The organism is Stenotrophomonas maltophilia group sp. Smal12 (assembly GCF_037079935.1).
Lineage (GTDB): Bacteria > Pseudomonadota > Gammaproteobacteria > Xanthomonadales > Xanthomonadaceae > Stenotrophomonas > Stenotrophomonas sepilia.
In genome coordinates this window covers 1-54769 of record NZ_JBAWUK010000016.1, presented here as the reverse complement: position 1 = coordinate 54769, position 54769 = coordinate 1, and the positions used below count along the sequence as shown (strand labels likewise).

The following is a 54769-nucleotide window of genomic DNA, read 5'->3' as shown; positions in this document are numbered from 1 at the left end:
TGGCCGGAGCAGGGCACGCCACCGCTGCGTGCCTGGCGCATCGTGCGGCATGCCAAGCGGTGGCGATTGGCTGCGCTGTACCTGCTGGGGGCCGCTGTGCTGCTGGTGCCGGTGGTCCTGCTGCGGGGTACGGCGTTGTGGCTGCTGTGGCCGGTGGTGTCGCTGCTGCTGGTGGCGCTGGCGTATGCCGGTCTGGGTACGGCGGTGTTCCAGAAGCGCGCCGATGGTCGCCTGACCATGGCGGCACGCTGGCTGCTGGCACCGTACCTGGGCGCCGCCTGGATCAACTCGCGGCTGTGGACACGGCGTGCGCCGCAGCCGGTGCCGGTGCTGGACGGCGTGTGGCTGGGCCGGATTCCCTGCACGGTATTGCCGGCACCTTTGGTGGGCGTGATCGATGCCTGCGCCGAGCTGTCCTGCCGCGCGCCGGGCGCGGCGTATGCCAGCGTGCCGATGCTGGATCTGGTGGTGCCCACGCCGCACCAGTTGTGCGAGGCCGCCGAGGCCATCGAACGGCTGCGGGTACAAGGACCGCTGCTGGTGTGCTGCGCATTGGGTTACTCACGCAGTGCCGCCAGCGTGGCGACGTGGCTGCTGCGCACGGGCCGTGCCGCGGAAGTCGAGGCGGCGGTCGCCATCGTGCGTGCGGCACGCCCCGGCATCGTGCTGGGCCCGGAGCATCTGCAAGCCATCACCGCAGCGGCTGGAGGGCGCGCATGAGTGCCGTTCCCGAACTGGCGACCATGCAGCTGCTGCTGCGCCAGGGACGCTGGCCCGCGCTGCTGTCACTCGGGCTGCTGCTGGTAGCGCTGCTGCTGCTGGGCATCGAAGCGGGGTTGGCGATGATCGCCGCCGGGCTGTTGCTGCTCAGTGTGGGCGCTGGGCTCATGCAGGCCTACCATGCATGGCGGGTCGGGCTGGACGCGAGCCTGCTGCAGCTGTTGTGCGATGAAGGCCTGGATGGCGAAGCCGCTGCACGCCGTACCGACCAGCTGCTGCAGGACAGTGGCCTGCGCCGCACACCGGCCGATGCGCCGCTGCGCGGCTGGGACGTGCGTTGGGCCGGCATGCGCCGGCTGCTGCTGCGCCAGTACCTGCTGACAGCAGTGCAGGCCGCACTACTGGTGCTGGCCGTAGTGTGGCCGCAGACGTGAACGGGAGGGGCCGATGTTCGCCGAACTGATTGCACGCGCCTGCAGTGGCGCGATCCACGTGGTGACCGGCGCCCGTGCGCTGTGGATCGGCTGTGCGCCGTCCAGCGAGCGCCGCGTGTACTACGGCAACCACGCCAGCCATGGTGACTTCGTGCTGATCTGGTCGTCGATGCCGCCCGCGCTGCGGCGACAGGTACGCCCGGTGGCCGCCGCCGAATACTGGCAGCGCGACCGCCTGCGCCGCTACCTGATCGATGCGGTATTCAACGGTGTACTGGTAGAGCGTGAGGCCGGGCATCGCCAGCAGGACCCGTTGCAGGTGCTGCGCGATGCGGTCGACGAAGAGTGCTCGCTGATCCTGTTCCCGGAAGGCACGCGCAATGTGGGCGATGAGCCGCTGCTGCCGTTCAAGAGCGGCATCTACCACCTGGCGCGGCAACGGCCGGAGCTGGAGTTCGTGCCGGTGTGGATCGACAACCTGAAGCGGGTGATGCCGAAGGGCCGGTTCCTGCCGCTGCCGCTGCTGTGCACGGCTACGTTCGGCACGCCGCTGCGGCTGCAGGCCGACGAGGACAAGGCCGCATTCCTGGCCCGCAGCCGGCAGGCGCTGCTGGACCTGGCGCCGAATGGAGGGCGCGCATGAGCTATCTGATGGACGTGTCCGGTGACCTGGCCGCGCGCAGCGCGGGCCAGCAGACCGGCCTGCTGTTTGCCGGCGTCGGCGCGGTGCTGGTGCTGGCCACGCTGGTGGCCGAGACCCTGCGCTGGCGGCAGCGTGGGCAGCCCAGTGCAGTGATCGCCAACCTGGTGTCGCGCATCCGCGCCTGGTGGGTGATGGCGATCGTGGTCGGGCTGGCGCTGTTCTTTGGTCGCGCGGGGGTGATCGTACTGTTTGCGATCATCTCGCTGTTCGCGCTGCGCGAGTTCATCACTCTGGCACCGACCCGCTCGGGCGACTACTACGCGCTGCTGGCCGCGTTCTACATCGTGCTGCCGTGGCAGTACTACCTGGTGTGGATCGACTGGTACGGCATGTACACGCTGCTGATTCCGGTCTACGCGTTCCTGTTCCTGCCGATCCTGTCCACCATCGGTGGCGATACCACGCACTACCTGGAGCGGACGGCGAAGGTGCAGTGGGGGCTGATGATCTGCGTGTTCTGCATCTCGCATGTGCCGCTGCTGCTCAACCTGCATGTGCCCGGGCATGATCCGGCGCGCAACGTGCTGCTGTTTGCCTTCCTGGTGATCGTGGTGCAGTCCTCGGATGTGCTGCAGTACATCTGGGGCAAGCTGCTGGGCCGGCACCTGATCGCCCCGAAGCTGTCGCCGTCGAAGACGGTGGAGGGCTTCGTGGGCGGCGTGCTGAGTGCCAGCGCGCTGGGAGCGGCGCTGTGGTGGATCACCCCGTTCACGCCGCTGCAGGCGTTCGGCCTGTCGCTGCTGATCAACCTGATGGGGTTCTGGGGCGGCCTGGTGATGTCGGCGATCAAGCGCGACCGTGGCATCAAGGACTGGGGCCACATGATCGAGGGCCATGGCGGCATGCTCGACCGGCTGGATTCGGTGTGCTTCGCCGCGCCCGTGTTCTTCCATGTGGTGAGGTACTACTGGAAGGCGGGCGGAGGCAGCTGATTCTGCCGGGCTTCGATCCACGCATGGCGTGGATCCACCGGTCCTGCCATCGTTCATGGGATTGCCGGCCAGCGGCCGGCACGACCCACGCGCGCTTACGCGCTGATGCCGTATTCCTTCAGCTTCTTGCGCAGGGTGGCGCGGTGGATGCCCAGCATCGCCGCGGCACGGCTCTGGTTGCCTTCGCAGTGGTTGAGCACTTCCACGAACAGCGGGATTTCCATCTCGCGCAGCACGATCTCGTAGACATCGTCCGCGTCGCAGCCATCAAGGTCACGCAGGTAGCGGCGCACGGACTGGGCGACGTGTTCACGCAGCGGTGGCCGGGGAGCGCCACGACTGTTGTCAGGACGAGAGAGGACAGCGTTCAAGGGGATTCCCGATTCGGTTGGCCCGTGCGCGCGGAGCGCGCGGCCGGACGAGGTGGTGGCGGCCAGTCTAGCGCGAGCGTGCCCGACCTGCCACGGCTGGTCGCCTCTATCCTGCTCAGAGGAAGTCGAAGGTGAATGCGACGGTGGATGCGGCGGGTTCCTGCACGCGGAACGCAATGCGTGCACTCTGGCCCGGTTCCAGCACGGCCGCGCCGGGGTTTTCGCCAAGGTACTGCGCCGGTGCGAACACGCCACTGCCGATCACCCGGCCATCGGCATCGGACAGCGACAGGCGCAGATCCGGCCAGGCCTGTGCCCAGCGTGCATCGTTGCGGATGCTGGCCTGCACCTGCAGTACGCCGGCCTGGCCCGGCAGGGGGCGGATCTCGCGGCTGGTCATGGTGAACGCGGTGGGTTCATGCCAGGCCGGCAGGTTGCAGCGCAATACGCCGCACAGTGCGCCCAGCCAGGCGCGGTTGCCGGCGTCGGCGGCCAGTCGCGCTCGATCGGCCAGCACGCTCTGCAGGACCAGCAGCAGTGCCAGTCCGGCGACCAGCCCCCAGTGCCAGCGTGGCGTCGGCAGTGCGCGTGGCCGCGAGGTGCCCAGGAAACTGGGTGCATCCCCAGCCACGGCCTGCGGGGCCGGAACGGCAAGGACGGGTTCGATCACGGCCGCTTCGTCGGGGTTGACGATGTCATCGCTCGGTCGCGTTTCCGCCATCGGTGGCAGCGCCGCTTCGAGGGGGGCGCGGGCTTGGGCTGGCGGGATGTCCTGCATCGCCGGGTCGGGCGTGCGTGAATCGGTCGCAGGTGCAGCCTCGCCTTCCGACGTGGGGCGCAGGAAGGTGGCCAAGGGGCGGCGCGGCGGGTTCGGCTCGGACATGCTCAGGGTGCGGGCTCGGATCCAGCGGTCATTCAATCACGATCAGGCGCGGCGTATGCCGGTGATGCGCATCCAGTCGCCATCCTGGGTCGCCTGCAGGTCGTCGAACCACGCGGCGTAGCGCTGCAGCAGTTCGCCTTCCTGGCCATGCAGGATGCCGGACAGGGCGATGCGGCCGCCGGCAGCGACGCGCGCGGCCAGCAGCTCGGCCAACGCGTCCAGTGCCGAGGCAAGGATGTTGGCGACCACGATCGGGTAGGTGGCGACCGGTTCGTCCTGCGGCAGGTACACGTGCATGCGCGCCTGCTCGCCGTTGCGCTCGGCATTGTCGGCGGTGGCGACCAGCGCCTGTGGATCGTTGTCCACGCCGACCGCTTCGGCGGCACCCAGCTTCAGCGCGGCCAGGGCGAGGATGCCCGAGCCGCAGCCGAAGTCGAGCACGCGCTGGCCCTGCAACTGGCCGTCCACGGCCAGCTGGTCCAGCCAGCGCAGGCACAGGGCGGTGGTCGGGTGGGTGCCCGAGCCGAAGGCCAGGCCCGGGTCCAGCCGCACCACGGCGGCATCGGCGGCCTGCGCGGCGTCCGGCAGTTCATGGTTCCACGGCACGATCCAGGTACGGCTGCCGAAATCCATCGGCTGGAACTGGTCCAGCCAGGCGCGTTCCCAGTCTTCATCCTCGACGGCGCGGAAGCTGCCGTTGCTCCAGTCCAGTTCCGGATCGAACGATTCCAGCGCGGCCAGCAGCAAAAGCGCATTGCTGTCGGCGGGGAACAGTGCGCTCAGCACCAGGGTGTCCCACAGCGGCGTTTCACCCACGCCGGGTTCGAGGATGGCCTGTTCGTTGCTGGTGTCGGCTTCGGCATCGAGCAGGGTCACAGCCAGTGCGCCGACGTCCTCCAGCGCATTTTCATAGCGGGGCTGGGTGGCTTCGGTGCAGCGCAGGGTCAGTTCCAGGAACGGCATGGCGGTGGGGGCAATCACGGGAAAGGGGGCCATGCTAGACCATCGGAGCGTCTCCGTATCGCGTGAGATGCCATCTTGAGATGAACGGGGGCAGTTCAGACAGGCCTGCCGGGCCTTGCTAAACTCGGCACTTTCCTGTGCGCCGTGAACGCTCACCGCCGCCGATGGCCTTCGCCCCGACCCTGAAAACCTGGTTGCTCGTGCTGCCGGCGGTGGCCGTGCTGGGCGTGGCCGGGTACCGGGCCAGCGGCCATGCGGCGGGCGTGGCATCACCGTCGCCGGACCTGCCGACCGTCGTGGCCAGCCGCGACAGCGGAGCGGCGTTGCCGGTGGTGCCGGAAGCCCTGGCGCGCCGGCTGGCCACCGTCGAGCGCGGCAACACGCTGCCGTCGGGCCTGCCGCTGGACCTCCGCGCTGACATCGAAGATGCCAGCGATCTGTACGCCTACGCCCAGCGACTGCGCGTGCAGGCCGATACCGGTAACCATGAAGCGCGCTGGATGCTCAGCCGCGTGTATGACTATTGCGCGCAGTACGCACTCGATCCGGGTGGTTACCGCTTGGACAACAACGTGTTGAGCGGGTTGGGCCTGACCGCGGCGCCGGCGATGATCGAGGCCCGCGAGCGCGTGGCGCAGCGGTGTGGCGGCTTCGTTCCGGGCGACAAGCTGGGCGCTGCGCTGGTGCTGGCCGAACGCCGCAAGGCGGCCGCGCAGGGCAATCTGGCCGCAGAAGCATCGCTGTTCGCCGAGGGTGAGCCGTTGCATGACAGTGCCGAGTACCGCCGCGACCTGGTCGAGCGCGTGCGCACTTCGCGTGACCCGGAGGCCTATATGGCGATCGCGCCGGGCATGGGCGTGCGTGCCGCCGGTGACAGCGCACTCGACGGCCTGGTGGCGGGCGAACAGCTCAGTGAGCTTGCATGGCGGCTTGCGGCCTGCGAACTCGGTCTACCGTGTGGAGCGGACAGCGTGCTGGTCAACAGTTTTTGTGCGAACGGAGGGATCTGTTCGCAGGATGGAGCGCAGGATTTCCGGGATTTCGTGTATGACGCTGCGGTATCGCGGCAAGGTGCTGGGAAAATGAAGGAATGGATCAAGCGATTGATTGGAAAGAGGGACGGGCGATGAATTACCGTCGATTCCTGCATGGGGCCAAGTTCTGGTTCTGGGTGGCGCTGTTCGTGGCCTACTCTGCCGGTGCGGTCGGCCTGCTGATGATCGATACCTACGAGGATCGGTACCGGCATCTGTCGAAGGTGGAACTGACCACGGTGAAGGCGCAGGAAGACGTGCGCCGCGCCGGCGCCAGCCAGGTCGCTGCGGTCTATCGCGCGCAGACGGGCATGCCGTTCGCTTCACTGCCGGCTGGCAGCACCTTCCAGGTAGTGTGGCCGGATGGCTCGACCGAGACCATGGTGATCGTCGATCCAGCCTCGCCCAATGGCGTGCGGCCGCTGGCCAATTCGCAGATTCCGGCGACGGCGGCGGACGCGCGCTGAAGCAGCATCAGTAGAGCCGAGCCATGCTCGGCTGCACTCGCCCGCAAGCCGGGAACGGCTCGGCGCTGCCGGAAGGAAAACAGAAAAGGGCGGGGATATCCCCGCCCTTTCCTTGTCCAGCATCGGCTGACGATCAGGTCAGCGCGATCGGCTTGTTCTTGCGCTCGGCAAGGCGCTTTTCCAGGTAGTGGATGTTCTGTCCACCGGCCTGGAAGCCCTTGTCGCGCATGATCCGCTGCTGCAGGGCGATGTTGGTCTTGATGCCATCGACCACCATCTCGCTCAGCGCCACCCGCATGCGGGCGATGGCGGTTTCGCGGTCCGGGCCGTGCACGATCAGCTTGCCGATCATCGAGTCGTAGTTGGACGGCACGCGATAGCCACTGTAGATATGGGTATCCACGCGCACGCCGGGGCCCCCCGGCGGATGGAAGCCGGTGATGGTGCCCGGGCTCGGCACGAAGGTCTCAGCGTCTTCGGCGTTGATGCGGCATTCGATGGCATGGCCGGTCAGCACCACGTCGCTCTGCTTGATCGACAGCTTCTGGCCAGCGGCGATCTTCAGCTGCTCGGCCACCAGGTCGATGCCGGTGACCATTTCGGTGACCGGATGCTCCACCTGGATGCGGGTGTTCATTTCGATGAAGTAGAAGCGGCCGTCCTCGTACAGGAACTCGAAGGTGCCGGCGCCGCGATAACCGATGCGGATGCAGGCTTCCACGCACACCTTGCCGATCTGCTCGCGCTGTTCGGCGGTGATGCCCGGTGCCGGTGCTTCTTCCACCACCTTCTGGTGGCGGCGCTGCATCGAGCAGTCGCGTTCGCCGAGGTGGATGGCGTTGCCCTGGCCGTCGGCCAGCACCTGGATCTCCACGTGGCGCGGGTTCTCCAGGAACTTCTCCATGTAGACCTCGCCATTGCCGAACGCGGCCTTGGCCTCGCTCTTGGTGGTTTCGATCGAGGTCTTCAGCGAAGCTTCGGCGTGCACGACGCGCATGCCACGGCCACCACCGCCGCCGGCCGCCTTGATGATGACCGGATAACCGATCTCACGGGCGATCTTGGTGTTGGCGACGATGTCGTCGCCCAGCGGGCCGCCCGAGCCGGGCACGCACGGCACGCCAGCGGCCTTCATCGCGCGGATGGCTTCGACCTTGTCACCCATCATGCGGATGGTGTCAGCCTTGGGGCCGATGAAGATGAAGCCCGACTCTTCCACGCGCTCGGCGAAGTCGGCGTTCTCCGACAGGAAGCCGTAGCCCGGGTGGATGGCCTGGGCGTCGGTGACTTCAGCGGCGGCGATCAGTGCCGGGATGTTGAGGTAGCTCTGCGGCGACGGCGCCGGACCGATGCAGACCGACTCGTCGGCCATGGCCACGTGCTTGAGGTTGCGGTCGACCGTGGAATGCACGGCCACCGTGCGGATGCCGAGGGTGTGGCACGCGCGCAGGATGCGCAGCGCGATCTCCCCTCGGTTGGCGATGACGACTTTGTCGAGCATGGCGCGCCCCTCAGCCGATCACGAACAGCGGCTGGTCGAACTCCACCGGCTGGCCGTTCTCGCCGAGGATGGCGACGATGGTGCCGGAGGTGTCGGCTTCGATCGGGTTGAACATCTTCATCGCTTCGATGATGGCCAGGGTTTCGCCTTCCTTGACCTGCTGGCCCACGGTGACGAAGGCCGGCTTGTCCGGGGCGGACGAGGCATAGAACGTGCCGACCATCGGCGAGCGCAGCACATGGCCTTCCGGCAGCGCCGGGCCCGGCTTGGCGGTGCCGCCGGTGGACGCTTCGGTCGGCGACTGCATCGGCATCGCCTGCGCCGCCGGCGCCGCCGGGGCGGCGTACACCGGAGCTGCGACCGGCGCGGCATAACCAGCGACCGGAGCGCGCGACAGGCGCACCGACTCTTCGCCTTCCTTGATTTCGATTTCAGCCAGGTTCGACTCTTCCAGCAGGTCGATCAGCTTCTTGATTTTGCGCAGATCCATGAGGGCCTCTTTGGTTTCTATCTAGGTGAGGAGAGCGCCGTGGGCGCCCGGGTCGACAATCAGGTGGCGGATACGCGCAGCAGCGCCGCGTCCATCGCGTAGCGGTAGCTGTCGGCACCGAAGCCGCACACCACGCCCACCGCCTTGTCACTGAAGTAGCTGTGCTGGCGGAAGGGTTCGCGGGTATGCGGGTTGGACAGATGGATCTCGATGAACGGCACCGCCACCGCTGCCAGCGCATCGCGCAGGGCCACCGAGGTGTGGGTGAAGGCGGCGGGGTTGATCAGGATGAAAGCGGTTCCGTCGTTGCGCACAGCCTGCACGCGGTCGACCAGCACATGCTCGGCATTGGACTGCAGGCTCTCCACGGCGTGCCCGGCAGCGGATGCCTGCGCGGCCAGGGCTTGGTCGATGTCGGCCAGCGTGGTGTGGCCGTACACCTCCGGCTCGCGGGTGCCGAGCAGGTTGAGGTTGGGGCCGTGCAGGACCAGCAGCTTCGCCATGGGATCCGGAAGACGGGAAAGGGCGGCAGTCTGGCGGAACCGGCGGATGCTGTCCAGTTCGGCGAAGTTTGCAGCGTTTCAATCGTCCGTTTGAAATTCGCCGCAGGGCTTGTCGCCGTACGGCGGGCGCTGGATCAAGGCGCGCTGAACGGCGTGCTTGCGGTGGTTGCGAGCACGTAGGCCGACGATCACGCCCGGGCCGCTCATCGGCAGAGCCACACCCTGCGTGGATGAGGAGGCGTAGGGCGCAGCCGCTGTGCCCTTACCAGGGAGTTGCCTGTCAGCTGATCGCTCAGGTCTCCAACGGTACCGTCGGCACCACGTTCGGGAATACCTCCTCCAACGGCTCCTGTTCCCCCGGCTGCGGCGCCGGCCAGTTGTAGGCGTTCACCGGCTGAGCGCGGTTCACCCACAACGCGTAGTACAGGTGATCGGCGCGACCGTCGCCGGTATTGGGGTGGATCAGGATGGTCAGCCCCAGGCTGTTGAGCTGCAGCCAGGGCACCAGCACCGGCAGCAGGTCGTTGGTGAAGCCGAAGTAGAAAGAGGGGGTGACGTGCGGGCCACGCGGCTCCAGGTTCCAGTTGCCCAGCTCCACCGGGAAGCGCTCGGCGGCCCAGCGCCGCAGCAGGGCTGCCTTCTCGAAGCTGTCCTCATCGAAATAGATATGGGCGTGGTAGCTCTTGATGTCGGTGTAGGCGCGCGGGGCGGTGGGCAACGTGGCCTCGCCGGGGCGCACGCTGGCCGGGCGCGGGGTCGGTTCGCTGGCCGTGGCCTGGCCCCAGGGGCTGCGGCCCTTGGACGCTGGCGGAACGATGGCGCGGAAGCCGGGTCGTCCGGGCTCGGTGGTGTTCACGGCGCTGCCGACGCGCGCGGCGGCGGTGGCGGTGGACGCGCTGGCCAGGCCGCCGGCGGCCAGGCCGGCCGACGCGATCAGGCGCCGGCGGGCGGGCGAAAGCAGGTCGGCCCGGTGGGCGTCATCGTCGCCCGCGTCGATGAGGGGCTGCGGGTCCGGGTGCATGAGGTGCTCCGTGGCGGCATTGGGGGGGCAGGCGTCCACGCTCGGGCACGGCTGCCGGTGGCGTCCAATAAGCAGCCGGCATCACTTCATGCACGGCTGCCTTCGTCGCCTTGAGCGCGACCGAACGGCGGGCTAGGGTGCAGGTTTGCCGCCCCGGAGCCCGCCATGGCCTCGCCTCATGCCGACACCCTGCGCAAGCGCGCCAGCTTCCGCCAGTTGCATGCAGCAGGATGCTTCGTGCTGCCCAATCCGTGGGACGTCGGCAGTGCGCGCTATCTGCAACGGCAGGGCTTCCAGGCCTTGGCCACGACCAGTGCCGGCTGCGCCTGGAGTGAGGGGCGGCCGGACGGCGCGGTATCGCTGCAGGCCACGCTGGAGCACCTGCGACTGATGGCGGCGGCGACCCCGTTGCCATTGAATGCCGACTTCGGTGATGGTTTCGGCGCTACGCCACAGGCGGTGGAGGAGGCGGTGACCGCGGCGCTCGATACCGGCATCGCGGCGTTGTCGATCGAGGACGCCAGCGGCCTGGCCGATGCACCACTGAGGCCCATCGAGCAGGCGGTCGAGCGATTGCGCGCGGCGCGTGCGGCCATCGACCGCGCGGGCGGCGACGTGCTGCTGGTCGGGCGAGCGGAGAACTTCTTCGTGGGCGTACCGGATCTGCAGGACACCCTGCGGCGCCTGCGTGCCTATGCCGAGGCCGGAGCCGATGTGCTGTATGCACCGGGCATCAGTACGCGCGAGCAGATCAGTGCGGTGGTCGCCGCCGCGGGCTCCAAGCCGGTGAACCTGCTGGTCGCTGGCCCCACAGCACTGAGCCTGCAGGACATCGCCGCACTTGGCGTTCGCCGGGTCAGCCTGGGCGGTGCGCTGGCGCGTGCCGCGTGGGCTGGACTGATGCAGGCGACCCAGCCGATCGTGCAGGACGGACGCTTCGATGGCCTGCAGCAGGCGGCGTCCGGGGCGGCCTTGAACGCGTTGTTCCAGTAGCCCCGCGCCCTGCATGGCGGGAAGGGCCGGCGACTACAACGCCTCGATCTCCCGCTTGGGCAGGATCACGCCGGGTTCCAACGCTGGCAGCAGTTGGCGAAGCAGGCGTGGATTGTCCTACAGCCCCGTGCCGTCCAGATATGTCCACCCGGAACCGCCAATGCGGCGCACGGCCACCATGAACGTGGTGCTGCGCATCGGGGTTTCACGCACCCGTACCAGGGATTGGCGTGGCACGAAGCAGACTTCTTCCTCCCCAGCCGCATAGGTCCGGGTCGGCACACCGACGTCTTCGCTGATGACCACCACGCCGCCGCTGTGCTGCTTCTTCAACGCATCGCGGGTGATCGCCTGGAAGGCCTCATCGCCGCCGGCCAGCCGCTTGAGGCTGGGATGCGTACGCTCGATGAGGAAGTCCGCGTCGCCGCGGGCGTAGGCAGTCATCAGGGCGCGCACATCTTCGCGCAGGGCCTTCGCGTCACTGGGACTGAGTTCACCCGCGAAGGCGGATGGCAGCAACAGCGACAGCAGCAGCGTCAGTATCGTCAGGGGCAGGCGTCGATCCATCTCCGGGTGTCCCACAGGGCATCGCTGCACTATACGTTGGACGCGAAAACAGCGTCCCACCGGTGGCGCTGGTTTCCCCGGAATCGCTACTTACCATTAGTAAGTATAGATTCCTGGAGATCTCCATGCACAGCCTCATTGTCATCGCCCACCCTGAGCCCGGTTCGCTGACCCACGCGATGGCGCGTCGCATCGGTGATGCCATTGCCGCGGCCGACACCGGCAACACCGTGGCCTATGCCGACCTGATGGCCGAAGGCTTCGATCCGCGCTTCAACCCGCAGGACCAGGCGTTGTTCCGCAGCACCGGCGCGGTACCGGCCGATGTCGCTGCCGAGCACGCGCGGCTGGATGCCACCGATACGCTGGTGCTGGTGTTCCCGTTGTACTGGTGGTCGTTCCCGGCGCTGCTGAAAGGCTGGATCGACCGTGTGTTCACCAACGACTGGGCCTACGCACAGGATGCGCAGGGCAGGCTGGTGAAGAAGCTGCAGCGCCTGAATGTGCATCTGGTCGGCTTGGGCGGCGCCGACGCAGCCATGGTCGAACGTCGTGGCTACGACGCGGCAATGAGGACCCAGATCGACATGGGCATCTTCGACTATTGCGGCGCGCGCGTGCTGTCGTCCCACCTGCTGTTGGACGCCGATACCGGTGCCGCTGAAGCGCATCTGCAGACCGCGCTGGCGATCGGCCGTAAAATTGGTGTTCCGATGCGCTGATCGCCGTGCTCCGCCGATGCCCGCCAACGCCACCCCCACGCGCCGCCGAATGACCCGGGAGCAACGCACCCGCCAGTTGCTGGATGTGGCCTGGGCACTGGTCCGCGAAGAAGGTACCGGAGCGTTGACGCTGGGGCGGCTGGCCGAAGCGGCGGGCGTGACCAAGCCTGTGGCCTATGATCACTTCGTGACCCGCAATGGCTTGCTGGCGGCGCTCTACGATGACTATGACGGACGCCAGACCGTGGTCTTCCACGAGCGTATCGGTCGCGCCCGGGCGCAACTGGTCGATCGGGCGGCGGCTATCGCCTCCGGCTACATCGACTGCGTCCTCAGCCAGGGCAGTGAAGTGCAAGGCATCCTCGCCGCGCTGGTGGGGGCGCCGGAACTGCATGAGGTGCGGCGGCGCTACCAGCAGGATTTCATCGACAACTGCCAGGTCTGGCTGGGCCCGTTCGCGGCCGACGGCACGGTGTCGCTGGCCGGGCGCTGGGCCATCCTCGGTGCGGCTGAAGCCCTTTCAGAGGGTGTGGCTGCCGGCGCGCTGGACAAGGCCGGTGCCGTGGCCGAGCTGCAGCGGCTGATCGTGGCGACGGTCAAGCGGCGCTGAGCCGCACGAGCGGTCAGCCGCCGGCCAGGGCGGCGAATCCCGCGGCCAACTGGTCGCGCACCAGTGCGTCGCGCGCGTCGCGGCTTGCAGAGCCCAACACCACGGTGATCAGCCGTACCGGCTGGTCCCGCCCGGGTACTGGCCGGCACGCGGTGGCGGCCAGGCAGAAGCCTGCGGCCTGGGTGTAGCCGGTCTTCAAGCCGTCCACGCCGTCTTCGCCGAGCAGGGCGTTCTGGTTGCTGCGGTTGAAGCTGCCATGGGCGAACGCGCGCTGCGCGGTGATCGCCAGGATCTGCGGATGATCGTTCAACAGGCGGGCGGCCAGCACCGCCATGTCGCGCGCGCTGGAGACATGGTGCGGTGTGGTGATGCCGGACACGCTGGCAAACCAGGTGCTGCGCAGCCCGAGCTGGCGTGCGTGCCGGTTCATGCGTTCCAGGAATGCGGCCTGCGATCCGTCCAGGTGGCGCGCGATCGCCAATGCAGCGTCATTGCCGGACACCACCATCAACCCTTCCAGCAGGCGCGCCAGGGTGATTGTCTCGCCGGGCGCCAGGCCCATGCGCGTTTCATCATCGGCCACGGCATGCACATCGTCGGCGGCGATGGTGACCGGGTCGTCCCACGAGCGTCCGTTCTCTTCGACGCACGCATAGGCGGCGTAGGCGGTCATCAGCTTGGTCAGCGATGCCGGTTGCCGCGCGGTTTCAGCGTTGTGCTGGTGAATCACCGCAGAGGTTGCCGCTTCCAGGGTGATGGATGAAATCGGTAGGGGGGCGGGCGCAGCAGACGGCATGGCGGGCGGAGATGGCAGCGACAGTCAGCAAGAATAGTTCGTGCCGGCTGCACGAAGCCGCACTGCCGGTGCGCTGCAGCGTGCACGGTAGCGCCCGGTTGCGCCCGGGCTGAGGTGGAGGCAGCCTGCGCACATGCAATCGGATATCCGCATCGATGGTCGTGTCTTTACCTACGTCTTCCCGTGTGCGTGGGAGGACTACGCGAAGATCGGCTTTTCACGTGATCCGCTCGGACGCATCAGCGCATTGCATCGGCGCTGGTTCGAGTTCTTCGACCTCGATGCCGGTGCGCTGGTGGAAGCGGAGGGCGAGCGTGATGCACGTGATCTGGAGCTGCAGCTGCGTTCGCCGTTCAAGGCGCACCGCGCACCGGCACCGATGACGATCCAGCACAAGGCTGGGGGTCGTACTGAATGGGTACGTGGTGCCAACCAGGCCTTGTCGCTCGCAATTGCTGCGTTGGGTGAACAAGGCTATCGCTGTTACCCGCTGAAGGCGTGGCTGCAGGTGGCGATGCGCCTGCGCATGGACCGGCTGCACGACTGGGCTGTGGTGCAGCTTCCGGAAGAGGAAGGACTGCGGATTTCCGGTGGCCCCGGCGAGGGCGTGCTGCGTGACACGCTCGACGGTTGCCGGGCACTGGATATCGATCCAATGCCCTGGCTGCCTGAATACGTCCAACGCTGGTACACAGGTTGAGCCGCGTTCAACGGGTCCCCGGCTGCTGAACCGGCGCGGCCGGTTGCGCCGCGCACGCAGGGGAGTCGGTGGACGGACTGGCCAGCTGGCGTGCCAGCTCGGCGTTGGCCACATGGCCGTGCAGGAACAACAGGCTGCCGAAGATGTTCATGAGCGTGCCTCCACTTGAGTGGATTGCACGATACGGGCAGCATGGGCGGGCAAAAAGCGACATTTCCGCAAGCATGCCTTGAGAGGAATTCAAGCCTGATGTCCCGTCCGCCCCTTCATGCCCTGGAGGGTTTCGTGGCCGCCGCGCGGCTGGGCAACCTGTCACGGGCAGCGGCATCGATGAACCTGACCGTCAGTGCGCTCAGCCATCAGATGCGCCAGCTGGAAGAGCGGCTCGGGCAGCCACTGCTGGTCCGCCAACCGCGTGGCGTCGCCCTCACCCTGGAGGGGCAGCGCCTGCTCGACCAGGTCGGCCCGCATCTGGATGCGATCAACGAAGCCTTCCAGCCCTATGCGGCCCGCGCCGAGCACGTGCTGACGATCAGTGCGGTGCCGTCGATGGCGTCGGCGTGGCTGGTGCCGCGCCTGGGGCATTTCGTGGCTGAGCACCCACAGATCGAGATCAACCTGCAGTCGAGTGAGCGCCTGATTGATTTCGAGCGGCAGCGCCAGTTCGACGCCGCGCTGCGGCTGGGCAGCGGGCAGTGGCCGGGCCTGGTGGTTGAGCCGCTGTTCGACGAGTGGCTGCTGCCAATGGCGAGCCCGGCGCTGATCGAACGCATGGGAGGGATCGACCGGGTGCCACTGAACCAGTGGCCACTGCTGGGGGACCCCGATGGCGCGTGGGGGGCCTGGTTCGCGTTGAGCGGGCAGACCCCGCCGTCGCGCTTCGTAGCGGTGCTGGATGATTCGGAGGCACACCACCGTGCGGCGCTGGACGGGGTGGGCGTGGCGCTGGGGCGGGTGACGCGGGCGCGCTTGTTGCTGGATTCCGGCCAACTGGTTGCGCTGTCCAACCTGCGCCTGAAAACCGCCTGGCCGCATTGGCTGGTCTACCCGCAGCGTTCGGCCCGCCACCGCGGCTTTCTTGCCTTCCGCGACTGGCTGCACGCGCAGGCTGCCGAACACGTGCGGCACATGGCGGACGCTACACTCATCGCACCAGCGTGACCGCCTGCCCGGCGCGCGCGAATGCCTCCTCCAGCAGCGAGCCGGCCTTGATCGCGTCCACTTCTTCGAACAGCGCCTGCAGCGCGTCGGCGGGGCGGGATGCCGGCGCCGCCACCGCCTGCTGGATCGCGGTGAAACGGTCAGCCAGCACGCGGTGGCCGGGATGCGCCCGCGCCCATGCTTGCAGCGGCTGGCGCACGCCGGCGGCGGCATCCAGGCGCTGCAGATCGAACAGGGTGATCGCAGCCGCCGACGTCTCGGCCCGTTCGATCGTGGCGTGGCGCAGTTCGCGGCTGAGAAACAGATCGTAGGCTGCACCGCGGCCCACCGCGATGCGCAGCCCCTCGCGGTCGAGGTCGGTCACCTGCTGCGCGGGACTGTCCTCGCGCACCAGATAGGTGCCTTCGATCTCCACGTACGGAGCACTGAAGGCGATGCGGTCGGCACGTGCCGGATCGATGGCCAGGAAGGCCAGATCCCAGCCGTCTTCGCCTGCCGCAGCGACCACCGAGGCTGCGGCATCGTGACAGGTGAAGCGTGCCTGCACACCCAGGCGCTGCGCCAATATCGCGGCCAGCTCCACCGACGGTCCGCGCGGCGAGTGCGCATCGCCCTGCGCCAGCACCGGGTTGCCCAGGTTGATCGCCACGCGCAGGAAGCCCTGCGGTGCCAGCGCACTTTGGTGATCGGCCAGGGACATGCAGGACTCCGCGAGGAAAGGGGCACCCAGCATGCCAGCGCTGCCCTGCAAGGAGTGTCATGCTGCACGACTGCAGGATGGCCTACCTTCCGTTTGCCGACGAGGCCGCAGGTGTGGGCATGGACTTGGAGGTGAGCCTGGAGCGTGGCCGAGATCTGCGAAAGTGAAGGCAACCGGATTGCGTTGCAGGCGCGCACGGTTCCGTAGAGCCGAGCCCATGCTCGGCTGAGCTTGGGCGGCTGGGTCAACAGCAGCCGAGCATGGGCTCGGCTCTACAAGGTTGCGGCGCGTGAGCGCTGCAGCCAGTCGTTGATCGCCGGATCGAGCCGCGGGTCTTCGGGTAACTGCATGCCGAAGCGTTGCTGCAGTACCTCGCGCACGTCGGCAACATCGTGCAGCGGACGCTTGTCCGGTGCCTGGCCGGGGCGGTACTCGGTGTAGTTGCCGCTGCCGATGGTGCGTCGCCAATCTGGCCCGGTCAGCGACGCGCGCAGTTGGCCAGGGAAGCTGGAGTCGGGATGGGTGCACACGTACCAGTTGCCCACCACGTTGTCGATCGGTGCGGGCACGTGCAGGTCGAAACGGTACATCGCCCGCCAGCCGTCATCGGATTCGGCGTACAGCACGAAATCCCCCTCGCCGGGCAGGCGCTGCAGCAGGTACCGCTCGTGAGGCGTGGCCTGCGGCTGCAGATCATGCAGCCGCAGCGGCACGGTCGGGGTCAGGCTGCCGAATCCGGCGTCCACCAGCCAGTCTTCGCCGTCCACCTGCACGCCCAGCAGCAGGTGGGTCCGTGCGGTCAGTTCGCCGTCCTGGGCAGCCAGCAGCACGCGCGCGCTCAATGGCTGCGCATCGAAGCCCAGCGCCTGCAGCAGCGACAGCAGGCCCCCATTGAGTTCGAAGCAGTACCCGCCACGGCGCTCGTCCAGCAGCTTGCGCTGCACGCTGTCCAGGTCGATCGGTACCGCATCGCGCAGCAGGCAGCTGAGGGTCTCGAAGGGCAGCAGTGCGTTGTGGCGCTGCTGCATCAAGGTCAGGCCGGCCAGCGTCCGCGGTGGCGGTGCATCCAGCTGCAGGCGCTGCAGGTAGCGGGGGACATCGAGCGTCGCCATGGCGGCACCGGGCGGGGAGGAACGTCCACTGTGCTCCCCCAACCGGGGTTGAGGTCAAGCGCGGCGGCGCGGCATAGCGTCAATTGATGCCGGCTTGAGAGAGGAGGGGCTCTGGTTTTTTGCCTCGGGGATTGGGATCAAAAGAAACTCATTACGCTCGTTAGGCTGGATAACTTTCCCAATTGCATCGTAGCTCTGCAGAGGGAACAGGGATACGCGCGTTGTGAAAGCGCCAAGTACTGCGACCGGAACCCCCAGAACGATTCCCGCCCAAGAGCCATGCATGGCGTAAAGCAGGCCTTCAACCCAAAGCATGCTGCCGAACAGATAGAAGATCATGCCAGTAGCACCGGCAGCGTATCGCCAGCGGCGCTCTCGCTTGGGCATGTGAAATTCAATGCTGGTGCCATCCATGCTGCGCCGTGCCAGTGTACTTATGCCCCTGATATGGCGCCATTTGATGCTTGGCGAGTAGCAGCGCATGAGGCTGAAGTAGGCCCGGCGCTCCTCGCGCCCGACCAGGAGGCCATAGCGCCCTCGAAATGCCTCCTGCAATGTGGACTCCTTTACCCAGCTTGCTTCCAGATCATCCTCTGAATGATCCGCGATCTTCAGCAAGTACTCGCGATCCCGATGCTTTGACTCTCTCCAGCGGTGGAAGCTGTCCATAGGAGGTCCGAAGAACCAGCGCACGATGGTTGCGAGGACCACTATGACAGTACCGATCCCGACAGGGATGCCAAGCGTCTGAATCTGACTCAGTACCGTGCTGATGAGCATGGCTGCAGTTGCTCCGAGGTAATTGTGTGAAACGTAGTTCTATCAGTCGGGATTCTCAGGAGATGAGAAATGGAGATGTTCTCTGTCATCGCATCGTCGCTTGTTGCCGGTACAAGAAGCGAGATCGGATCCGCGAGGAAGAAGATTGGACCTAAAGTTTCTTCGCATACGGCCGATACAGGTGCGTCCCTCTACCTGGAGCCTGTCATGTCGGCCGTTGTCCCCCACCTCCGGTCCCTGCGCACGCGGCTTGCGGCGCTGCGCCCGGCGTCCTCCGGCCTGCTGCTGTGGCTGCAACCGCATCGGCTGAGCGTAGCCAACAAGCTCAAGGCGACCTTGTGGGTCTGTGGCCTGGGACTGGTCGCAATCGCAGCCGTCTACGCCTGGACCGGGCATGCCAGCACGCAGGCTGCGCGCAGCCAGGCCAGCTACCAGCGCGGCAGTGACCTCGCCGCGCGCCTGGCCACGCGGGTGGCCGAAGCGCGCCGCCTGCAGATCCAGTATGCACGCAGTTTCGATGATGCCGACCGCGCGCAGCTGCTTGCCACGCAAAAGGCGCTGCAGGACGATCTGCGGGCGCTGCGCACGATGCCGATGGATGCAGGCCGGCGCAAGGCCCTGCAGGCGCTGACCGAAGCTGCAGGCGCGTTCTCGCAGGGTGTTGCCGCCCTGTTCGAACGGGTCGACGAGATGGGCCGTGGTGAGGCCGGCCTCGCCGCGCAGCTGCAACAGGCTGCAGACACGCTGCAGGGGCAGGTGGATGCGCAGCAGCGGGATGCGCTGGCGTTGTCCCTGCAGAAGATGCGGCGGCAGGAGGCACTGCTGCTGCTCGACGGTGATTCCACCCACGCCGACCGCGCCAGCGAAGAAAAGCTGCCGTTCGATCTCGCGCTGGCGGGCCTGCCCGCGGATGCGCAGGACACCCTGCGCACCGGAATGGAGGCGTATCAGACCGCATTGCTGGGGTATACCGCTGCCCGTGTCGGCCTGGATGTGGAAGCGCAGTCGCTGCTGGATACCGCTGCGGGCGTAGCGCCTGCGCTGGCCGCATTCCAGCAGGCACAAGCCGCGGCACTGGCCCGTGCCCAGACCCGCCAGCAGGCTGGTGCGCGCACGATGAGCGTGCTGTTTGCATTGACCGTGCTGCTGGTCGCCGGTGTGCTGATCACCAGCCTCGTGCTGGTGCTGCGTGCAGTGCGCCAGCCGATCCAGGACACCCTGCACTTCGCCAGCGACATCGCCGACGACCGCCTGGACACCACCCTGCGCGTCTACAACGCCAACGACGAGATCGGCCAGCTGGCGCAGCGCCTGGTCGACATGCAGCAGCGCCTGCGCGCGCGTATCGAGACCGAGCGTGCCGTGGCGCGCGGCAACACCCGGGTGCGCCAGGCATTGGACAGTGCGCAGACCGGTTTGATGGTGATCGATGCGGAAGGGCAGGTCGCCTACGCCAACCCGGCACTGCTGCAGCTGCTTGACCTGCGGAACGAAGCGCTGGTGGGCAGCGACGCGGTACGCCTGCATCCGGCGTTGGCCAGCCTGGCCGGCGTGCGCCAGCGCGAAGAGCGCGAGATCGGCCATGCTGGCACGCGTTACCAGCTGATTGCCAACCCCGTCATCGATGAAGGGCAATTCCTCGGCGTAGCGGTGGAATGGCGCAGTCGTGCGCTGGAGACCCTGCTGGAAACCGAGGTCGCTGCGCTGGTCGATGCTGCAGCACACGGCGACCTGCACGGTCGCATCGCGCTGGAGGGCAAGCAGGGCTTCGTGCGCACGTTGTCGACCAGCATCAACCGCCTGCTGGCGACGTTTGAAACCAACCTCGGCGACCTGCAGGCATTGCTGGCCGCGCTGGCCCGTGGTGACCTCAGTGTGCGCATGGAGGGTGAGCTGCAGGGCGTGTTCGCGCGCATGCGCGATGATGCCAACGCGACGGTCGCTCAGCTGGGCCGCATCGTCACCCGCATCCAGCACGCCACCTCCAGTATCGATACCGGCGTTGGCGAGATCGTTGCCGGTCATCAAGATCTGTCACAGCGCACCGAGCAGCAGGCCGCGAACCTGGAAGAGACCGCCGCTTCCATGCACGAACTGACCGATACGGTCGGTCGCAATGCTGATGCCGCAGGCCGTGCCGACGCGCTGGTCAAGGGTGCGGCTGCGGTGGCGCAGCGCGGCGGCGAGGCTGTCGGTCAGGTGGTGGCGACCATGCAGGGCATCAGCGAGGCATCACGTCGCATCGGCGACATCACCCAGCTGATCGACGGCATCGCCTTCCAGACCAACATCCTGGCGCTGAATGCTGCGGTGGAAGCGGCGCGTGCCGGTGAGCAGGGCCGCAGTTTCGCCGTGGTGGCCGCGGAAGTGCGCCTGCTTGCACAACGCAGCGCAGAGGCGGCCAAGCAGATCAAGGGCCTGATCGAGGATTCGGTGGCGCGTGTGGGACAGGGCAACCAGCAGGCCGAACAGGCCGGCACCACGATGGGCGAGATCGTCGGCAGCGTGCAGCAGCTGGCCGAGCTGCTGGCGGGTATCCGCAGTGCGTCGCAGGACCAGCATGCCGGCATCGCACAGGTGAACCAGACCATCGTGCAGATGGAAGCCAGTACCCAACGCAACGCCAGCCTGGTGGAAGAGGCCGGTGCCTCCACGGCGCAGATGCAGGTCCAGGTGCGTGCCCTGGCCGACGCGGTGGGCGCGTTCCGGTTGCAGTCGATGCCGCAGGCGCGCGCCGCGGCGGCCTGGTCAGCCGAGCGTAGGCTCGGCGCTACATCGGCTGCAGGAACACTGTAGAGCCGAGCCCATGCTCGGTTCACACCAGCGTTCGGCGGCAGGAATCAATACACGTCGCGGCGGTAGCGCCCGTTTTCCAGCAGCATTTCCACCGCTTCATCGCCCAGCGCCGTTCGCAGCACCTGGTCCACGCCCTCGGCCATGCCCTGCAACGACCCACAGACATGGATCACCGCACCGCGCTGCACCCAGTCGCGCAGCGTTCCGGTGGCCGCCTGCAGGCGGTCCTGCACATAACCGCCTTCGCCATCGCGCGAGAACGCCAGGTCCACCCGCGCGAGATGGCCATCGGCCTGCCACGCTTCGATCTCGTCGGCGAACAGGAAATCGAGTGCACGCTGGCGCTCGCCGAACAACAGCCAGTGCCCGTGTTCGCCTGCACGGGCGGCTTCGCGCAACAGGCTGCGCAGGCCGGCGATGCCGGTGCCGTTGCCGATCAGCACCATCGGCGCGCCAATGACACGATGGAAACCGGGGTTGCGATGCACGCGGGCGACGATGCCGGCACCGATCGGCGCATGCAACGACAGCCAGCCCGAGCCCAGCCCGGCTCGACCGGAGGCGTCATGCACCAGCCGCACCACCAGCTCCACCACGCCATCATCCGTGCAGGAGGCGATCGAATACTCGCGGCTGGGCAGCAGCGGCAGCCCGGCCAGCCACAGGCAGGCATCCTGCACCGCCAGCGCAGCATCGGCCTCGGGCAGCTCGCGTTCACTGGCCAGCGCCAGCAGCGTGCGCGGATGGCCATCGACCAGCAGGGGCTGCAGCGGATCCAGCCCATGCGCCTTCAACACGGCACCGGCGTGCTGGGCATTGTGGCGGGGCGCGATGTGCAGGATGTCACCCGCCTGCCACTGCACGTCGGCCGGTGCGGCAAGACGGATACGCCAGATGGCTCCGCCGACGCTGCCAGGGTTGAGGCGGTCGCGGCCGAGCAGGCGCCACTCATGCATCTGCGTAGCCGCAGGCAGCACGCTGTCATCGGTGACGATGCCGGTGAGCGCACCCAGCTCCTGCTGCCACCGGCGCAGCGCCGGGACCGAGGCGGCATCGACGTCGACGCGCTCGAACAGTGCACGCGCGCCGTTTCCGATCAACCAGCCATCGACCCGGCGGCCGAAGCCGCAGTAGTGCGGGTACTGGTGGTCACCCAGCGCGAGCAGGCCGAACTGCAGGCCCGAAAGGTCCAGCGCTTGTGCAAGCAACTGCCGCGCTGCGCGCCGGGCGGCATCGGGCGGCTCGCCGTCGCCGAAGGTGCTCAGCACGAACAGCGCGCTCGATGCACGCAGCAGGAGCGCGGCATCGATGCGCGCCAGCGGCAGCACCTGCACCGCATGGCCGGCCGCCTGCAGCTGGGCCGCCGCGCGCCACGCCAGCTGTTCGCCCAGTCCGCTCTGGCTGGCATGCACCACCAGCCACGCTGCGTTGCCGGCGTCGCTGGCCGGCATCGGTAGCGCCTGGCGCAGCCCGCGCGCGGCACGCTGGCTGCGGCGGCGGTCCAGGTACAGCATCCAGCCGGTGATGAAGAACAGGCTCATGCCCAGGCTGCTGAGCATCACCACCACGCGCCCGGGTACACCGAAGTAGCTGCCCGAATGCAGCGCGAACACGCTGGTGGCCAGCTGTCCGCCCGCGCCCTGGCGTGCGTACGGGCGGGCATCGAGAACCGCACCGCTGGCCGGATCGAGCTGCAGCAGGTCATGCGCACGATCGTGGTGGCCGCCGCGCTGCGACGGATCACCGGCCATCACCCGAACATTCAGTGCCTGTCCGGGCTTCTCCGGCAGGCGCAGGTCAATGAAGCCGGCGCGCACGCCCGCCAGCGCGTACAGCGTGGCTTCAATGCGGTGCAGGTCCAGCGACGCATCGGTGGCAACCTGGTGCTTGGCCGCCGGTGGGACGCCCAGCAGCGTGCTGGCCGCACTGCGATACCCGTCGAACGACCACCACAGGCCGGTCAGCGCACTCATCAGGTAGATCAGCAGCACCCAGGTGCCGACTACCGAGTGCAGGCTCCACAGGAAGCCGCGCCCGCTGCGTTTCCACTCCACTGCCAGCCAGCTGCGCCAGTGCCACCAGCGTCGTGGCCAGCGCAGGTAGAGGCCGGACAGGGTGAAGAACAGCAGGGCGATGGCACAGCTGCCGGTGATCCACTTGCCGCGTTCGCCCGCGGCAAGGTGGCGATGCAGGTCCTCGACGAAGTCAAAGAACGCCTGGCCGCGCAGGGCGCTGAAGCGCTCACCGCTGTACGGGTCGAAGTACACCCAGTGGTCCTTGCCGCCGGCAAAGCGCGCGACCGACGGCCGCTGTCCGGTGGCATCGATACGCAGGCGTTGCAGGGGGCGTTCGCTGCCGGCCTGGAGCAGCGGCACCAGTTCACTGAGTGCAAGGGGATGCTGTCCGTCGGCATGGTGCTCGGCGATCTCGGCAAAGCCGGGATTGGCGGCGCGCAGCAGCTCGTCCTCGAAGGACAGCACGGCGCCGCTGAGGCCCATCACGGCCAGGACGGCACCTGCGGTGATGCCCAGCAGCCAGTGCAGTTGGAACAGGACGTTCTTGAACATCGAAGGAGAGGGGCCCGGGAGGCTGCCGCCCGCATCCTGCGCAACAGCAAATGAGAATTAGTCGCGTAATTCTCCGTGGCGCCCCGGCTGCGGTCAAGCTGGAGGTACCGGCCGGGCGGCACCCGGCACCCGCGGTAGTGCCGGCCGCTGGCCGGCAACCTCAGAAGCAACAGCCGAAGCAACAGCCGAAGCAACAGCGGGTTTCCTGTGAGGAGGCGGGGGGGGGCGGTTGCGGGGGACGGCGCAAGTACGTCCCTGTAGCCTTGGTCACGGCATCCATGCCGCGGACACCCCCTCAACCGGAGCCACCCCGCCTTCGACAGTTTCCTGCGATCTGTCGGAACGGCGTTCTGCTTTGGTGGGTGCCGACCGTTGGTCGGCACGGGGTCTGATTCCGTTCTGAATATCGATATCTGACAGATGTGTCGACCAAGGTCGACACCTACCAACAGCCGCGAAGATCTGTCAGAGGTGGGGCGGTGTCGGAGTGCGGGGTGTCAGCCGCATGGGCCCGAGGCATGCCTCGGGCGGGTTGGGCAGGACGCCCAACCCCGGTCTTGACGTGTGCGCAGGACAGCGCACACGAGCAAGCGGCTGCCAAGCTTACAGGGACGTACTTGCAGCGTCCCCGCACTCCGACATCGCCCCGCCAACCCGCGGAATGCCCGCTTTGGCTGTTGGCGTTGCATTGAGCCGGGTGCAGGGCTGCAAGCCCTGCAAAAAACACCCTCACTTCACCCAGCTGTCGATCTCGCCGTGGGCGAACGGTCCCAGCTTCGCTTTTACCATTCGCCCCTGCGCATCGAACAACACGCTGTAGGGCAGCAGGCCTTGCGCGTTGCCGAGCTGCACGCTGGCATCGCGCGGGCCCGGTGTCTCGATCACGATCGGGTAGTCCACTGGCACCTGCTGCAGGAAACCGCGCACGTCGTCCGTCGTGTCCAGCGCCAGACCCAGCACCTGCACACCGTTGTCGCCCTGGGCATCGGCGAAGCGCGCCAGTTCGGGCATCTCTTTCACGCAGGGCGCACACCAGCTGGCCCAGACGTTGATCAGCAGCGGCCGGCCGGCAAAGCGATCGCGCAGGACCAATGGCTGTCCCGCCAGGTCCGGCAGTGTCAGCGCGGGCAACTGATCGCCCACCTGCAGCGTGGGCTTCATGGCCGTCGCCCTGGAAGCCGTCGCTGGCGCGGCAGGTGATGATGGGCCGGGGGCCAGGCGGTGCCCGGCCCACAGGCCGAGGCCGGCGGCCAGCACCGCTGTCCACAGCAGCGCTGGCCGTTGCCACTTCATCGTGCGGTGCGCAGCAGCGCTTCCTCGACCACCGCCTGGGTCAGCAGGGTCGGCAGCACGGTCGGCGGCGCGCCGGGGCCGTACACCACGTACAGCGGTACGCCCACCGCCTTGTGCTCTTCCAGGAACGTGGTGATCTGCGGGTCGACGTTGGTGTAGTCACCGCGCATGTACACCGCATTGGTGCGCTTGAGCAGTTCCTTGAACTCCGGCCGTGACAGCACCGCACGTTCGTTGGCCTTGCAGCTCACGCACCAGTCGGCGGTCATGTTGACGAACACCACGCGGTTGTCGGCGCGCAGGCGGTCCAGCAGCTGCGGCGAATACTCGACCACGTTGTCGCTGGCGGCCTGTGCGGCCCTCGCCGGCGGTGCCAGCTGGGTCACGCCCCAGGCCGGAACCAGTGCACCGATCGCCAGCAGCACGCCGAGCAGGGTCCCCGCACGCGAGCCGGTCCAGCGGTTGCGTTCAAACAGCCACAGGCCGAACGCAAACAGCAGCAGGCCACCCAGCACCAGCGCCATGCCGTCCACGCCGCGCTGCTTGCCCAGCACCCACAGCAGCCACAGCGCAGTGGCGTACATCGGGAAGGCCAGCACGTGCTTGAGCGTTTCCATCCACGGGCCGGGCTTGGGCAGGCGGCGTGCCAGCGCTGGCACGAAGCCGATCAGCAGGAACGGCAGCGCCAGGCCCAGGCCGAGGAACAGGAACACGGTCATCGCCTTCAGCGGCGGGGCAATGAAGGCGTAGGCGATCGCACCGCCCATGAACGGGCCGACGCAGGCACTGCCGACCACGCAGGCCAGCGCACCGGTGAAGAAGTCACCGGCCGGGCCGCTGCGGCTGGCCAGCGACTGGCCAAGGTTGCCGATGCCGCCGCCGAGGGTGAACACGCCGGACAGGCTCAGGCCCACCGCGAACATGATGTAGGCCAGTGCCGCCACCACGCCCGGGTGCTGCAACTGGAAGCCGATGCCGACGGCGTTGCCGATCGCGCGCAGGCTGACCATCAATGCGCCGATCACGGCGAACGCGACCAGCACGCCCAACGTGTACCAGAGCGCGTGGCTGCGGGCGCGCTGCGGGCTTTCGCCGCTCTGCGCCAGGCTCAGCACCTTCAGCGACAGGATCGGCAGCACGCAGGGCATCAGGTTCAGCACCAGTCCACCGGCCAGCGCCAGCAGCAGCACCCAGACGAACGAACGGTCCGGGTTCGGGGTGGTCGCCGGCGGACGCGTGCGAAGCGCATTGTCACCACGCGCGTCGGTGGCGAACGCGTTGCCTGCGCCCTGGCCGCCCGTGGCGGCGGGAGTGGCGTTGCCGTCGTTGGGTACGGTCGGCAGCAGGCGCAGCGGTACGCCATTGGCGGATTCACGCGGCGCACCGGCAGCGTGCAGCGCATTGACGGCTTCCTCGCGCACTGGCGCCTGGCCGGTGCCGGCGGTGAGCTTGCCGGCCGGAATCGACAGCTTCACCCGACGGGTCATCGGCGGGTAGCAGATACCATCGGTCTGGCAGCCCTGGAAGGTCACCACCAGGGTGCTGTCGACCGCATCAGTAACAGTGCGGCGCAGCGGCAGCGGCACTTCCACCTGGTTGAAGTACACCGAGACATCGCCGAAGTGCTCGTCGCGATGCGACTGCGCGGCCGGCCAGCGCGGCTTGTCGGCGAGCACGCCGGCGCTGCCTTCCAGCTTCAGCGAAGTGCGGTCGCGGTACAGGTAGTAGCCGGGTGCCGGGCTGAAGCGCAGCAGCAGGGTGTTGCCGTCGCTGGCGATGGCATCGAAGCCGAACGCCTGTTCCGACGGCAGCGGCAGCGCCTGGCTGTTGTTGGCCGCGCCCGGCAGGCGCAGGCCACCGCTGTTGCCGGCACCGGCCAGCGGGTTGTTGAACGGACTGGCGGCACCGGTACGCGCGGCAGGCACCGCGGCCGCCGCACCGGCACCCGGCAGGGTGACCTGCACCACGCGCTTCTGCGGCGGGTAGCAGACGCCGGCATCGGCGCAGCCCTGGTAGCGGACTTCCAGGCTGATGGTGCCGGCGGCGTCCGTCGGCGTGCCGGGCAGGGTGGCCTGCAGGCGCTCCCGATAGGTTTCGACCTCGCCGAAGAAATCATCGTGGTGCCTGTCACCCTTGGGCATCTGCAGCGTGCCGGCATTGAATGCCGGATCCGCCTTGACGCTGGTGCGGTGGCGATACAGGTAGTAGCCCGGTGCGATCTTGAACTGCAGTTGCACCTGGCCCCGTTCGGGGGCCGTGGCGGTCAGCGCGAACGCCTGGTCCACCGGCAGCAGGTCCTTCTCATCCAGGGCCAAGGCGGGCAGCGAGAGCCACAACAGGGCGCACAAGGCAGCGCCACGCGCAAACAGAGTCTTCAATCAGTGTCCTCCCGGGTCTGTGCCCGGATCCAGTCCAGATACGCCGGCAGGCCGGCCCGGGTTTCGACCGCGATGCACTCCGGGAGTTCATACGGATGCAGTTCGACGATCCGGGCGATTGCGTCATCGATGCGGCTCGCGGTGGTCTTTACCAGCAGCTGCAGCTCGGCATCGGTGGTCACCTCGCCCTGCCAGCGGTAGGTGGACTGCGCGCCATCAAGGCGGGTCACGCACGCGGCCAGGCGCTCGCCGACCAGCGCGTGCGCAATGCGCTCTGCACTGGCCCGGTCCGGGCAGGTGGTCAACAGCAGCAGGACGGGATCGACGATCGGCATGACCGCCGAGTATAGGGCCGCCGCCGGGTCAGGGCCCGGCGGCGGCAGTGGACCGCTGCGTTGCGCGGTCAGTTGGCCAGCTGGCAGGTGGCTGGCTTGGCCGAGGTGAACAGGGCCGGGGTCGCCCACTCGGGGTGGTCGATGAACGGGTTGCGATTGCCCTGGAAGCTGTAGACCACGTCATTGCGGGCACGCTCGGCATCATCCGGCGGATCGGACAGGTGCCAGTCGATCAGCGTCGACAGCAGGCCCATGTAGGCCGGCGAACTGCTGGTCTTGACGATCTTGCTGCGGTCGTCGGTCAGCTCCAGGTCCGGCTCGGACTGACCGGTGGCCGCATCCTTGCCGCCCTCATAGCGGATCGCCATGTACATCACCGCACGCGCCATGTCGCCCTTGCGCTTGCCCCACACCTCGAAGGTGCCGGTGTTGCCGTCCGGCGTGCGCACCCAGTTGGAATTGCCCGGGTAGCCACCGCTGCCGCCGCCCTGCCCATTGTTGGCTTCGGTGGCACGCTCGCCGCAGCTGGCATCGCACTTGGCGAACGGCTTGTTGCCACGGTCGGCGTTCCACTGCGCGTCGGTCAGGTACAGCATGTGGGTGTCGGTGTACGGCGCGTAGGGCAGGCCCTTGTCACCGGTGGTGGTGGCAAAGCCCAGCGAGTTCGGCCAAGTGTGCTCGCGGTTGTAGGTCAGGCCGCTGCCGGTGCCCGCACGATCACTGACCTTGGCGTAGCTGCGGTTGCGGTACGCATCGAGGATGCGGTTCGGGTTGTTCGGATCCTCGTCGGCGATTTCCAGGATGGTCCAGGTGCTGGTGCCCGAGCCGCTGTACGGGTAGGCGGTATGGCCCTTGATGGTGGCGTGCAGCGAGCAGCGCAGCTGGCTGGGGCTGCTGGTGTTGACCCTGGAGTAGTAGCCGGCCGGCACGCCCGGGTTGCCCGGGTCCGGATTGCCGCCGGTGCTGGCCACGGTGAAGGCGATGCGGCTGTCGGCGGCCGGATGCGCGCCCTGCAGGTCGGTGATGCGCGCAGCGCGGATGTCGAAGCGGCAGGCTTCACCGGCCACCAGCGCGGTGTTGGTGGACAGCTTCACGCTGCGGCCGCTGGCCGGGAAGGTCAGCGGCACGGTGCCGGAGGTGCCGCAGCTCAGGGCGAAGGCGCCACTGGCCAGGTTCACCGTCTCGCTGAACACCACTTCCAGGTCGGCGGCAGCCGGGAAGGTGCTGCTGCCCTGCGCCGGGGTGGTGGTGGAGACTGACGGCGGCGTGTTGGGGCCTGGCGTGCCGCCGCCGCTGAAGGTCTGGCCGTTGTTGCAGCTGCCGAACGTCTGGCCGGCCGATTCGGCCCAGGTGAAGTGGGCGTACTGGCTGCCGCTGCCGGTCAGCTGCAGCGAGGTGCCCGGCGCGGTGCTGTTGCTTTCGGCCACCGGGATGTTCTGGCTGGTCATGCCCGCGGCAGGGCCACCGGAGGCGGTGATGGCGCCCTCGTAGCTGAGGAACTGGACCACCTTGCCGCTGGCATCGACCAGGGCGATGCCGTCGTTCGGACCATTCTGGAGGCCGTTGGTCGGATAGTTGACCACGGCGATGGTGGCGCTGCCGCAGCCGGCGGCGGTGCCGGCCGGGACCGGATTGTTGGCGTAGACGGTGGCGGCCGACGGGTTGCTGCCGTTGTAGAGGTACAGGCGGTAGCCGGACAGGTCCTCACCGGCAGTGGCTACGACCTCGATCGCTTCGCCGACGTCACCGGCGGCGGTGCTGTCGTCGTAGTGCAGTTCATTGATGAAGACCTCGGCCTGGACCGGCGCAGCGGCCAGCGCCAGCAGGCAGGCGGCGGCAAGCGGGGACAGCAATCGCATCGACTACTCCTTGTGATTGGGAATGCCTGACCGAGCCTAAGGCCGATCCAGTGACACTTTGTCGTAAATGAACGTCAGATATCTGACAGTGCGACGCTTGTCACCGAAATTGATCTGGACCGACGCCCTGGCCGAGGTGCGCGGGCGAAAAAATTTTTTCCTTCCGCCCTTGAAAGGGGGCGGCGGGGCTCCATCTCTGCCCTGCTCCCGACGTTGTCGGGTTTCTTCACGTGCGGTTCTGGCACTCGCCTGGGGGGAGTGCTAACATCGCCGGACTTTTTTAGACCAATCAATCACTTAAGAGGTCTCCTATGAGCATCAAGCCGCTGCACGACCGCGTTGTGGTCAAGCCGATCGAAGCCGACGAAATCTCCGCCGGTGGCATCGTCATCCCCGACTCGGCCAAGGAAAAGTCCACCAAGGGTGAGGTCGTGGCCGTCGGCCCCGGCAAGCCGCTGGACAACGGCAACGTGCGCGCGCCGTCGCTGAAGGTCGGCGACAAGGTCATCTACGGCCAGTACGCCGGCAGCTCGTACAAGAGCGAAGGCGTCGAATACAAGGTCCTGCGCGAAGACGACGTGCTCGCCGTCATCGGCTGAGCTTCGGCGCGACCTGTTTCAACCTGATCCCAAACTCCCAGCCGCCGGGCCTCGTCCGGCGCTACCAATGAGGTAAATGCAATGGCTGCCAAGGATATTCGTTTCGGTGAAGACGCCCGTTCGCGCATGGTGCGCGGCGTCAATGTTCTCGCCAATGCCGTCAAGGCCACCCTGGGCCCGAAGGGCCGCAACGTCGTGCTGGAAAAGAGCTTCGGCGCCCCGACCATCACCAAGGACGGCGTCTCCGTCGCCAAGGAAATCGAACTGGCTGACAAGTTCGAGAACATGGGCGCGCAGATGGTGAAGGAAGTCGCGTCGCGCACCAACGACGATGCCGGCGACGGCACCACCACCGCCACCGTGCTGGCCCAGGCCCTGATCCGCGAAGGCGCCAAGGCCGTTGCCGCCGGCATGAATCCGATGGACCTCAAGCGCGGTATCGACAAGGCCGTTTCGGCTGCCGTCGCCGAGCTGAAGAACATCTCCAAGCCGACCGCCGACGACAAGGCGATTGCCCAGGTCGGTACCATCTCGGCCAACTCGGATGAGTCGATCGGCCAGATCATCGCTGACGCGATGAAGGAAGTCGGCAAGGAAGGCGTCATCACCGTTGAAGAAGGCTCGGGCCTGGACAACGAGCTGGACGTGGTCAAGGGCATGCAGTTCGACCGCGGCTACCTGTCGCCGTACTTCATCAACAACCAGCAGTCGCAGACCGCTGACCTGGATGACCCGTTCATCCTGCTGCACGACAAGAAGATCTCCAACGTCCGTGACCTGCTGCCGGTGCTGGAAGGCGTCGCCAAGGCCGGCAAGCCGCTGCTGATCGTGGCCGAGGAAGTTGAAGGCGAAGCGCTGGCGACCCTGGTGGTCAACACCATCCGTGGCATCGTCAAGGTCGTGGCCGTCAAGGCCCCGGGCTTCGGCGACCGTCGCAAGGCGATGCTGGAAGACATGGCCGTGCTGACCGGCGGCACCGTGATCTCCGAAGAAGTCGGCCTGTCGCTGGAAAAGGCCACCATCAAGGACCTGGGCCGCGCCAAGAAGGTGCAGGTCTCCAAGGAGAACACCACCATCATCGACGGCGTCGGCGACAAGGCCAACGTTGATGCACGCGTGGCGCAGATCAAGACCCAGATCCAGGACACCTCCTCGGATTACGATCGCGAGAAGCTGCAGGAACGCGTGGCCAAGCTGGCCGGCGGCGTTGCGGTGATCAAGGTCGGCGCCTCGACCGAAATCGAAATGAAGGAAAAGAAGGATCGCGTCGACGACGCCCTGCACGCCACCCGTGCAGCCGTTGAAGAAGGCGTGGTCCCGGGCGGCGGCGTTGCCCTGGTCCGCGCGATCACCGCGCTGGCCGGCCTGAAGGGTGCCAACGAAGACCAGAACCACGGCATCCAGATCGCCCTGCGTGCGATGGAAGCCCCGCTGCGCGAGATCGTGGCCAACGCTGGCGACGAGCCGTCGGTCATCATCAACAAGGTCAAGGAAGGCACCGGCAGCTTCGGCTACAACGCGGCCACCGGCGAGTTCGGCGACATGCTGCAGTTCGGCATCCTGGACCCGACCAAGGTGACCCGTTCGGCCCTGCAGAACGCGGCCTCGATCGCCGGCCTGATGATCACCACCGAAGCCATGGTTGCCGAAGCTCCGAAGAAGGACGAGCCGGCCATGGGCGGCGCTGGTGGCATGGGCGGCATGGGCGGCATGGGCGGCATGGACTTCTAAGTCCACGCCTCCGGCGTTCGTTGCCGGCCTCGGTCGGCACGCCTTCCCGATGTGATGTAAAGAAGAACCCCGCCGCAAGGCGGGGTTTTTCGTTGCCCGGTTGCCGTCGCCGCAGTGCATCGCTACGCTCGGTAACCATGCCTACCTCGTTCATCGTCGTTGACGACTTCCTTTCTCCCGCCGATGCGCAGGGGTTGCGCCAGGCGGCACTGGGCCTGGACTATCCCGTCCAGGAGGGCGCATTCCCCGGCCGCAATTCACAGCAGCGGCTGGAGTTGGAGGGACTGTCCGGTGCGGTCTCGCGACTGGTCAACGAACCGCTGCGGCCGGTCAACCCGCTGCAGTCGCACGGCAAGTTCCGCCTTACCCTCGCCGGCGACATCGGCCGCGCCAAGGTACACGCCGACCACTCGCACTGGTCGGGCATTCTCTACCTGAGTGCACCGGAGCACTGCGAGGGCGGCACCGAGTTCTTCCGCCATCGCCGTACCGGCACCGAGCGCATGGCCCTGGACGCGGCGGAGCTGGCCGCATTGGGCTACGCCAACGGCGGCGACATGCATCGCGACATCATCGAGCGCGACAGCAACGACGACAGCCAGTGGGAAATGACCATGCGCATTCCGATGCGCTTCAACCGGCTGGTGCTGCTGCGGCCCTGGTTCTGGCACACCGCCGGGCCAGCGTTCGGTGATCGACCGGAGAATGGCCGGCTGGTATACCTGATGTTCTTCGAGCAGGCGCGTTGAAGAGTGCCATCCACGCTTGGCGTGGATGCTCCTCTCCCAGCCGCGTTCGCCATGCAGGCGTCATCGCACCCTCATTCGACGAATGCCTTCGCCGCACCATACTCCCACTGCCACGGCACGCCGGTATCGCCCAGTACGAATGCCACCAGTGCCGGGAACGCAGCTTCCGCCCGTACATCGTTGCCCAGAATCACCACGCAGCGTTTATACCGTTCGATGCACACCAGCGTGTTGCCGACCGCATCGTCGTGGCCGCCCTTGTAGAAGCCTGCGCCCTGCGGGCCGCGGAACGTCACCACGCCCAGGCCCGCGGCCAGATCCTTGCGTTGCTGCGCCACGGGCAGCTCCGGCTGCAGCGTGGGGAACTGGCTGGCGGTGGTGATCGGCAGCTGCGGCCGCACCAGTTCCCTGCGCATTGCAGGCGACAGCCCATCGCCGCGGACATAGCCGGCGGCGAAGCGCGCCATGTCGGCGATGGTGGTATCCATCGAACCGGCCGCACGCACGCGGCTGCGTTCATCGTGCGGCTCGACCGTGCCTTCCGCTGTCCAGCCATCGGCCAGGTTGGCGGCGAAATCCTCACGCCACATCATGCTGGTGCGGACCATGCCGAAGCGGTCGAATACCTGCCGCTGCATCAATGCACCCACGTCCTGGCCAAGCCGTCCACGCTCGATCACGAACTGCAACAGGATCAGCCCTTCGCCGGAATACCCATAACGACTGCCCGGATCGAAGTGGAACTTCAGGCGGCCATCGGGTTCCAGGAACCCGAAGTTGGCGAAGCCACTGGAATGGTTGAGCAGCAAGCGCGGAGTGAGCTGGCGCCAGCGCGCATCATCGGCCAGTACGCTGTAGTCGGCGTACTTCTTCGGCTCCGGCGGGTAGTCCGGCAGCGGCTTGTCCAGCGCCGTGGCGATGCTGGCGTCCAGCTCGATCCGCGCGTCCTGGGCAAGCTGTGCGACCAGGTGGCCGAACGCCATCTTGGTCAGCGAGGCGGCGTACATCACGGTATCGGTGCGCAGCGGCTCGCCTGCGGCGTTGCGTTCGCCGTAGGCGGCCACGTGTACCACCTTGCCGCCATCGATCACCGCCAGCGCCATCCCGCGCGCATGCGCCGCCTGCATCAGCCGCTGTGCTTCGGCATCGATGCGCGCGGGCGAGGGTAGCGGCGGCGCGGCCAGCACGGCCGGCGGGAGCAGCGTCAGCAACAGCAGGACAGCACGGCGCATGCGTGGAACTCCTGGCGGGACGTGGCGCGATGCTACGCCTGCCAGCTCCCGCCGTCATGCGCCGGATGTCAGCCGGGTCGGTGCAGGCAGATCCGCGCGGCACCCGCACCGATGTCCACCTGGCCACCGCGCATCGCGTCGGCACCGAGGATCAAGGCCGGTCGCGCCTCCAGGCCGATCGCCCTGAACACCGGCAGTTCGCTGATCCGGACCTCCATCGGCGGGTGCTGCCAGTTGCCGCCGGTCATGCCGGGCAGGGTGTACAGCCAGGTTGCCTGTGCACCGCCACCCAGCCCCTCGGTGCCCTCTTCACGTGCACGCACCCGAGCATCGCTGCCGTCGGTGCGCAGGCCCAGTGCGCGGGCTGCTTCGGCGTTGAGGACGGTCTGCGCGGCACCGGTGTCGACCACGGCGATGGCATCCACGCCGGGCGTACCCAAGGCAAGCGAGATGAAGCCGAACTGGCGCAGGCCGTCATCGCGGCCGGGCAGCGCATTGGGTTGGCAACCCGGCCCTTCCAGGTCCAAGCCGCCGGGTGTCCACAGCGCCAGTTGATTGCGGCCGAAGTCCCAACGGGTGTCCCAGCGCCCGGTCAGGTCGTTGCCGATCAAGCCGTCAATGGCCGGATCATCGCCCTTCGCCAGCGATGACAGGTCGACCTGCATGCCGCTGGCCTTCAATTGCCAGCTGCCCAGCTGCCACGCTGTGCTGCGCATGCGCTGCAACTGCGCCGCCTTCGCGCTCGCGCCTTGGGCCTGCGACACTGCCGCTTCCGCATCCTGCAAACCGTAGCGCCGCACTACGCGTGCATCGACCAGGGTTGCCCCGGCGGCACTGTCGACCACGAAGCGCAGCGGCTCTGAACGCCCGTCCAGCGAGACGGCCACTGCCGGATGACCGCCCTGCATCCACATCGGCAGGACGTGCTCGGCGGCATCGGAGGCGAGCGCCGGCAAGGGGATGGCGAACAGGGGCAGCAGGAACAGGCGCAAGGGGAGACTCCGCAGTGATCGTGGGCGGCCATTGGCGCGCAGCGGCGTATCACCGCGATATCGGCATTGATACCGTCCTGATACACAGGTGCGGGATACTGAGGCAATGAACACTCCCATCCGCGTCATCGTCGTCGATGACGATGCCAGCATTCGTGACGCCATCGCCGACCACCTGCTGCTGCACGGCTACCAGGTGCGTGTGGCGGCGGATGCAACAGCGCTGGACGTGTTGCTGCAGGTTGAACGTCCTGACCTGATCATCCTCGACTGGATGATGCCCGGTGAGGATGGCCTGTCGGTATGCCGCCGGCTGCAGGCGCGGGCGATCCCGATCCTGATGCTGTCGGCGATGGGGGCCGCGCCGGATCGCGTGATCGGCCTGGAGATGGGCGCGGACGACTACCTGGCCAAGCCGTTTGACCCGCGCGAGCTGTTGGCGCGGGTACGCGCGCTGCTGCGCAGGCAGGACAAGCTGCGCGCACAGGTGGCCAGCGAGCTGCGGTTTGATGGCTGGCGATTGCTGCCTGACCAGCGTCGCCTGTTCGCGCCGGATGGCGCCGAACTGGTGCTGAGCCGCGGTGAATTCTCCCTGCTGCTGGCACTGGCTGAACGTCCCGGGCGGGTGCTGGCGCGCGAACAGCTGCTGCAGTTGAGTCGCGGCGAAGCCAGCGACAGCGTGGACCGTGCCGTCGATCTTGCGATCAGCCGCCTGCGCCGCAAGCTCGGGCAGGCCGCGTCCGGCGCTGAAGCCCTTGTGCAGACACTGCGTGGCGAAGGGTACCGCTTCAACGCGGAGGTAGGGGTGTTGTGAGCAGCCGGTGGTCAACCACCCGCTGGATCGCGATGCTGGCCTTGGCCAGCCTGCTGCTGGCAACCCTGGTCAGCGTGGCGGTAGTGGGGTGGATGCCCCGGCCCGCGCCGCCACCGATGCGGCTGGACCATGCGATGCAGGTGCTGCGTGGGGAACAGGCGCCGGCGCCACTGGGATTGCATATGTCGACGCAGGACGCGCCACCCCGGGGCAGCGCCAGTGACTGGCTCACCCAGTTGGCGGCGCTGCAGATGGACCTGCCGGCCAGAAATGTACGCCTGGTGTGGACGGGGCAGGGCAGGGCGCCCGATGTGCAGGTCATCGAGGGTGGCGCGGTACTGGACGCCTCCGCTCGTGCTGGCGTGCTGAAATCGCAGGCCGCGTTGCTGACCGCCATGCAGTGGCCGCCGTTCGAACTGGGGATGCGGCAAGCCGATGGCCGATGGCGGGTGGTCGGCAGCGACCACAGTGACCTGGCGGCCTGGCGCCGCCAGGTGATGCTCGCCCTGCTGGGCGGTGCGATCCTGCTGGCCCCTCTGGCGGCGTGGGCGTCGATCCGGTTGGGGCGCCCGCTGCGACGCCTGGCTGAAGCCAGCGCACGGGTCGACCTGCAGGCCGAAACGCCGTTGCCTGATGACGGTCCACGCGAAGTGCAGGTACTGGCCACAGCGATCAGCACCGGTCGCGAACGTCTGCGCGCCCAGGCACGGGACATGACGCATATGCTGGCGGCCGTGGCGCATGACCTGCGCACGCCCTTGACCGGCCTGCGCCTGCGCGCGGAGTTCGCTCCCGCGCCACAGGCCGCCAGGATGGTGGCAGACATCGAGCGCATGGATACGATGATCGAGCAGGTGCTCGACTACGCACGCGGTGAGCTGCAGCCGTTGCAGATGCGGATGCTGGATCTTTCAGCGCTGCTGGAGGACTGCGTGCAGGCGGCGCTGCTGCGCGGGGTCGACATTTCCCTTCAGGGCCCGGATACGTTGCCGTGGCATGGCGATGCGCTGCTGCTCCGGCGCGCGGTCGACAACCTCATCGACAACGCCGAGCGCTACGCGGGCGACGTGGAGCTGTGGGTCGCCACGGCGGGTGATGGAGTGCAGCTGGACGTGATGGACCGCGGCCCTGGCATCGCCGAGATCGATCGCGCACGCCTGCTGCAACCGTTCCAGCGCAGCGAGGGCTCGCGTAGCCGCGCCACCGGGGGCGCCGGACTTGGACTGGCCGTGGCTACCAACGTGGCGAAGCGCCACGCGGGCGAACTTCAGCTGTTGCACCGCGAGGGCGGGGGGCTGATCGCGCGGCTGCTGCTGGGGCGCACTTCCTGAGTCAACTCCGATTTGCTTCCACTGGCCGCTCCTCCATATGATTAGGCGCCTAATCATGAGGTGAGGAAAGGATGATCGAAGCCAAGCATCAGGCGTTGCTGGAGGAAGCGCAGCGGCGCGGCCACGCCAACATCGCGCAGCTGCGCCTGTGCTTCCAGCTGCTCTCGTTGTCCTCGTCGATCGATCGCGACTGCGCTGCACGGTTGGCATTGCACGGGCTCAGCGAGGGTCGCTTCATCGTGCTGTTCCTGCTGCACGGGGCCTGCGGCGCACTGGCGCCGCACGCGCTGGCCGAGCGCGCTGGCGTGACCCGGGCCACCATCAGCGGCCTGCTCGATGGCCTGCAGCGCGAAGGCCTGCTGCAGCGTCGCAGCGATGACGAGGATGGCCGTCGTCTGCAGATCGTGTTGACCGCACCGGGCAAGCGTTTGGCCGAGTCGCTGTTCGAGCGGCATACTCAATGGATCAGCGGCCTGTTCAACGGCCTGGATGCTGATGAACGGCAGCAGCTGTCACAACTGCTGCACAAGGTCTGGCAGCACACGGACACCGGGCGGGAAGCCGCCGCATGAGCACGCCCATTCCCGCGGAACGGCTGCGTGCACTCAACAGCGGTGGTGCCGCTGCCACGCATCTGGCCGAATGCCTGGCAGTGGATTTCGCCGCGCTGTTGCAGGGGGTGGCACCTGTGCTCGAGCCGGAAGCGCTGCAACGTATGCGCGACGCCTCCGGCAAGGGCATCACCCAGCGCATGGCGCTGGCGGCGCGGTTGCTGCACGAAGCCGGCCAGGGTGATCCCGCGCACTGGCAGGCACACGTATCAGACACCGTGCGTGGCTGGGCCTGCTACCTGATTGGCAGCGATGCCGGCGCGGCGCTGCCGGCCAAGCTGCGGGCGATGCGTCCGCTGGCTGACGACCCGCACTTCGGCGTGCGCGAATGGGCATGGCTGGCGCTGCGCAGCGACATCGTTGCCGCACCGTTGCAGGCGCTTGAGTACCTGCAGGTGTGGACGCAGGAAGCATCGCCTTACCTGCGCCGCTTCGCCTGCGAAGCGCTGCGCCCACGAGGCGTGTGGTCCACGCATATCGCGCTGTTCAAGCAGCATCCAGAACTCGCGTTGCCGATGCTGGAAGCAATGGCCAACGACCCGGAGCGCTACGTGCAGGACTCGGTCGGGAACTGGCTCAACGATGCCGGCAAGACTCAACCGCAGTGGCTGCGTGAGCTGTGCGCACGATGGCAACAGCAGCACCCTGGCGATGCCAATGCCTACATCCGCAAACGCGCCATGCGCTCGTTGCGGTAGTGCCGGCCGCTGGCCGGCAACCTCATCAACCTCAAGGAAGGCCTTCCATGTCCTACACCCTCATCGAGCTCTACACCGCTCTGGCCACCTTGTAACAGCGCCTCCGGAGGCGCATGGCACATGCGTCTGTCACCCGGACGCGGTAAACAGGACATTGCCCATGTCCATCCGCAGGGAAGTTGATCATGCAGAGCACGCTCCAGGTAACGCTGTACGGCCCGCAGGGCGATACGCCGGCACTGCAGCTGCCGCAGATGGAAGGGCCCTCGGTGGCCATCCCGGAAGCGGTACTGCGCCGGCTGGTGTCCGATCTCTACACCATCCGTTCCCTGCTCAATCCCGAGCAGCTGGACGAGGCCCGGCAGGAGCTGGACCGCGTGCTGGAGCGCTGGGCCGACATCCACGAAGGCCTGCTGCTGGACGTGGAAGTGCATGGAAGATGAGCGACCTTGCACGGCGGCCACCGCGTGGGCTGCGCGGTCAGGCGCATCACTGAACCGCGCGCCCAGTTGCGGATGAAACATTTTGCACTGCGCAAAAGCTGTGCTATCAATAGATCCCATGAACGCAGCCGCCACCCGCTTTTACTGGTATTACTTTCCGAAGCCACTGGCGGAGGAAGGACTGCGCTCACCCTGAAGAAAGCTTCAGACGCATTCCCGAAAGCCGCCAGCGAACCTGGCGGCTTTTTTCATGCCGCCACGCTGGGGACCCCCAACGTTCCGGAGATCTCCTGCAATGCCCCCGCACACCGACGACCTGCGTATCCGCACCATCGAACCGCTGACACCGCCCGCCCAGCTGCTGGCGATGCTGCCCTGTGACGATGAGGCTTCCGACACCGTCAGCGCCTCGCGCGCGGCCCTGCACCAGATCCTGCACGGCCGTGACGACCGCCTGGCGGTGGTGGTGGGCCCGTGCTCGATCCACGACCCGAAGGCCGCCATCGAGTACGCCCAGCGCCTGAAGCCGCTGCGCGACGCGCTGGCTGGCGAGCTGGAAATCGTCATGCGCGTGTACTTCGAGAAGCCGCGCACCACGGTGGGCTGGAAGGGCCTGATCAACGACCCGGACCTGGACGGCAGCTTCAGGATCGACAAGGGCCTGCGCGTCGCCCGTGGCCTCCTGCGCGACATCAACAAGCTCGGCCTGCCGGCCGGTGTTGAATTCCTCGATGTGATCTCGCCGCAGTACATCGCCGACCTGGTGGCATGGGGCGCGATCGGCGCACGCACCACCGAAAGCCAGGTGCATCGCGAGCTGGCTTCGGGGCTGTCGTGCCCCGTCGGCTTCAAGAACGGCACCGATGGCAACGTGAAGATCGCCGCCGACGCGGTGGGTGCGGCATCCAACCCGCATCATTTCCTGTCGGTCACCAAGCAGGGCGGCACTGCCATCGTGTCGACCACCGGCAACCCGGATTGCCATGTGATCCTGCGCGGTGGCAAGCAACCGAACTACGACGCTGGCAGCGTGGCTGAGGCCTGCCAGGTGCTGGCCAAGGCCAAGCTGCCGGCGCGCCTGATGATCGATGCCAGCCATGCCAACAGCCTGAAGAACCCCGAGAACCAGCCGAAGGTGATCGACGACATCGCCGCTCAGATGGAAGACGGCGAACAGCGCATCGTGGGCGTGATGATCGAGAGCCATCTGGTCGGGGGCCGCCAGGAACTGGTGGAAGGCCAGCCGCTGGTCTACGGGCAGAGCATCACCGATGGCTGCATCGACTGGGACACCACCGTGACCGTGCTGGAGCGACTGGCTGCGGCCGTGCGTGCCCGTCGTGAAGTGAAGGTGTCCGAAGCGGCGTGAATGAAGCCGCCTGATGGCGGCACGTGTGTGGATGGCGGCCAGCGCCTGCGGGGGTGCGGCCGCGATCAGGGCCGGCCGGAGTTGGAGACCGGCCCATCTGCACCGGCGATGCGCCTGGCGCTGCGCATGAGCGACAGCGCCAGGTACATCGCCGGGGTGGTGCAGTCGATCCGCGCCCAGCATGGAACCCCAGGCGAACGCGAACCTCAATGCACTTCGTCGTGGTACACGAACTTCGGCATTTCCCAGCGGTAGTGGATCGCCATCAGGCGCAGCGCGAAGCCGCCGCCGAGGCAGCACAGGATCGCGGTGGCGTCGGCCACGCCCCACTGCAGCAGCAACAGATACGCCGCGCCGGTCAGCAGCGCGATGATCGCGTACAGCTCCTTCTGGAAGATCAGCGGCACCTCGTTGCAGAGGATGTCGCGCAGCACGCCGCCGAACGCCCCGGTCAGCATGCCGGCGATCAGCACGATCGGCATCGCATGGCCGGCTTCCCGCGCGATCGAGCAGCCGATCAGGGTGAAGGCGATCAGGCCCAGTCCGTCGAGTACCAGGAAGGTGCGGCGGAAGTGGTGCATCCAGCGTGCCACCCAAGTGGCGATCAGCGCCGCGCATACGGTGAACCCCAGGTACTCGGGATGCTTCACCCAGCCCAGCGGGTAGTGGCCGAGCAGGATGTCGCGCAGTGATCCACCACCGAGGGCAGTGACACAGGCGATCATGACCACACCGAACAGGTCCATGCGGCGGCGGCCGGCAGACAGTGCACCGGTCATGGCTTCGGCGGAAATGGCAATCAGGTAGATGATGGACAGCAGCATGGAACAGGCTCCGGGCGCGGTGGGGCCGGCCATGCGCAACTGCCACCACTGCCTGCGCAATGACGGGATGACGATGACCGGTGCCGCTCCCGCTGTCCTTTTGCCTGAGAGTTCAGCGGTGTTGGCCGCGTGCCCCTTCGGCGGATCGTCCCGGGCATGCCCGGTGACCTCTCTCCAGCTCGGCGAGTCGAATGCATGGTTGGTGGGATTCCAGCCCACCGGCCTGAGCGATCATGGGAGCCTGCGCCTTCGGCGGGCGCCAGCGCGGCGCCTCTCTCCTGCATTCGGGCGCCAGTATATCCGCTGCAGTGCAGCACGGCATAATCCAGGCATGGCCCCTTCCGCCCGCCCGTGGTTCCTGTACCTGCTCGAATGCCGCGATGGCAGCTATTACGCCGGCATCAGCACCGACGTGGACGCGCGTTTCGCCGCCCACCAGGCCGGCAAGGGCGCGCGCTACACCCGGGCCCGGCCACCGCTGCGCGTGCTGGCCGTGCGCGAATACCCGGACCGGGCCGCCGCCTCACGCGCCGAGTGGCAACTCAAGCAGCAGCCCCGCGAACGCAAGCTGGCCTGGCTGCAGGCGCTCTTGTAGAGCCGAGCCCACGCTCGGCTGTTGTTGCTGCTGCCTGATGGTGAAGCCGAGCATGGGCTCGGCTCTACAGTAGATCCACGCCGTGCGTGGATGGGCTACCCGGCCCATGCGATGATCGCCCCGCGCCCAGAGCTGGAGACCCGGATGTCGACGATCGCCCTGCTGTTCGCTCTTTCCGCAGCAACGAGCCCTGCCGCCGACCCGGCCACCCTCGCGGCCATCGAAGCCACCTGCCATGACTACGTCTATGGCCAGCTGGAGGCGGACCCACAGCGCGTCGCCCGTTCCCTGCACCCGGACCTGGCCGAGCGCGCTGTGCTCGGCGATACACCCGACGAACGCCTGGGCCTGCGCCGGATGTCGAAGGAAGAACTGGTCTTGCTGACGAAGCAGGGCGCGTTGAAGACCCCGAAGGATCAATGGGATCGTCGCTGCACGGTGCTGGACGTGACCGGCAACGCGGCCTCGGTGCGGCTGGAGACCCCGTGGTTCGTCGATTACTTCCATATGGGGCGCTTCGACCAGCGCTGGGTCATCGTCAACGCGTTGTGGTATCCAAAGCCGAAGGCACAGTGAGCGATGCGTGCCGCCGGCAAAGCATGGATCTCTGTCGTCGTGCTGGTCGCCGGCATCGCGCTGTTGCCTGGCCTGCTGTACCTGCTCGGGCTGGCATTGGCAGGCGGTCGGCCGAAGCCGGCCGAACGCGCGCCCAGTGGTGTGGCAGCGTGCAGCAGCGAACCACGGGCGGGATTCCAACCGATGAATCCCTGGCACTTCACCGCTGAGTCTTTTGACAAGGACGGAATGAAGAAGATGCCCGAAGTGGAGCGGGAGGCCTTCTGGATTGCCCGGCGCCACCTGTGGCGGCAACCGCAGCGCGGCATGCTGCGCTGGCATCTCAGCAGTACCGCATTGACGATCTGGATCACCCGGCATTGGAGTACCGCGCAGATTGCCGACACCGCGAGGAAGGAGGACTTCTGCCGGACCTGGTCGAAACGGCGGGTGTCCGGTGGCCCGATGAACCAGTAGATCCACGCCATGCGTGGAGGGTGTTGACGAGGTCAGAGCCCTTTCCTGCGGAAAGGGATCCGACCCCGTTGCGTGCAGCCCTACCGCCTTGGCCGCCGGTCGTCGCGGTCATCACCGAAGATGATGCGCGCACTGCGCTGGTAGCTCCAGTACGCGACCGCCCAGTTCAGCAGCACCACGATGCGGTTGCGGAAGCCGATCAGGAAGAACACATGCGCGGCCAGCCAGAACCACCACGCCAGCACACCCGACAACTGCAGGCGGCCCAGGTGCACGATCGCGGCCATGCGGCCGATGGTGGCGAGGTTGCCGTAGTCGGCGTACTTGAACGGACCGGGCTCGGGCTTGCCGTGCAGCCGTGCGCGGATCACCTCGGCCACGTACTTGCCCATCTGCTTGGCGGCCGGTGCCACACCGGGAACCGGCTTGCCGTCGGCCTGGCTCAGTGCGGCCAGGTCGCCGGCCACGAACAGCTCCGGGTGATCGGGCAGGGTCAGGTCCGGTTGCACCGGCACGCGTCCGGCGCGGTCCAGTGGCACGTCCAGCGTGCGCGCCAGCGGTGAAGCGGCCACGCCGGCGGCCCAGACCACGGTGCGCGCCGGTATGAACTGTTCGCCGAGCTTGAAGCCCTGGCTGTCGATGTCGCTCACCGGGGTTCCGGTCAGCACTTCCACGCCCAGCTTTTCCAGTTGGCGGCGCGCCTTCAGCGAAAGCACATCCGGGAACGAGGACAGCACGCGCGGCCCAGCCTCGACCAGCCGCACCCTGGCGCTGGCCGGGTCGATGTGGCGGAATTCGTTGCGCAGCGTGTGGCGCGCGATCTCGGCCAGGGTGCCGGCCAGTTCGACACCGGTGGGACCACCACCGACGATGGCGAAACTCAGCCACGCCGCCTTCTTCGCCGGATCCGGTTCAGCCTCGGCGCGTTCGAACGCCAGCAGCAGCTTGCGGCGCAGCGCGATGGCATCGTCCAGCGTCTTCAGGCCGGGCGCATCATCGGCCCACTGATCGTTGCCGAAGTAGGCGTGGGTGGCGCCGGTGGCCAGCAGCAGGCTGTCGTAGTCCAGCGTGCTGCCATCGGCCATGCGGATCTGCCGCGCCTGCTTGTCGATGGCCACCACTTCGCCGAGGCGGACTTCCACATTGCGCTGGTGGCCGAGGATGTGGCGCAGCGGTGCGGCGATATCCGGCGCGGACAGGCCGGCGGTGGCCACCTGGTACAACAGCGGCTGGAACAGGTGATGGTTGCGGCGATCGACCAGGGTGATGCGTATGCGCTCGCGGGCCAGGGCACGGGTGGCCCAGAGACCGGCAAAACCGCCGCCGACAACGACCAGGTGGGGAACGCGTTCGCGACTCATCGACTCACTCCAGTGGGGGCATCGGGGGAAGCGCCTGGCATCTTCGCACGGCGGCCACCTGTCACGTCAGCGCCGGCCCGGATCGGCGATACTCGGGTTCAGGCAACGGCCCGTGAGGAGCCCATGAGCGAACCGGAAAAGCGCATCGCCCTGTTGATCGACGCCGACAATGCGCCGGCCTCGAAGATCGACGAGGTCCTGGCGGAAGTCGCCCGCTACGGCGTGGCCAACGTGCGCCGTGCCTACGGCAACTGGAAGAGCCCGCGACTGAAGGGGTGGGAAGCGGTGCTGCATGAGTATGCGATCCGCCCGATCCAGCAGTTCGCCTACAGCAAGGGCAAGAACGCTTCGGACATGGCGATGGTGATCGATGCCATGGACCTGCTGTACGCGCGCAACCTTGATGGCTTCGCCATCGTCTCCAGCGATGCGGACTTCACCCCGATGGTGATGCGCCTGCTGACCGATGGCGTGAAGGTATATGGCTTCGGCGAGAAGAAGACGCCCGAGCCATTCGTCAATGCGTGCTCGAAGTTCACCTACCTGGAGGCACTGGGCCAGACCCATGCCAGCGTGCCGGATGCCGAACAGGCGTCCAGCGAGCAGGCCTCGAACGAGCCGGTGGCCAACGACGATGCCCGGCCACGCAAGAGCGGTGCGGAAATGCGCAGTGACACCCGGCTGGTGAAGATGCTGCGCCGTGCGGTGTCCGCGGCCGAGGGTGAGGATGGCTGGTCGCACCTCGGCCCGGTCGGCAGCCAGATCGGCAACCAGGCTTCGTTCGATCCGCGCAACTATGGCTACGGCAAGCTCAGCGACCTGCTGGCGGCGATCGGCCTGTTCGAGCTGAAGAAGGATGGCAAGTCCTCCTACGTGCGCGCGCTGCCAAAAAAGAACCGGTAGTGCCGGCAAAAGAACCGGTAGTGCCGGCCGCTGGCCGGCATGCTACAGACGCAAGATCCCGCATCCGGCACGCACACACCCGTAACGATCAGGCGTATCGTTGCCGCTCGCATTGCCAGCAAAGGAAACCCGCATGTTGAAGATCTGGGGCCGCCGCAATTCCAGCAACGTCCGCAAGGTGCTGTGGTGTGCTGAGGAAATCGGCCTGCCGTACGAATCCATCGAGGTCGGTGGCAGCCACGGCGGCACGCAGACGCCGGAGTACCAGGCGATGAATCCCAACGGCCTGGTGCCGGTGATCGAAGACCACGGCCTGCCGCTGTGGGAATCGAACGCCATCGTGCGCTACCTGAGCGCCCGCTACGCGCTGGGCACCCTGTACGCCGAGGACCCGATGGAACGCGCCCAGGCCGAGAAGTGGATGGACTGGAGCACTTCGCGGATGGCGCCGCTGTACAGCGACCTGGTCTGGGGCATCATGCGCACCGCGCCGGCCGACCGCGACGAAGCGCGGATCAATGCCGCCATCGTGCGCGCCGGTGACTACCTGGCGATGGCCGACGCCACCCTGGCCAGGCAGCCGTGGCTGTCGGGCGAGACGTTCGCGATGGGCGACATCCCGCTGGGCTCGCTGGTCTATGCCTGGTTCGAACTGCCGATCCAGCGACCGGAGCTTCCGCACCTGGCGGATTGGTATGCGCGCCTGCGCGAGCGGCCGGCCTACCAGCGCGGCGTGATGTCGCCGCTGACGTAAGCACTGCCCGGTACTGAAACGCAGCCGAGCACGGCTCGGCTCTAAGGTAGTGCCGAGCCATGCTCGGCAGTGCTCTACGGGATCAATACAGGTCCGTTGGATCCACATCCAGCGACCAGCGCACCTTGCGCGCTTCCGGCAGCGCATAAAGCTGCGGCACCAGCTGCGCGAGCACGCCATGCAAGGGTGGCCGCTGCGGCGCCGACAGCAGCAGCTGTGTGCGCTGGTAGCCCGCGCGCCGCGGCATCGGCGCCGGCATCGGGCCGTACGCCTCCACCCCGTTCTGCTCGCCCAGCAGCTGCCGCGCAGCCAGCAGGAACGCATTGGCATGCTCCACCTGCTGCGCTTCGGCGCGCATCAACGCCAGGTGCGCGAACGGGGGGAACCCTGCGGCTTGCCGCTGGTTCAACTCGGCCTGCGCGAACGGGTGGTAGCCACCGCTCACCAGGGTTTCCAGCAGCGGGTGACCCGGGTGATGGGTCTGCAGCCAGACCTCGCCGGGGTCACGTGCACGCCCGGCGCGACCGGCCACCTGGATCAGCTGCTGCGCGAGTTTCTCACTGGCGCGGAAGTCAGCGGAGAACAGGCCTTCGTCGATGCCGACCACCACCACCAGGGTCAGCTTCGGCAGGTCGTGGCCCTTGGCCAGGATCTGCGTGCCGACCAGGATGCCGGGCTGGTCGCCCAGTTTCGCCAGCTGCTGTTCCAGCGCATCGCGGCGTGAGGTGGTGCCACGGTCGATGCGCACCACCGGGAAATCGGCGAAGGCGGCGGTGAGGTGTTCTTCCAGGCGTTCGGTGCCGATGCCCTGCGGCTGCAGCGCCAGGCTGCCGCAGGCCGGGCATGCCAACGGCGCCGGTTGGCGCGCGCCACAGTGGTGGCACTGCAGGCGTCGGCCGCCACCATGCACGGTCATCGGCGCATCGCAGCGCTGGCACGGCGCGGTCCAGCCGCAGTCGTGGCACAGCAGCACCGGTGCATAGCCGCGGCGGTTCTTGAACACCAGCACCTGCTGGCCACGCTGCAGGTGTTCGCCGATGCCGGCCAGCACATCGGCCGAGAGGCCATCGTGCAGCGGCCGCTTGCGTACATCGAGGATGCGCACGCGCGGTGGCCGTGCATCGCCGGCGCGCTGCTTCAGGCGCAGGTGCGTGTAGCGCCCGGCGTAGGCGTTATGCAGCGTTTCCAGCGAAGGGGTGGCACTGCCGAGCAGCACCGGAATGCCCAGTGCCTTGGCCCGGACCAGGGCGAAATCGCGCGCGTGGTAACGGATGCCGTCCTGTTGCTTGTAGCTGCCGTCGTGTTCCTCGTCGACGATCAGCAGGCCAGCCTGCGGCAATGGCGTGAACACCGCCGAGCGGGTGCCGACGATGACCCGTGCTTCGCCACGCGAGGCGGCCGCCCAGACGCGCGCGCGCTCGTTGTCGTTCAACCCCGAATGCAAGGCGTGCACGGCGATGCCCAGGCGGCCGCGGAAACGTGCCAGGGTCTGCGGGGTCAGGCCGATTTCCGGCACCAGTACCAGCGCCTGCCTGCCCTGCGCCAGGCAATGGATGATCGCCTGCAGGTAGACCTCGGTCTTGCCGCTGCCGGTCACGCCGTCCAGCAGGAACGGCTGGAAGCCGTCGGCAGCGTTGATCGCAGCCACCGCCCCGGCCTGGTCCGGGTTGAGCGTGGGGCCGGGCAGCGGCTGCGCATGCTGCGGTGCCACCGTCATCGCCACGCGCTCGGCCAGCGCGCGCTTGGCCAGGCTGCGTGCAGCGGTGCGCCAGTCGGCCATGCGTTCGCCGAGCACGTCCTCATCCACGATCGCTCCGGCCAGCAGCTCGGCCAGCTGCCGCGGACGGCTGCCGGCGCGCAGCTTTTCGCGCTGGGCGTGGCCTTCGGTGGTCAGCTGCCAACCCCAGTGATGTGTGTCGGGCAGGGCCTCGCCATGGCGCAGCGGTCCGGGCAGGGCGGTGCTCAGCACCTCACCCAGCGGCGCATGGGTGTAGCGCGCCAGCCACTGCAGGCTCTGCCAGAGTTCGCCCTGCAGCAGCGGCTGCCGGTCGCACCAGGCCAGCGCCTGGCGCAGTCCCTGGCCGTCGTCGGTCTGGCCGTGGCCAGCCACCACGCCGACCAGCTCGCGGTTGCCGAACGGCACCTTCAGGCGGCAGCCGACCGCGGCCGTGGGGCCATCGCCCTCCGGCGACAGGTAGTCGAACAGACGGGGCAGGGGGACGGGCAGGGCGACCTGCAGGGTCGGAATGGGTGAAAGCATCGGGCCAGTGTAACGGGCCATGCACGCGCGAATGGCAGGGGGCAGACGTGCCCGGGCGACGACCGTTGAATCATAAATGTCACCTAAATATCGGTGTCCATTGGAGATTCAGTCTTATCCACATGTTCTGTGGATAACGTTGTGCGTTACCGGTCGACGGGAACGCAGGAGGCCGATGGCGACGAGCTCACGCTTGTGTTGGTCAAAAAATCGCCACACTTGAAAGGCATTCAAAATCAACAACTTGAGTGTGAAACATTGCTGAAACAGAGTGAATTCAGCTGCATGCCGCAATTTCCCGCGCGGGGAGCGTGGTGCTGTGCACAACCTGCAGCACGAAGTGCCTGTGGGCGCAAGTCCTACGGGTGCCGATGGGCTGCCGCTATCATGCCGGCAGACCTTTGGAGTGACCGATGACGGCTGTGCCCGCCCCTGTTTCCTCGACCGCGGCCGGCGCGCTGTCGGCGTTCCTGCGTGGCGTCGAACGCCGCGCCCTGGTGGTGGCTGAACTGCAGTGCGGCGATGCCGCGCGTGCCGAGCAGACCCTGGTGGCAGTGATGCGCGCGTTTGCGGCGGTCGCCAGCGACCTGCCGATGGCGCAATGGCCGACCCGCTTCTGGACCCTGCTGGGCCAGCGCCAGGCGCTGCGCGAGCCGGCGGGCGGGCAGTGGGCGCCGTCGTTGGCCGCGTTGGGCGCGATGCCGCCACTTCCACGACTGGCGCTGCTGCTGCGGGTGGGCGGCAGCCTGGACGAGGGCATCGCCATGCGCGTGCTCGACCAGGACGAGGCCGGCTACCAGCACCTGCTGGCCGATGCCTGCCCGCGTGACGCCCAGGGCCGGCCCGATGCCGTGGCCTGGCGCCAGTTGGCCGAGCAGGTACAGGCGCGTGTCCGTGACCTGCCGGCCGCGCGCCTGCAGCAACTGCAGCAGCCGGCCGCACCCACCACCCACAATGAAGCACCGGCCTCCAGCTGGCGCGCACCGCAGCGGGACGAGCGTGCGGCCGCCAACGCCAAGCGCCGTCGGGCGAGTGCCAAGCCGCGCTGGCGCGGTCCGCTGATCCTGTTGGCGACCGTGGCGGTGCTGCTGGCCGCGGCGCTGGGTTGGCGCTACCTGCAGGGACATTCGTTCGGCAGCGATGCACCCTTGCCGGAGGGCGTGGTGGGCGAAGCCGGTCCGGTGACCGTGGAAGCCCTGCCACCGAGCAAGGTCGACGCCACACCGGACGCGGGCCAGGCGCAAGCCAATGATGACGCAGCGATGCTGGCAGACCGCGACTACCCGCTGGTCGCCGATGCCGACCTGTACGCGTGGACTGCCGCGGGCGGCCCGCTGCCGGTGGATGAATCGCAAGCCAAGCCGAGCCGGCCGGAGCCGGCCAGTGCCACGCTGGAAACGGCTGCCGCCGATGAATAAGTCCGTGCTCGCCAGCCTGCTGCTGGCCCTGCCGCTGTCGCTGTCCGCCGCACCGCAGCCGTTGAGTGTGCCGTTGCCGCCACCAGTTCCGGGCAGTTCGCCGGCCACGCCGGCGTCGGCCGCTGCAACAGCACCTGCGGAATTCGCCCAGCTGGATACGCAGCAGCAGCGACAGCGCCGTGCCGACTACGCCGCTTGGCGCGCATTGCCGGAAGCAGAGCGCGAGCGCATCCGTCAGGCGGCTGCGCGCTTCAATTCGCTGCCGGCCGATCAACAGCAGCGCATGCGGCAGCAATTCCAGGCGCAGGATCAGGCGTTCCGCGACGGATGGCGGCTGGGCCCGCAGCTGGGCCTGGAATTCCCCAAGCTGCACGGACTGTTCGGATTCGTGCCACCGGAGCAACGCGAGACCGCGCTGGCCGTGCTGCGCCAGCTCAACCCGGCGCAGCTGGCCCAGCTGGCCCTGGTCGCGCAGCGCACGCCGCCGCAGGAACGCGACACGGTACGCAGCGCCTTCCTCGCCGTGCCCGCCGCCGAGCGCGACTGCTGGCTGAAGCGCCAGGCCGGCCAGTAGAAAAGGGGACGGAGGGGATTAAGTCGCATTCGGCACTGACTGGCCTGATACGACTTAATCCCCTCCGTCCCCTTTTTTGTGTGGGGCGGCTGAAACCCAGCATTCACGCCATGTCATGGGAATGCAGGCGCCGCCCGCGTAAGATGAGCGCCCGCAACCCGGTGCCTGTGCCCTTCGCGCGCAACCGCAGTTCGCGTCAAGCACCTTATGTCTACTGCAACCTCCACGCCGCGCTTCAGCAAGGAAGTCGGCGCCACCGGTCTGCTCGCCCTGCCGCTCGTGCTGGGCCATGTGTCCACCGGTCTGATCTCCTTCGTCGACAACGTGATTGCCGGCCACCACGCTACGGCGACCCTTGCCGCAGTCACCATCGGTACGGCGCTGTTGTGGCTGCCGATGTTGATTCCGATCGGCACCCTGATCTCGCTCACCGCTTCGGTGTCGCAGCTGCACGGCGCCGGCCGCGAGCGCGAGATCGGCCCGCTGTTCCGCCAGGCACTGTGGCTGGCGCTGGGGCTGGGGCTGATCATGTTCACCTTCCTCACCGTGGTGCCGCCGCTGCTGCCGGCCTTCGGCATCGCGCCGGACATCGTGCCGGGGGCGACCGCGTTCCTGCATGCGGTGCGCTGGGGCGGCCCGGCGCTGACCCTGTACTTCTGCATGCGTTATCTCAGCGAGGGCATGCACTGGACGTTGCCGACCATGCTGCTCGGCTTCGGTGGCCTGCTGGTGCTGGCACCGATGGGCTACGTGCTGGCCAATGGCAAACTCGGCTTCCCGGAGTTGGGGGCCGAGGGCCTGGGCATCGCTTCGGCGGTGATGATGTGGCTGCAGGCAACCGCATTCGCCCTGTATCTGTGGCGGACCAAGCGCTTCGCCCATCTGCAGCTGTTCTCGCACTTCGAGGGACCGCGCTGGAAGGCGATCTGGGAGCTGCTGCGCACCGGCCTGCCGATCGGCATCACCGTGCTGATGGAAGGCGGCCTGTTCATCGTCACTGCCTTGCTGATCGGCCGCCTGGGTGCCAATGAAGCGGCGGCACACCAGATCGCCATCAACGTCGCGCAGCTGTGCTTCATGATCCCGATGGGCGTGGCCGAGGCCACCACCGTGCGCGTCGGCCATGCGGTCGGCCGTGGTGACGGCTTCGGCGTGCGGCGTGCGGCCTGGGCCGGCTACGCGATCATCATGGGCACGCAGACGTTGTCAGCGGCGGTGCTGCTGTTCGGCCACGATGCCATCGTCGGTGTGTACACCAACGACCTGGCAGTGGCCGGCCTGGCCTCGACCCTGCTGCTGTACGCGGCCACCTTCCAGTTCCCGGACGGCATCCAGGTGCTGTCGGCGGGCGCGCTGCGCGGCCTCAAGGACACCCGCGTGCCGATGTTCATCGCCATGTTCGCGTACTGGGGCCTGGGCATGCCGCTCGGCGCCGGGCTCGGCCTGGGGCTGGGCATGGGCCCGCAGGGCATGTGGATCGGCCTGATCGTCGGCCTGACTGCCGCTGCCATCCTGATGGGCTGGCGCCTGCGCCGCAGCAGCCAGCGCATCGGGCAGTCCGCGCTGTCCTGATCTTCCTGCCCGCCATGCCGACCCATGGCGGGCGATCCCCTGACTTGTGTCCGATGCCGCATCACGCGGCACCGGCTATGCTGGTACCACGGCAAGAAGCCATCCGGAGCGTTCCATGAATCAACCCGTGCCCCCGCTGCCCCCGGCGCGTCGCAACCCCGTCGCCAGTTTCTTCATCGGGCTGTGGGACGTCATGAACTTCACCCGCCGGTTGATCCTCAACCTGGTGTTCTTCGGCCTGCTGTTCCTGCTGCTGGTGATGTTCGTCATCGCCGCCGGCATGGGCGCCGGTGCCAGCAAGTCGCTGCAGGACCGCACCACCCTGGTGATCGCGCCGGAGGGCCGCCTGGTCGAGCAGTTCAGTGCCGATCCGGTCAGCCGCGCACTGGCCAAGGCAGTGGGTGACAACGGTGCCGAAGAGATCCAGCTGCGCGATCTGCTGCGGGTGATCGAGTCGGCCAAGGACGACAAGAAGATCGAGCGCGTGGTGCTGGAGCTGGACAAGCTGCAGCCGTCCGGCTTCGCTTCGCTGCGCGAAGTGGCCGCCGCGCTGCAGGATCTGCGTGCCTCCGGCAAGCAGCTGGTGGCCTACAGCGAGAGCATGGGCCAGTCGCAGTACCTGCTGGCCGCGCAGGCCGACGAGGTCTACCTGGACCCGATGGGTTCGGTCGTGCTCGAAGGCCTCGGCCGCTACCGCCAGTACTTCCGCACCGGCCTGCAGGACAAGCTGGGCGTGGACGTGCACCTGTTCAAGGTGGGCGAGTACAAGTCCGCGGCCGAACCGTACGTGCTCGACGCCGCGTCGCCGGCCTCCAAGGAAGCCGACCTGTTCTGGATGAACGATGTGTGGCAGCGCTATCTGGGCGACATCGCCAAGGCGCGCCGCCTGGATCCGGCGCAGCTGGCTGCCGGCATCGACACGCTGCCGGAAGGCATTGCCGCCGCCGGTGGCGACCTGGCCAAGTTCGCGCTGCAGCAGACGCTGGTGACCGCGCTGAAGACCCGCGAGGAATTCGAGGATCTGATGATCGAGCGCGGCGTGGCCGACGAAGATGCCGACGGTGGTTTCCGCAACGTCGACTTCGGCCGCTATCTGGCCCTGCTCGACGCGCGCCGCAACCCGGTGGACTCGCGTCCGCAGGTGGCCGTGGTGGTGGCTGCCGGCGAGATCAGCGGTGGCGACCTGCCGGCCGGCCGCATCGGCGGCGAGTCGACCTCAGCGCTGTTGCGCGCCGCGCGCGACGACGACAACGTGAAGGCCGTGGTGCTGCGCGTCGATTCGCCGGGCGGCGAGGTGTTCGCCTCCGAGCAGATCCGCCGTGAAGTGGTGGCGCTGCAGGCTGCCGGCAAGCCGGTGGTGGTGTCGATGGGCGACCTGGCTGCCTCCGGTGGCTACTGGATCAGCATGAATGCCGATCGCATCTACGCCGATCCGTCGACCATCACCGGTTCGATCGGCATCTTCGGCATGGTGCCGAACTTCAGCCGCGCGCTGGACAAGATCGGCGTGCACACCGATGGTGTCGGCACCACCCGTTTCGCCGGTGCATTCGATGTCACCCGCCCGATGGACCCGGCCGTGGGACAGGTCATCCAGTCGGTGATCAACAAGGGCTACGCCGACTTCACCGGCCGCGTCGCCGACGCCCGCAAGAAGCCGGTCGAGGCGGTGGACGAGGTGGCTCGCGGCCGCGTGTGGAGCGGTGCGCAGGCCAAGGAACGCGGCCTGGTCGATGCCTTCGGTGGCCTGAAGGATGCCGTGGCCGACGCTGCCAGCCGTGCCAAGCTGGGCAAGGCCGACGCTTATCGCGTGCGCTACATCGAGAAGGCGGCCACGCCGTTCGCACAGTTCGTCAGCGGTTTCGCCGGCAGCCGCGCCGGTGCCTGGATGCTGTCCGATTCGGGCATGGCGCGGATGATGCTGGCACGCACGATGCCGGAAGTGGACACGCAGCTGCGCTTCGTCGAGAACGCGGCCCGCGAGAAGGGCAATGGCGCACCGGTGAAGGCGCTTGCTTACTGCTTCTGCGGGTTCTGACGGAAGCCATCCACGCAGGGCGTGGAACTACTGGACAGCGAAACGCCCGGCCTTGGCCGGGCGTTCTCGTTCATGGGGTCTGATCCCTTGGCTTCGCAAAGGGCTCTGACCCCATAGGCCACTCGTCATCGCGCCGCGTCGGCCTCGGCCTTGCGCTCGCGTGCGGCGGCTTCATCCACGGCCTTCTGCGCGCCCTTGGCGCGGTCCAGCGGCTCCTGCATCGCATGCGACATCGCTTTGGGTACCGGTGGCTTCTCCGGGTTCGGCGTCGGCGGACGCTGGCAGGCCACCAGCTGCACGATGGCCAGCAGGGACAAGAACAGGATCAGGATGCGCATGGCGGTACTCCGCGGTGGGCGTTCGCGCAGTGTCGCATCTCCGGCAACGCCCTGCCGTGAGCGCGTATCCTTGCGGCATCGAAACACAGCGGGCGCGGCCCCGGAGGACACATGACCCAGCAACGGTGGCGCCTGGACGGCCAGACTGCCCTGATTACGGGCGCCAGCGCCGGCATCGGCCTGGCCATCGCGCACGAACTGGCCGGCCTCGGTGCCGACCTGATGATCGTGGGCCGTGACATCGATATGCTGGAGACGGCGCGCGACGAACTGCTGGACGTGTATCCGCAGCACCAGGTGCACGCGCTGGCTGCCGATGTCTCCGATGACGAGGACCGCCGGCAGATCCTGGACTGGGTGGAAGACCACAGCGATGGCCTGCACATCCTGGTCAACAACGCCGGTGGCAACGTCACCAAGGCGGCCACGGAGTATTCCGAGGACGAATGGCGCAAGATCTTCGAGACCAACCTGTTCTCGGCCTTCGAGCTGTCGCGCTACGCGCATCCGCTGTTGGCGCGGCATGCGTCGTCGTCCATTGTCAACGTCGGCAGCGTGTCCGGCCTGACCCACGTGCGCAGTGGCGTGGTCTATGGCATGACCAAGGCCGCGATGCACCAGATGACGCGCAACCTGGCCGTCGAGTGGGCGGAGGATGGCATCCGGGTCAACGCGGTGGCGCCCTGGTACATCCGCACGCGGCGCACGTCCGGTCCGTTGTCGGACCCGGACTACTACGAGGAAGTCATCAATCGCACGCCGATGCGTCGTATCGGCGAGCCGGAGGAAGTGGCTGCCGCGGTAGGCTTCCTGTGCCTGCCGGCGGCCAGCTATGTCACCGGCGAGTGCATCGCCGTGGATGGTGGTTTCCTGCGCTACGGGTTCTGATCATGCGGTGGTAGTGGCGGGGGCGGGGGGGGCCCCCCCCGCGGCTTCTGGGGTTTTAATTTGTCGCCCACCGCCCCGGCCAACCCCCCGCGCTACACACCGCAAACTGGCCTTTTTTGCGCTCACCAACCCCAACAAACACTTCGCGATCTCGCCCGGGGGGTTTGGGGGTTTCAGCGCCGCGGTACAGCCCAGGGCCCCCGCCGCGGCGGAGTCTATTTTGGCATTCGTTGTCCGGGGGCTGTACTCGCG

General features: G+C 67.6%; 54 protein-coding genes, 1 pseudogene and 2 riboswitches (1 of these 57 cut by a window edge). Of the genes and pseudogenes, 31 read left to right on the top strand and 24 right to left on the bottom strand.

Annotated features, from left to right (window positions below; translation table 11 throughout):
* The 4 genes in view from WDC87_RS09350 to WDC87_RS09335 are tightly spaced (at most 13 nt apart) and all read left to right on the top strand, a layout consistent with a single transcriptional unit that may run on beyond the window.
* Positions 1 to 720: the 3' portion of a phosphatase PAP2/dual specificity phosphatase family protein gene (locus WDC87_RS09350; protein WP_252745373.1), read on the top strand. The gene continues 609 nt to the left of window position 1, outside the view; 720 of the gene's 1329 nt are visible here — the last part of the coding sequence; the start codon falls outside the window, past its left edge; it ends in the stop codon at positions 718 to 720.
* Positions 717 to 1154 (top strand): hypothetical protein, encoded by a 438-nt coding sequence (locus WDC87_RS09345; RefSeq protein ID WP_188240565.1) that lies wholly within the window; start codon positions 717 to 719, stop codon positions 1152 to 1154. The genes WDC87_RS09350 and WDC87_RS09345 overlap by 4 nt, the downstream gene beginning before the upstream one ends.
* A 13-nt stretch (positions 1155 to 1167) precedes the next feature.
* Positions 1168 to 1797 carry a lysophospholipid acyltransferase family protein gene (locus WDC87_RS09340; RefSeq protein WP_072167292.1) on the top strand — a complete coding sequence of 210 codons (630 nt, stop codon included), beginning with the start codon at positions 1168 to 1170 and terminating at the stop codon, positions 1795 to 1797.
* Positions 1794 to 2789, top strand: coding sequence for a phosphatidate cytidylyltransferase (locus WDC87_RS09335; RefSeq protein WP_252745371.1), 996 nt, complete (start codon positions 1794 to 1796; stop codon positions 2787 to 2789). The genes WDC87_RS09340 and WDC87_RS09335 overlap by 4 nt, the downstream gene beginning before the upstream one ends.
* Before the next feature lie 95 nt (positions 2790 to 2884).
* Here WDC87_RS09335 and fis read toward each other — a convergent pair whose 3' ends face one another.
* The 3 genes from fis to prmA form a co-directional block, all read right to left on the bottom strand.
* Entirely contained in the window at positions 2885 to 3160 is a 276-nt protein-coding gene (fis, locus tag WDC87_RS09330) for a DNA-binding transcriptional regulator Fis (RefSeq protein ID WP_005419706.1), read from the bottom strand.
* A gap of 115 nt (positions 3161 to 3275) precedes the next feature.
* On the bottom strand, positions 3276 to 4043 hold the full coding sequence (locus WDC87_RS09325; RefSeq protein ID WP_072167290.1) for a DUF3426 domain-containing protein: 768 nt from the start codon (positions 4041 to 4043) through the stop codon (positions 3276 to 3278).
* A gap of 42 nt (positions 4044 to 4085) precedes the next feature.
* On the bottom strand, positions 4086 to 5006 hold the full coding sequence (gene prmA, locus WDC87_RS09320; RefSeq protein ID WP_072167303.1) for a 50S ribosomal protein L11 methyltransferase: 921 nt from the start codon (positions 5004 to 5006) through the stop codon (positions 4086 to 4088).
* Between the two features lie 164 nt (positions 5007 to 5170).
* Here prmA and WDC87_RS09315 point away from each other — a divergent pair, with 164 nt between their 5' ends.
* Together WDC87_RS09315 and WDC87_RS09310 are read left to right on the top strand one after the other, a co-directional pair.
* The gene (locus WDC87_RS09315) at positions 5171 to 6136 is read left to right on the top strand and encodes a hypothetical protein (protein ID WP_065178827.1); all 966 of its coding nucleotides are present in this window, start codon (positions 5171 to 5173) and stop codon (positions 6134 to 6136) included.
* A complete protein-coding gene (locus tag WDC87_RS09310; RefSeq protein ID WP_072167288.1) occupies positions 6133 to 6507 on the top strand; it encodes a hypothetical protein in 375 nt (124 codons plus the stop codon). Before WDC87_RS09315 ends, WDC87_RS09310 begins: the two co-directional genes overlap by 4 nt.
* 133 nt (positions 6508 to 6640) lie before the next feature.
* Here WDC87_RS09310 and accC read toward each other — a convergent pair whose 3' ends face one another.
* From accC to WDC87_RS09290, 4 genes are all read right to left on the bottom strand, one after another.
* A complete protein-coding gene (accC, locus tag WDC87_RS09305; protein WP_065178826.1) occupies positions 6641 to 8008 on the bottom strand; it encodes an acetyl-CoA carboxylase biotin carboxylase subunit in 1368 nt (455 codons plus the stop codon).
* A 10-nt stretch (positions 8009 to 8018) separates the two neighbouring features.
* Positions 8019 to 8498, bottom strand: a complete 480-nt coding sequence (gene accB / locus WDC87_RS09300; RefSeq protein WP_019660824.1) for an acetyl-CoA carboxylase biotin carboxyl carrier protein — start codon at positions 8496 to 8498, stop codon at positions 8019 to 8021.
* A gap of 59 nt (positions 8499 to 8557) precedes the next feature.
* On the bottom strand, positions 8558 to 9001 hold the full coding sequence (gene aroQ / locus WDC87_RS09295) for a type II 3-dehydroquinate dehydratase (protein ID WP_053498267.1): 444 nt from the start codon (positions 8999 to 9001) through the stop codon (positions 8558 to 8560).
* Between the two features lie 292 nt (positions 9002 to 9293).
* Positions 9294 to 10022, bottom strand: coding sequence for a DOPA 4,5-dioxygenase family protein (locus WDC87_RS09290; RefSeq protein WP_252745370.1), 729 nt, complete (start codon positions 10020 to 10022; stop codon positions 9294 to 9296).
* Positions 10023 to 10187: 165 nt separating this feature from the next.
* Here WDC87_RS09290 and WDC87_RS09285 point away from each other — a divergent pair, with 165 nt between their 5' ends.
* Positions 10188 to 11015, top strand: coding sequence for an isocitrate lyase/phosphoenolpyruvate mutase family protein (locus WDC87_RS09285; protein WP_252745369.1), 828 nt, complete (start codon positions 10188 to 10190; stop codon positions 11013 to 11015).
* Positions 11016 to 11048: 33 nt separating this feature from the next.
* Here the strand turns inward: WDC87_RS09285 and WDC87_RS09280 are convergent.
* A pseudogene (locus WDC87_RS09280) lies at positions 11049 to 11582 on the bottom strand (hypothetical protein).
* Between the two features lie 125 nt (positions 11583 to 11707).
* On the opposite strand from WDC87_RS09280, the gene WDC87_RS09275 reads away from it, so the two are divergent.
* Both WDC87_RS09275 and WDC87_RS09270 read left to right on the top strand, forming a co-directional pair.
* Positions 11708 to 12304, top strand: a complete 597-nt coding sequence (locus WDC87_RS09275) for an NAD(P)H-dependent oxidoreductase (protein WP_072167285.1) — start codon at positions 11708 to 11710, stop codon at positions 12302 to 12304.
* 16 nt (positions 12305 to 12320) lie between these two features.
* Complete coding sequence (locus tag WDC87_RS09270; protein ID WP_065178823.1) at positions 12321 to 12914, top strand: TetR/AcrR family transcriptional regulator; 594 nt, start codon at positions 12321 to 12323, stop codon at positions 12912 to 12914.
* Between the two features lie 13 nt (positions 12915 to 12927).
* On the opposite strand, the gene WDC87_RS09265 is transcribed toward WDC87_RS09270, so the two are convergent.
* Entirely contained in the window at positions 12928 to 13710 is a 783-nt protein-coding gene (locus WDC87_RS09265) for a D-alanyl-D-alanine carboxypeptidase family protein (protein ID WP_072167284.1), read from the bottom strand.
* Positions 13711 to 13843: 133 nt separating this feature from the next.
* Here WDC87_RS09265 and WDC87_RS09260 point away from each other — a divergent pair, with 133 nt between their 5' ends.
* On the top strand, positions 13844 to 14410 hold the full coding sequence (locus tag WDC87_RS09260) for a GIY-YIG nuclease family protein (protein ID WP_072167283.1): 567 nt from the start codon (positions 13844 to 13846) through the stop codon (positions 14408 to 14410).
* Positions 14411 to 14417: 7 nt separating this feature from the next.
* Here WDC87_RS09260 and WDC87_RS09255 read toward each other — a convergent pair whose 3' ends face one another.
* Positions 14418 to 14561, bottom strand: a complete 144-nt coding sequence (locus tag WDC87_RS09255) for a hypothetical protein (RefSeq protein WP_176698770.1) — start codon at positions 14559 to 14561, stop codon at positions 14418 to 14420.
* A gap of 98 nt (positions 14562 to 14659) precedes the next feature.
* Between WDC87_RS09255 and WDC87_RS09250 the strand changes: the two genes are divergently transcribed.
* Positions 14660 to 15571 carry a LysR substrate-binding domain-containing protein gene (locus tag WDC87_RS09250; RefSeq protein ID WP_301655235.1) on the top strand — a complete coding sequence of 304 codons (912 nt, stop codon included), beginning with the start codon at positions 14660 to 14662 and terminating at the stop codon, positions 15569 to 15571.
* Here the strand turns inward: WDC87_RS09250 and WDC87_RS09245 are convergent.
* The 3 genes from WDC87_RS09245 to WDC87_RS09235 all read right to left on the bottom strand — a co-directional run bounded on the left by WDC87_RS09245 (position 15555) and on the right by WDC87_RS09235 (position 18163).
* Complete coding sequence (locus WDC87_RS09245) at positions 15555 to 16271, bottom strand: ABC transporter substrate-binding protein (RefSeq protein ID WP_252745268.1); 717 nt, start codon at positions 16269 to 16271, stop codon at positions 15555 to 15557. The two genes, WDC87_RS09250 and WDC87_RS09245, sit on opposite strands and share 17 nt — an antisense overlap.
* Before the next feature lie 272 nt (positions 16272 to 16543).
* Entirely contained in the window at positions 16544 to 17383 is an 840-nt protein-coding gene (locus WDC87_RS09240) for an arylamine N-acetyltransferase (protein WP_088497424.1), read from the bottom strand.
* A gap of 54 nt (positions 17384 to 17437) precedes the next feature.
* The gene (locus WDC87_RS09235; protein ID WP_088497423.1) at positions 17438 to 18163 is read right to left on the bottom strand and encodes a hypothetical protein; all 726 of its coding nucleotides are present in this window, start codon (positions 18161 to 18163) and stop codon (positions 17438 to 17440) included.
* Positions 18164 to 18370: 207 nt separating this feature from the next.
* Here WDC87_RS09235 and WDC87_RS09230 point away from each other — a divergent pair, with 207 nt between their 5' ends.
* A complete protein-coding gene (locus WDC87_RS09230) occupies positions 18371 to 20959 on the top strand; it encodes a methyl-accepting chemotaxis protein (RefSeq protein WP_088497422.1) in 2589 nt (862 codons plus the stop codon).
* A 44-nt stretch (positions 20960 to 21003) separates the two neighbouring features.
* On the opposite strand, the gene WDC87_RS09225 is transcribed toward WDC87_RS09230, so the two are convergent.
* The 5 genes from WDC87_RS09225 to WDC87_RS09205 form a co-directional block, all read right to left on the bottom strand.
* Positions 21004 to 23526, bottom strand: a complete 2523-nt coding sequence (locus tag WDC87_RS09225) for a sulfite reductase flavoprotein subunit alpha (protein ID WP_088497421.1) — start codon at positions 23524 to 23526, stop codon at positions 21004 to 21006.
* Between the two features lie 729 nt (positions 23527 to 24255).
* Entirely contained in the window at positions 24256 to 24819 is a 564-nt protein-coding gene (locus tag WDC87_RS09220; protein WP_088496618.1) for a TlpA disulfide reductase family protein, read from the bottom strand.
* Positions 24816 to 27197 (bottom strand): protein-disulfide reductase DsbD, encoded by a 2382-nt coding sequence (locus tag WDC87_RS09215; protein WP_072167278.1) that lies wholly within the window; start codon positions 27195 to 27197, stop codon positions 24816 to 24818. Before WDC87_RS09215 ends, WDC87_RS09220 begins: the two co-directional genes overlap by 4 nt.
* Positions 27194 to 27532 (bottom strand): divalent-cation tolerance protein CutA, encoded by a 339-nt coding sequence (cutA, locus tag WDC87_RS09210; RefSeq protein ID WP_065196842.1) that lies wholly within the window; start codon positions 27530 to 27532, stop codon positions 27194 to 27196. The genes WDC87_RS09215 and cutA overlap by 4 nt, the downstream gene beginning before the upstream one ends.
* Before the next feature lie 68 nt (positions 27533 to 27600).
* Entirely contained in the window at positions 27601 to 29391 is a 1791-nt protein-coding gene (locus WDC87_RS09205) for an endonuclease (RefSeq protein ID WP_065196843.1), read from the bottom strand.
* 311 nt (positions 29392 to 29702) lie between these two features.
* Between WDC87_RS09205 and WDC87_RS09200 the strand changes: the two genes are divergently transcribed.
* The 3 genes from WDC87_RS09200 to WDC87_RS09190 all read left to right on the top strand — a co-directional run bounded on the left by WDC87_RS09200 (position 29703) and on the right by WDC87_RS09190 (position 32470).
* Positions 29703 to 29990: a co-chaperone GroES gene (locus tag WDC87_RS09200; RefSeq protein WP_005411227.1), complete on the top strand. Its 288-nt coding sequence runs from the start codon at positions 29703 to 29705 to the stop codon at positions 29988 to 29990.
* An 81-nt stretch (positions 29991 to 30071) separates the two neighbouring features.
* Entirely contained in the window at positions 30072 to 31721 is a 1650-nt protein-coding gene (gene groL / locus WDC87_RS09195; protein WP_005411226.1) for a chaperonin GroEL, read from the top strand.
* A gap of 137 nt (positions 31722 to 31858) precedes the next feature.
* Positions 31859 to 32470 (top strand): DUF6445 family protein, encoded by a 612-nt coding sequence (locus WDC87_RS09190; protein ID WP_061478148.1) that lies wholly within the window; start codon positions 31859 to 31861, stop codon positions 32468 to 32470.
* Between the two features lie 71 nt (positions 32471 to 32541).
* Here the strand turns inward: WDC87_RS09190 and WDC87_RS09185 are convergent, their stop codons facing one another.
* The gene (locus tag WDC87_RS09185; RefSeq protein WP_088496617.1) at positions 32542 to 33702 is read right to left on the bottom strand and encodes a serine hydrolase domain-containing protein; all 1161 of its coding nucleotides are present in this window, start codon (positions 33700 to 33702) and stop codon (positions 32542 to 32544) included.
* Between the two features lie 68 nt (positions 33703 to 33770).
* The gene (locus WDC87_RS09180) at positions 33771 to 34694 is read right to left on the bottom strand and encodes an aspartyl protease family protein (protein WP_088496616.1); all 924 of its coding nucleotides are present in this window, start codon (positions 34692 to 34694) and stop codon (positions 33771 to 33773) included.
* Positions 34695 to 34800: 106 nt separating this feature from the next.
* Here WDC87_RS09180 and WDC87_RS09175 point away from each other — a divergent pair, with 106 nt between their 5' ends.
* From WDC87_RS09175 to WDC87_RS09150, 6 genes are all read left to right on the top strand, one after another.
* Complete coding sequence (locus tag WDC87_RS09175; protein WP_061478145.1) at positions 34801 to 35508, top strand: response regulator transcription factor; 708 nt, start codon at positions 34801 to 34803, stop codon at positions 35506 to 35508.
* 32 nt (positions 35509 to 35540) lie between these two features.
* The gene (locus WDC87_RS09170) at positions 35541 to 36839 is read left to right on the top strand and encodes a HAMP domain-containing sensor histidine kinase (RefSeq protein ID WP_252744782.1); all 1299 of its coding nucleotides are present in this window, start codon (positions 35541 to 35543) and stop codon (positions 36837 to 36839) included.
* Between the two features lie 71 nt (positions 36840 to 36910).
* Positions 36911 to 37411: a MarR family transcriptional regulator gene (locus tag WDC87_RS09165; protein ID WP_252744781.1), complete on the top strand. Its 501-nt coding sequence runs from the start codon at positions 36911 to 36913 to the stop codon at positions 37409 to 37411.
* Positions 37408 to 38148: a DNA alkylation repair protein gene (locus tag WDC87_RS09160; protein WP_252744780.1), complete on the top strand. Its 741-nt coding sequence runs from the start codon at positions 37408 to 37410 to the stop codon at positions 38146 to 38148. The genes WDC87_RS09165 and WDC87_RS09160 overlap by 4 nt, the downstream gene beginning before the upstream one ends.
* A 185-nt stretch (positions 38149 to 38333) precedes the next feature.
* Complete coding sequence (locus WDC87_RS09155) at positions 38334 to 38591, top strand: hypothetical protein (RefSeq protein ID WP_252744779.1); 258 nt, start codon at positions 38334 to 38336, stop codon at positions 38589 to 38591.
* A gap of 295 nt (positions 38592 to 38886) precedes the next feature.
* A complete protein-coding gene (locus WDC87_RS09150; protein WP_072167272.1) occupies positions 38887 to 39960 on the top strand; it encodes a 3-deoxy-7-phosphoheptulonate synthase in 1074 nt (357 codons plus the stop codon).
* Positions 39961 to 40166: 206 nt separating this feature from the next.
* Here the strand turns inward: WDC87_RS09150 and WDC87_RS09145 are convergent, their stop codons facing one another.
* Positions 40167 to 40784, bottom strand: coding sequence for a trimeric intracellular cation channel family protein (locus WDC87_RS09145; RefSeq protein WP_072167270.1), 618 nt, complete (start codon positions 40782 to 40784; stop codon positions 40167 to 40169).
* Between the two features lie 84 nt (positions 40785 to 40868).
* Positions 40869 to 40972, bottom strand: a riboswitch (glycine riboswitch).
* A 13-nt stretch (positions 40973 to 40985) separates the two neighbouring features.
* Positions 40986 to 41075, bottom strand: a riboswitch (glycine riboswitch).
* 40 nt (positions 41076 to 41115) lie between these two features.
* Here WDC87_RS09145 and WDC87_RS09140 point away from each other — a divergent pair.
* From WDC87_RS09140 to WDC87_RS09130, 3 genes are all read left to right on the top strand, one after another.
* Positions 41116 to 41379, top strand: coding sequence for a GIY-YIG nuclease family protein (locus WDC87_RS09140; protein WP_111008366.1), 264 nt, complete (start codon positions 41116 to 41118; stop codon positions 41377 to 41379).
* 144 nt (positions 41380 to 41523) lie between these two features.
* Positions 41524 to 41955 (top strand): nuclear transport factor 2 family protein, encoded by a 432-nt coding sequence (locus WDC87_RS09135; RefSeq protein WP_252744778.1) that lies wholly within the window; start codon positions 41524 to 41526, stop codon positions 41953 to 41955.
* 3 nt (positions 41956 to 41958) lie between these two features.
* Positions 41959 to 42411: a hypothetical protein gene (locus WDC87_RS09130; RefSeq protein WP_072167267.1), complete on the top strand. Its 453-nt coding sequence runs from the start codon at positions 41959 to 41961 to the stop codon at positions 42409 to 42411.
* Between the two features lie 80 nt (positions 42412 to 42491).
* Here the strand turns inward: WDC87_RS09130 and WDC87_RS09125 are convergent, their stop codons facing one another.
* Entirely contained in the window at positions 42492 to 43772 is a 1281-nt protein-coding gene (locus WDC87_RS09125; protein ID WP_180868880.1) for an NAD(P)/FAD-dependent oxidoreductase, read from the bottom strand.
* 123 nt (positions 43773 to 43895) lie between these two features.
* On the opposite strand from WDC87_RS09125, the gene WDC87_RS09120 reads away from it, so the two are divergent.
* Entirely contained in the window at positions 43896 to 44675 is a 780-nt protein-coding gene (locus WDC87_RS09120) for an NYN domain-containing protein (protein WP_049470953.1), read from the top strand.
* 133 nt (positions 44676 to 44808) lie between these two features.
* Positions 44809 to 45429, top strand: a complete 621-nt coding sequence (locus WDC87_RS09115; protein WP_072167265.1) for a glutathione S-transferase — start codon at positions 44809 to 44811, stop codon at positions 45427 to 45429.
* Positions 45430 to 45511: 82 nt separating this feature from the next.
* Here the strand turns inward: WDC87_RS09115 and WDC87_RS09110 are convergent, their stop codons facing one another.
* Entirely contained in the window at positions 45512 to 47689 is a 2178-nt protein-coding gene (locus tag WDC87_RS09110; protein WP_252744784.1) for a primosomal protein N', read from the bottom strand.
* A 413-nt stretch (positions 47690 to 48102) separates the two neighbouring features.
* Here WDC87_RS09110 and WDC87_RS09105 point away from each other — a divergent pair, with 413 nt between their 5' ends.
* The 4 genes from WDC87_RS09105 to sppA all read left to right on the top strand — a co-directional run bounded on the left by WDC87_RS09105 (position 48103) and on the right by sppA (position 53291).
* Entirely contained in the window at positions 48103 to 49107 is a 1005-nt protein-coding gene (locus WDC87_RS09105) for a hypothetical protein (RefSeq protein ID WP_088496608.1), read from the top strand.
* A complete protein-coding gene (locus WDC87_RS09100; RefSeq protein ID WP_088496607.1) occupies positions 49100 to 49681 on the top strand; it encodes a DUF3106 domain-containing protein in 582 nt (193 codons plus the stop codon). Before WDC87_RS09105 ends, WDC87_RS09100 begins: the two co-directional genes overlap by 8 nt.
* 207 nt (positions 49682 to 49888) lie before the next feature.
* Positions 49889 to 51253: an MATE family efflux transporter gene (locus WDC87_RS09095; protein WP_005419642.1), complete on the top strand. Its 1365-nt coding sequence runs from the start codon at positions 49889 to 49891 to the stop codon at positions 51251 to 51253.
* 115 nt (positions 51254 to 51368) lie between these two features.
* Complete coding sequence (sppA, locus tag WDC87_RS09090; RefSeq protein ID WP_252744777.1) at positions 51369 to 53291, top strand: signal peptide peptidase SppA; 1923 nt, start codon at positions 51369 to 51371, stop codon at positions 53289 to 53291.
* Positions 53292 to 53416: 125 nt separating this feature from the next.
* On the opposite strand, the gene WDC87_RS09085 is transcribed toward sppA, so the two are convergent.
* The gene (locus tag WDC87_RS09085) at positions 53417 to 53629 is read right to left on the bottom strand and encodes a hypothetical protein (RefSeq protein WP_005419638.1); all 213 of its coding nucleotides are present in this window, start codon (positions 53627 to 53629) and stop codon (positions 53417 to 53419) included.
* Positions 53630 to 53740: 111 nt separating this feature from the next.
* On the opposite strand from WDC87_RS09085, the gene WDC87_RS09080 reads away from it, so the two are divergent.
* Positions 53741 to 54517, top strand: a complete 777-nt coding sequence (locus tag WDC87_RS09080; RefSeq protein WP_014038643.1) for an SDR family oxidoreductase — start codon at positions 53741 to 53743, stop codon at positions 54515 to 54517.
* Positions 54518 to 54769 lie beyond the last annotated feature (252 nt).

Coding starts and splice junctions, on each gene's coding strand:
- WDC87_RS09345 (WP_188240565.1), top strand. CDS start 717: ATGAGTGCCGTTCCCGAACTGGCGACCATGCAGCTGCTGCTGCGCCAG.
- WDC87_RS09340 (WP_072167292.1), top strand. CDS start 1,168: ATGTTCGCCGAACTGATTGCACGCGCCTGCAGTGGCGCGATCCACGTG.
- WDC87_RS09335 (WP_252745371.1), top strand. CDS start 1,794: ATGAGCTATCTGATGGACGTGTCCGGTGACCTGGCCGCGCGCAGCGCG.
- WDC87_RS09325 (WP_072167290.1), bottom strand. CDS start 4,043: ATGTCCGAGCCGAACCCGCCGCGCCGCCCCTTGGCCACCTTCCTGCGC.
- prmA (WP_072167303.1), bottom strand. CDS start 5,006: ATGCCGTTCCTGGAACTGACCCTGCGCTGCACCGAAGCCACCCAGCCC.
- WDC87_RS09315 (WP_065178827.1), top strand. CDS start 5,171: ATGGCCTTCGCCCCGACCCTGAAAACCTGGTTGCTCGTGCTGCCGGCG.
- WDC87_RS09310 (WP_072167288.1), top strand. CDS start 6,133: ATGAATTACCGTCGATTCCTGCATGGGGCCAAGTTCTGGTTCTGGGTG.
- accC (WP_065178826.1), bottom strand. CDS start 8,008: ATGCTCGACAAAGTCGTCATCGCCAACCGAGGGGAGATCGCGCTGCGC.
- accB (WP_019660824.1), bottom strand. CDS start 8,498: ATGGATCTGCGCAAAATCAAGAAGCTGATCGACCTGCTGGAAGAGTCG.
- aroQ (WP_053498267.1), bottom strand. CDS start 9,001: ATGGCGAAGCTGCTGGTCCTGCACGGCCCCAACCTCAACCTGCTCGGC.
- WDC87_RS09290 (WP_252745370.1), bottom strand. CDS start 10,022: ATGCACCCGGACCCGCAGCCCCTCATCGACGCGGGCGACGATGACGCC.
- WDC87_RS09285 (WP_252745369.1), top strand. CDS start 10,188: ATGGCCTCGCCTCATGCCGACACCCTGCGCAAGCGCGCCAGCTTCCGC.
- WDC87_RS09275 (WP_072167285.1), top strand. CDS start 11,708: ATGCACAGCCTCATTGTCATCGCCCACCCTGAGCCCGGTTCGCTGACC.
- WDC87_RS09270 (WP_065178823.1), top strand. CDS start 12,321: ATGCCCGCCAACGCCACCCCCACGCGCCGCCGAATGACCCGGGAGCAA.
- WDC87_RS09265 (WP_072167284.1), bottom strand. CDS start 13,710: ATGCCGTCTGCTGCGCCCGCCCCCCTACCGATTTCATCCATCACCCTG.
- WDC87_RS09260 (WP_072167283.1), top strand. CDS start 13,844: ATGCAATCGGATATCCGCATCGATGGTCGTGTCTTTACCTACGTCTTC.
- WDC87_RS09255 (WP_176698770.1), bottom strand. CDS start 14,561: ATGAACATCTTCGGCAGCCTGTTGTTCCTGCACGGCCATGTGGCCAAC.
- WDC87_RS09250 (WP_301655235.1), top strand. CDS start 14,660: ATGTCCCGTCCGCCCCTTCATGCCCTGGAGGGTTTCGTGGCCGCCGCG.
- WDC87_RS09245 (WP_252745268.1), bottom strand. CDS start 16,271: ATGTCCCTGGCCGATCACCAAAGTGCGCTGGCACCGCAGGGCTTCCTG.
- WDC87_RS09240 (WP_088497424.1), bottom strand. CDS start 17,383: ATGGCGACGCTCGATGTCCCCCGCTACCTGCAGCGCCTGCAGCTGGAT.
- WDC87_RS09235 (WP_088497423.1), bottom strand. CDS start 18,163: ATGCTCATCAGCACGGTACTGAGTCAGATTCAGACGCTTGGCATCCCT.
- WDC87_RS09230 (WP_088497422.1), top strand. CDS start 18,371: ATGTCGGCCGTTGTCCCCCACCTCCGGTCCCTGCGCACGCGGCTTGCG.
- WDC87_RS09225 (WP_088497421.1), bottom strand. CDS start 23,526: ATGTTCAAGAACGTCCTGTTCCAACTGCACTGGCTGCTGGGCATCACC.
- WDC87_RS09220 (WP_088496618.1), bottom strand. CDS start 24,819: ATGAAGTGGCAACGGCCAGCGCTGCTGTGGACAGCGGTGCTGGCCGCC.
- cutA (WP_065196842.1), bottom strand. CDS start 27,532: ATGCCGATCGTCGATCCCGTCCTGCTGCTGTTGACCACCTGCCCGGAC.
- WDC87_RS09205 (WP_065196843.1), bottom strand. CDS start 29,391: ATGCGATTGCTGTCCCCGCTTGCCGCCGCCTGCCTGCTGGCGCTGGCC.
- WDC87_RS09200 (WP_005411227.1), top strand. CDS start 29,703: ATGAGCATCAAGCCGCTGCACGACCGCGTTGTGGTCAAGCCGATCGAA.
- groL (WP_005411226.1), top strand. CDS start 30,072: ATGGCTGCCAAGGATATTCGTTTCGGTGAAGACGCCCGTTCGCGCATG.
- WDC87_RS09190 (WP_061478148.1), top strand. CDS start 31,859: ATGCCTACCTCGTTCATCGTCGTTGACGACTTCCTTTCTCCCGCCGAT.
- WDC87_RS09185 (WP_088496617.1), bottom strand. CDS start 33,702: ATGCGCCGTGCTGTCCTGCTGTTGCTGACGCTGCTCCCGCCGGCCGTG.
- WDC87_RS09175 (WP_061478145.1), top strand. CDS start 34,801: ATGAACACTCCCATCCGCGTCATCGTCGTCGATGACGATGCCAGCATT.
- WDC87_RS09170 (WP_252744782.1), top strand. CDS start 35,541: ATGCTGGCCTTGGCCAGCCTGCTGCTGGCAACCCTGGTCAGCGTGGCG.
- WDC87_RS09165 (WP_252744781.1), top strand. CDS start 36,911: ATGATCGAAGCCAAGCATCAGGCGTTGCTGGAGGAAGCGCAGCGGCGC.
- WDC87_RS09160 (WP_252744780.1), top strand. CDS start 37,408: ATGAGCACGCCCATTCCCGCGGAACGGCTGCGTGCACTCAACAGCGGT.
- WDC87_RS09155 (WP_252744779.1), top strand. CDS start 38,334: ATGCAGAGCACGCTCCAGGTAACGCTGTACGGCCCGCAGGGCGATACG.
- WDC87_RS09150 (WP_072167272.1), top strand. CDS start 38,887: ATGCCCCCGCACACCGACGACCTGCGTATCCGCACCATCGAACCGCTG.
- WDC87_RS09145 (WP_072167270.1), bottom strand. CDS start 40,784: ATGCTGCTGTCCATCATCTACCTGATTGCCATTTCCGCCGAAGCCATG.
- WDC87_RS09140 (WP_111008366.1), top strand. CDS start 41,116: ATGGCCCCTTCCGCCCGCCCGTGGTTCCTGTACCTGCTCGAATGCCGC.
- WDC87_RS09135 (WP_252744778.1), top strand. CDS start 41,524: ATGTCGACGATCGCCCTGCTGTTCGCTCTTTCCGCAGCAACGAGCCCT.
- WDC87_RS09130 (WP_072167267.1), top strand. CDS start 41,959: ATGCGTGCCGCCGGCAAAGCATGGATCTCTGTCGTCGTGCTGGTCGCC.
- WDC87_RS09125 (WP_180868880.1), bottom strand. CDS start 43,772: ATGAGTCGCGAACGCGTTCCCCACCTGGTCGTTGTCGGCGGCGGTTTT.
- WDC87_RS09120 (WP_049470953.1), top strand. CDS start 43,896: ATGAGCGAACCGGAAAAGCGCATCGCCCTGTTGATCGACGCCGACAAT.
- WDC87_RS09115 (WP_072167265.1), top strand. CDS start 44,809: ATGTTGAAGATCTGGGGCCGCCGCAATTCCAGCAACGTCCGCAAGGTG.
- WDC87_RS09110 (WP_252744784.1), bottom strand. CDS start 47,689: ATGCTTTCACCCATTCCGACCCTGCAGGTCGCCCTGCCCGTCCCCCTG.
- WDC87_RS09105 (WP_088496608.1), top strand. CDS start 48,103: ATGACGGCTGTGCCCGCCCCTGTTTCCTCGACCGCGGCCGGCGCGCTG.
- WDC87_RS09100 (WP_088496607.1), top strand. CDS start 49,100: ATGAATAAGTCCGTGCTCGCCAGCCTGCTGCTGGCCCTGCCGCTGTCG.
- WDC87_RS09095 (WP_005419642.1), top strand. CDS start 49,889: ATGTCTACTGCAACCTCCACGCCGCGCTTCAGCAAGGAAGTCGGCGCC.
- sppA (WP_252744777.1), top strand. CDS start 51,369: ATGAATCAACCCGTGCCCCCGCTGCCCCCGGCGCGTCGCAACCCCGTC.
- WDC87_RS09085 (WP_005419638.1), bottom strand. CDS start 53,629: ATGCGCATCCTGATCCTGTTCTTGTCCCTGCTGGCCATCGTGCAGCTG.
- WDC87_RS09080 (WP_014038643.1), top strand. CDS start 53,741: ATGACCCAGCAACGGTGGCGCCTGGACGGCCAGACTGCCCTGATTACG.